At 55.0% G+C, this 56,316-nt stretch carries 54 protein-coding genes, 3 tRNA genes and 1 pseudogene (1 of these 58 only partly in view); 34 read left to right on the top strand and 24 right to left on the bottom strand.

Annotated features, from left to right (window positions below; translation table 11 throughout):
* From CMO10_RS13885 to CMO10_RS13870, 4 genes and pseudogenes are all read left to right on the top strand, one after another.
* Window positions 1–639, top strand: the 3' portion of a protein-coding gene (locus CMO10_RS13885) for an amino acid ABC transporter permease (protein ID WP_297023262.1). 21 nt of this gene lie to the left of the window's left edge; 639 of the gene's 660 nt are visible here — the last part of the coding sequence; its start codon lies beyond the left edge, outside the window; its stop codon occupies window positions 637–639.
* A gap of 10 nt (window positions 640–649) precedes the next feature.
* Window positions 650–1,414: pseudogene (locus CMO10_RS13880) on the top strand (amino acid ABC transporter ATP-binding protein).
* Window positions 1,415–1,432: 18 nt separating this feature from the next.
* Entirely contained in the window at window positions 1,433–1,819 is a 387-nt protein-coding gene (locus tag CMO10_RS13875; RefSeq protein WP_044828368.1) for a RidA family protein, read from the top strand.
* A 41-nt stretch (window positions 1,820–1,860) separates the two neighbouring features.
* The gene (locus CMO10_RS13870) at window positions 1,861–2,619 is read left to right on the top strand and encodes an IclR family transcriptional regulator (protein ID WP_044828369.1); all 759 of its coding nucleotides are present in this window, start codon (window positions 1,861–1,863) and stop codon (window positions 2,617–2,619) included.
* 441 nt (window positions 2,620–3,060) lie between these two features.
* Here CMO10_RS13870 and CMO10_RS13865 read toward each other — a convergent pair whose 3' ends face one another.
* The 4 genes from CMO10_RS13865 to CMO10_RS13850 all read right to left on the bottom strand — a co-directional run bounded on the left by CMO10_RS13865 (window position 3,061) and on the right by CMO10_RS13850 (window position 8,245).
* A complete protein-coding gene (locus CMO10_RS13865; RefSeq protein WP_297023257.1) occupies window positions 3,061–4,200 on the bottom strand; it encodes a DUF1513 domain-containing protein in 1,140 nt (379 codons plus the stop codon).
* Between the two features lie 24 nt (window positions 4,201–4,224).
* Window positions 4,225–5,352 (bottom strand): imelysin family protein, encoded by a 1,128-nt coding sequence (locus CMO10_RS13860; protein ID WP_297023254.1) that lies wholly within the window; start codon window positions 5,350–5,352, stop codon window positions 4,225–4,227.
* Window positions 5,353–5,420: 68 nt separating this feature from the next.
* Complete coding sequence (locus CMO10_RS13855) at window positions 5,421–6,884, bottom strand: di-heme oxidoreductase family protein (protein ID WP_297023251.1); 1,464 nt, start codon at window positions 6,882–6,884, stop codon at window positions 5,421–5,423.
* Window positions 6,885–6,976: 92 nt separating this feature from the next.
* Window positions 6,977–8,245 (bottom strand): imelysin family protein, encoded by a 1,269-nt coding sequence (locus tag CMO10_RS13850; protein ID WP_297023246.1) that lies wholly within the window; start codon window positions 8,243–8,245, stop codon window positions 6,977–6,979.
* Window positions 8,246–8,609: 364 nt separating this feature from the next.
* Here CMO10_RS13850 and CMO10_RS13845 point away from each other — a divergent pair, with 364 nt between their 5' ends.
* Complete coding sequence (locus tag CMO10_RS13845) at window positions 8,610–9,326, top strand: cytochrome b/b6 domain-containing protein (protein ID WP_297023243.1); 717 nt, start codon at window positions 8,610–8,612, stop codon at window positions 9,324–9,326.
* A 210-nt stretch (window positions 9,327–9,536) separates the two neighbouring features.
* Here CMO10_RS13845 and CMO10_RS13840 read toward each other — a convergent pair whose 3' ends face one another.
* The gene (locus tag CMO10_RS13840; RefSeq protein ID WP_044828374.1) at window positions 9,537–10,001 is read right to left on the bottom strand and encodes a c-type cytochrome; all 465 of its coding nucleotides are present in this window, start codon (window positions 9,999–10,001) and stop codon (window positions 9,537–9,539) included.
* 204 nt (window positions 10,002–10,205) lie between these two features.
* Between CMO10_RS13840 and CMO10_RS13835 the strand changes: the two genes are divergently transcribed.
* From CMO10_RS13835 to CMO10_RS13820, 4 genes are all read left to right on the top strand, one after another.
* A complete protein-coding gene (locus tag CMO10_RS13835) occupies window positions 10,206–11,753 on the top strand; it encodes an NAD-dependent succinate-semialdehyde dehydrogenase (RefSeq protein ID WP_297023239.1) in 1,548 nt (515 codons plus the stop codon).
* 533 nt (window positions 11,754–12,286) lie between these two features.
* Window positions 12,287–12,448, top strand: coding sequence for an RSP_7527 family protein (locus tag CMO10_RS13830; RefSeq protein ID WP_161794612.1), 162 nt, complete (start codon window positions 12,287–12,289; stop codon window positions 12,446–12,448).
* A gap of 164 nt (window positions 12,449–12,612) precedes the next feature.
* Window positions 12,613–13,401, top strand: a complete 789-nt coding sequence (locus CMO10_RS13825; RefSeq protein ID WP_297023236.1) for an alpha/beta fold hydrolase — start codon at window positions 12,613–12,615, stop codon at window positions 13,399–13,401.
* 25 nt (window positions 13,402–13,426) lie between these two features.
* Entirely contained in the window at window positions 13,427–14,062 is a 636-nt protein-coding gene (locus CMO10_RS13820; RefSeq protein WP_297023233.1) for an NUDIX domain-containing protein, read from the top strand.
* A gap of 6 nt (window positions 14,063–14,068) precedes the next feature.
* On the opposite strand, the gene CMO10_RS13815 is transcribed toward CMO10_RS13820, so the two are convergent.
* The 4 genes from CMO10_RS13815 to CMO10_RS13800 form a co-directional block, all read right to left on the bottom strand.
* The gene (locus CMO10_RS13815; protein ID WP_297023231.1) at window positions 14,069–14,809 is read right to left on the bottom strand and encodes an SDR family NAD(P)-dependent oxidoreductase; all 741 of its coding nucleotides are present in this window, start codon (window positions 14,807–14,809) and stop codon (window positions 14,069–14,071) included.
* Window positions 14,810–14,863: 54 nt separating this feature from the next.
* Window positions 14,864–16,741 carry a monovalent cation:proton antiporter-2 (CPA2) family protein gene (locus CMO10_RS13810; protein WP_297023228.1) on the bottom strand — a complete coding sequence of 626 codons (1,878 nt, stop codon included), beginning with the start codon at window positions 16,739–16,741 and terminating at the stop codon, window positions 14,864–14,866.
* 169 nt (window positions 16,742–16,910) lie between these two features.
* Window positions 16,911–18,200: a polyhydroxyalkanoate depolymerase gene (locus tag CMO10_RS13805; RefSeq protein ID WP_297023226.1), complete on the bottom strand. Its 1,290-nt coding sequence runs from the start codon at window positions 18,198–18,200 to the stop codon at window positions 16,911–16,913.
* Between the two features lie 701 nt (window positions 18,201–18,901).
* Window positions 18,902–19,033 (bottom strand): hypothetical protein, encoded by a 132-nt coding sequence (locus CMO10_RS13800; RefSeq protein WP_255353093.1) that lies wholly within the window; start codon window positions 19,031–19,033, stop codon window positions 18,902–18,904.
* A 799-nt stretch (window positions 19,034–19,832) separates the two neighbouring features.
* Between CMO10_RS13800 and zwf the strand changes: the two genes are divergently transcribed.
* The 5 genes from zwf (at window position 19,833) to CMO10_RS13775 (ending at window position 25,570) form a co-directional block, all read left to right on the top strand.
* On the top strand, window positions 19,833–21,326 hold the full coding sequence (zwf, locus tag CMO10_RS13795; protein ID WP_297023217.1) for a glucose-6-phosphate dehydrogenase: 1,494 nt from the start codon (window positions 19,833–19,835) through the stop codon (window positions 21,324–21,326).
* An 85-nt stretch (window positions 21,327–21,411) separates the two neighbouring features.
* Window positions 21,412–22,131, top strand: coding sequence for a 6-phosphogluconolactonase (gene pgl, locus CMO10_RS13790; protein ID WP_297023214.1), 720 nt, complete (start codon window positions 21,412–21,414; stop codon window positions 22,129–22,131).
* A 5-nt stretch (window positions 22,132–22,136) separates the two neighbouring features.
* Window positions 22,137–23,969: a phosphogluconate dehydratase gene (gene edd, locus CMO10_RS13785; protein WP_297023212.1), complete on the top strand. Its 1,833-nt coding sequence runs from the start codon at window positions 22,137–22,139 to the stop codon at window positions 23,967–23,969.
* A complete protein-coding gene (glk, locus tag CMO10_RS13780; protein ID WP_297023211.1) occupies window positions 23,969–24,907 on the top strand; it encodes a glucokinase in 939 nt (312 codons plus the stop codon). Before edd ends, glk begins: the two co-directional genes overlap by 1 nt.
* A gap of 21 nt (window positions 24,908–24,928) precedes the next feature.
* Complete coding sequence (locus tag CMO10_RS13775) at window positions 24,929–25,570, top strand: bifunctional 4-hydroxy-2-oxoglutarate aldolase/2-dehydro-3-deoxy-phosphogluconate aldolase (protein ID WP_297023208.1); 642 nt, start codon at window positions 24,929–24,931, stop codon at window positions 25,568–25,570.
* 113 nt (window positions 25,571–25,683) lie between these two features.
* On the opposite strand, the gene CMO10_RS13770 is transcribed toward CMO10_RS13775, so the two are convergent.
* Window positions 25,684–25,917 carry a hypothetical protein gene (locus CMO10_RS13770; RefSeq protein WP_152630653.1) on the bottom strand — a complete coding sequence of 78 codons (234 nt, stop codon included), beginning with the start codon at window positions 25,915–25,917 and terminating at the stop codon, window positions 25,684–25,686.
* Between the two features lie 149 nt (window positions 25,918–26,066).
* Between CMO10_RS13770 and CMO10_RS13765 the strand changes: the two genes are divergently transcribed.
* From CMO10_RS13765 to CMO10_RS13750, 4 genes are all read left to right on the top strand, one after another.
* Window positions 26,067–26,936, top strand: a complete 870-nt coding sequence (locus CMO10_RS13765; protein WP_297023204.1) for a LysR family transcriptional regulator — start codon at window positions 26,067–26,069, stop codon at window positions 26,934–26,936.
* A gap of 142 nt (window positions 26,937–27,078) precedes the next feature.
* Entirely contained in the window at window positions 27,079–27,621 is a 543-nt protein-coding gene (locus CMO10_RS13760; RefSeq protein ID WP_297023202.1) for a sigma-70 family RNA polymerase sigma factor, read from the top strand.
* Window positions 27,618–28,346 (top strand): anti-sigma factor, encoded by a 729-nt coding sequence (locus CMO10_RS13755; protein WP_297023199.1) that lies wholly within the window; start codon window positions 27,618–27,620, stop codon window positions 28,344–28,346. Before CMO10_RS13760 ends, CMO10_RS13755 begins: the two co-directional genes overlap by 4 nt.
* Window positions 28,347–28,472: 126 nt before the next feature.
* Window positions 28,473–28,919 (top strand): DUF7282 domain-containing protein, encoded by a 447-nt coding sequence (locus tag CMO10_RS13750; protein ID WP_297023196.1) that lies wholly within the window; start codon window positions 28,473–28,475, stop codon window positions 28,917–28,919.
* 93 nt (window positions 28,920–29,012) lie between these two features.
* Here the strand turns inward: CMO10_RS13750 and CMO10_RS13745 are convergent, their stop codons facing one another.
* Window positions 29,013–29,906: a LysR family transcriptional regulator gene (locus CMO10_RS13745; RefSeq protein WP_297023193.1), complete on the bottom strand. Its 894-nt coding sequence runs from the start codon at window positions 29,904–29,906 to the stop codon at window positions 29,013–29,015.
* Window positions 29,907–30,197: 291 nt separating this feature from the next.
* Between CMO10_RS13745 and CMO10_RS13740 the strand changes: the two genes are divergently transcribed.
* Entirely contained in the window at window positions 30,198–31,418 is a 1,221-nt protein-coding gene (locus CMO10_RS13740) for an MFS transporter (RefSeq protein WP_297023190.1), read from the top strand.
* A gap of 195 nt (window positions 31,419–31,613) precedes the next feature.
* Here the strand turns inward: CMO10_RS13740 and CMO10_RS13735 are convergent, their stop codons facing one another.
* A complete protein-coding gene (locus CMO10_RS13735) occupies window positions 31,614–31,892 on the bottom strand; it encodes a DUF1127 domain-containing protein (protein WP_297023187.1) in 279 nt (92 codons plus the stop codon).
* Between the two features lie 176 nt (window positions 31,893–32,068).
* Between CMO10_RS13735 and CMO10_RS13730 the strand changes: the two genes are divergently transcribed.
* Window positions 32,069–32,938 (top strand): LysR family transcriptional regulator, encoded by an 870-nt coding sequence (locus CMO10_RS13730; RefSeq protein WP_297023184.1) that lies wholly within the window; start codon window positions 32,069–32,071, stop codon window positions 32,936–32,938.
* Here CMO10_RS13730 and CMO10_RS13725 read toward each other — a convergent pair whose 3' ends face one another.
* The 3 genes from CMO10_RS13725 to CMO10_RS13715 are packed head-to-tail and all read right to left on the bottom strand — an operon-like array spanning window position 32,939 to window position 35,733.
* Window positions 32,939–33,997: a nickel/cobalt transporter gene (locus CMO10_RS13725; protein WP_297023182.1), complete on the bottom strand. Its 1,059-nt coding sequence runs from the start codon at window positions 33,995–33,997 to the stop codon at window positions 32,939–32,941.
* Window positions 33,945–34,640: a DUF1007 family protein gene (locus CMO10_RS13720; RefSeq protein WP_297023179.1), complete on the bottom strand. Its 696-nt coding sequence runs from the start codon at window positions 34,638–34,640 to the stop codon at window positions 33,945–33,947. Before CMO10_RS13720 ends, CMO10_RS13725 begins: the two co-directional genes overlap by 53 nt.
* Complete coding sequence (locus CMO10_RS13715; RefSeq protein WP_297023176.1) at window positions 34,600–35,733, bottom strand: zinc ABC transporter substrate-binding protein; 1,134 nt, start codon at window positions 35,731–35,733, stop codon at window positions 34,600–34,602. The genes CMO10_RS13720 and CMO10_RS13715 overlap by 41 nt, the downstream gene beginning before the upstream one ends.
* 211 nt (window positions 35,734–35,944) lie before the next feature.
* Here CMO10_RS13715 and CMO10_RS13710 point away from each other — a divergent pair, with 211 nt between their 5' ends.
* Entirely contained in the window at window positions 35,945–36,772 is an 828-nt protein-coding gene (locus tag CMO10_RS13710; RefSeq protein ID WP_297023175.1) for a hypothetical protein, read from the top strand.
* A gap of 166 nt (window positions 36,773–36,938) precedes the next feature.
* Here the strand turns inward: CMO10_RS13710 and CMO10_RS13705 are convergent, their stop codons facing one another.
* Genes CMO10_RS13705 through CMO10_RS13695 form a run of 3 tightly spaced genes read right to left on the bottom strand, consistent with a single transcriptional unit; the run spans window position 36,939 to window position 40,291 of the window.
* The gene (locus CMO10_RS13705; RefSeq protein WP_297023173.1) at window positions 36,939–38,474 is read right to left on the bottom strand and encodes an ABC transporter substrate-binding protein; all 1,536 of its coding nucleotides are present in this window, start codon (window positions 38,472–38,474) and stop codon (window positions 36,939–36,941) included.
* Between the two features lie 18 nt (window positions 38,475–38,492).
* Entirely contained in the window at window positions 38,493–39,353 is an 861-nt protein-coding gene (locus CMO10_RS13700; RefSeq protein WP_297023170.1) for an ABC transporter permease, read from the bottom strand.
* Entirely contained in the window at window positions 39,353–40,291 is a 939-nt protein-coding gene (locus CMO10_RS13695) for an ABC transporter permease (RefSeq protein WP_297023167.1), read from the bottom strand. The genes CMO10_RS13700 and CMO10_RS13695 overlap by 1 nt, the downstream gene beginning before the upstream one ends.
* 371 nt (window positions 40,292–40,662) lie before the next feature.
* On the opposite strand from CMO10_RS13695, the gene CMO10_RS13690 reads away from it, so the two are divergent.
* Entirely contained in the window at window positions 40,663–41,535 is an 873-nt protein-coding gene (locus tag CMO10_RS13690; RefSeq protein WP_297023164.1) for a type 2 periplasmic-binding domain-containing protein, read from the top strand.
* Window positions 41,536–41,556: 21 nt separating this feature from the next.
* Here the strand turns inward: CMO10_RS13690 and CMO10_RS13685 are convergent, their stop codons facing one another.
* The 3 genes from CMO10_RS13685 to CMO10_RS13675 form a co-directional block, all read right to left on the bottom strand.
* The gene (locus tag CMO10_RS13685; protein WP_297023161.1) at window positions 41,557–43,128 is read right to left on the bottom strand and encodes a SpoVR family protein; all 1,572 of its coding nucleotides are present in this window, start codon (window positions 43,126–43,128) and stop codon (window positions 41,557–41,559) included.
* Complete coding sequence (locus tag CMO10_RS13680) at window positions 43,125–44,462, bottom strand: YeaH/YhbH family protein (protein ID WP_297023159.1); 1,338 nt, start codon at window positions 44,460–44,462, stop codon at window positions 43,125–43,127. The genes CMO10_RS13685 and CMO10_RS13680 overlap by 4 nt, the downstream gene beginning before the upstream one ends.
* Window positions 44,463–44,636: 174 nt before the next feature.
* Window positions 44,637–46,580, bottom strand: a complete 1,944-nt coding sequence (locus tag CMO10_RS13675; RefSeq protein WP_297023156.1) for a PrkA family serine protein kinase — start codon at window positions 46,578–46,580, stop codon at window positions 44,637–44,639.
* A 611-nt stretch (window positions 46,581–47,191) separates the two neighbouring features.
* Here CMO10_RS13675 and CMO10_RS13670 point away from each other — a divergent pair.
* Entirely contained in the window at window positions 47,192–47,536 is a 345-nt protein-coding gene (locus tag CMO10_RS13670; RefSeq protein ID WP_297023153.1) for a rhodanese-like domain-containing protein, read from the top strand.
* Window positions 47,537–47,607: 71 nt separating this feature from the next.
* Here the strand turns inward: CMO10_RS13670 and CMO10_RS13665 are convergent, their stop codons facing one another.
* Window positions 47,608–48,210: a TetR/AcrR family transcriptional regulator gene (locus CMO10_RS13665; protein ID WP_297023150.1), complete on the bottom strand. Its 603-nt coding sequence runs from the start codon at window positions 48,208–48,210 to the stop codon at window positions 47,608–47,610.
* A gap of 143 nt (window positions 48,211–48,353) precedes the next feature.
* Here CMO10_RS13665 and CMO10_RS13660 point away from each other — a divergent pair, with 143 nt between their 5' ends.
* The 8 genes from CMO10_RS13660 to CMO10_RS13625 all read left to right on the top strand — a co-directional run bounded on the left by CMO10_RS13660 (window position 48,354) and on the right by CMO10_RS13625 (window position 54,558).
* The gene (locus CMO10_RS13660; protein WP_297023147.1) at window positions 48,354–48,758 is read left to right on the top strand and encodes a RidA family protein; all 405 of its coding nucleotides are present in this window, start codon (window positions 48,354–48,356) and stop codon (window positions 48,756–48,758) included.
* A 124-nt stretch (window positions 48,759–48,882) separates the two neighbouring features.
* Window positions 48,883–49,437: a helix-turn-helix domain-containing protein gene (locus CMO10_RS13655; RefSeq protein WP_297023144.1), complete on the top strand. Its 555-nt coding sequence runs from the start codon at window positions 48,883–48,885 to the stop codon at window positions 49,435–49,437.
* A gap of 14 nt (window positions 49,438–49,451) precedes the next feature.
* Window positions 49,452–50,006: a GNAT family N-acetyltransferase gene (locus tag CMO10_RS13650; protein WP_297023141.1), complete on the top strand. Its 555-nt coding sequence runs from the start codon at window positions 49,452–49,454 to the stop codon at window positions 50,004–50,006.
* Window positions 50,007–50,308: 302 nt separating this feature from the next.
* A complete protein-coding gene (locus CMO10_RS13645; RefSeq protein ID WP_052657545.1) occupies window positions 50,309–51,298 on the top strand; it encodes a TRAP transporter substrate-binding protein in 990 nt (329 codons plus the stop codon).
* A 189-nt stretch (window positions 51,299–51,487) separates the two neighbouring features.
* Window positions 51,488–51,976, top strand: a complete 489-nt coding sequence (locus tag CMO10_RS13640) for a TRAP transporter small permease (protein WP_297023138.1) — start codon at window positions 51,488–51,490, stop codon at window positions 51,974–51,976.
* The gene (locus CMO10_RS13635) at window positions 51,973–53,244 is read left to right on the top strand and encodes a TRAP transporter large permease (protein ID WP_297023135.1); all 1,272 of its coding nucleotides are present in this window, start codon (window positions 51,973–51,975) and stop codon (window positions 53,242–53,244) included. The genes CMO10_RS13640 and CMO10_RS13635 overlap by 4 nt, the downstream gene beginning before the upstream one ends.
* Window positions 53,245–53,250: 6 nt before the next feature.
* The gene (locus CMO10_RS13630) at window positions 53,251–54,132 is read left to right on the top strand and encodes an isocitrate lyase/PEP mutase family protein (protein ID WP_297023132.1); all 882 of its coding nucleotides are present in this window, start codon (window positions 53,251–53,253) and stop codon (window positions 54,130–54,132) included.
* An 18-nt stretch (window positions 54,133–54,150) separates the two neighbouring features.
* Window positions 54,151–54,558, top strand: coding sequence for a GFA family protein (locus tag CMO10_RS13625; protein WP_297023130.1), 408 nt, complete (start codon window positions 54,151–54,153; stop codon window positions 54,556–54,558).
* Window positions 54,559–54,618: 60 nt separating this feature from the next.
* Here CMO10_RS13625 and CMO10_RS13620 read toward each other — a convergent pair.
* Together CMO10_RS13620 and rlmB are read right to left on the bottom strand one after the other, a co-directional pair.
* Window positions 54,619–54,695 (bottom strand) — tRNA-Thr (locus CMO10_RS13620).
* 109 nt (window positions 54,696–54,804) lie between these two features.
* Window positions 54,805–55,677, bottom strand: a complete 873-nt coding sequence (rlmB, locus tag CMO10_RS13615) for a 23S rRNA (guanosine(2251)-2'-O)-methyltransferase RlmB (RefSeq protein WP_297023126.1) — start codon at window positions 55,675–55,677, stop codon at window positions 54,805–54,807.
* Between the two features lie 206 nt (window positions 55,678–55,883).
* On the opposite strand from rlmB, the gene CMO10_RS13610 reads away from it, so the two are divergent.
* The 3 genes from CMO10_RS13610 to CMO10_RS13600 form a co-directional block, all read left to right on the top strand.
* Window positions 55,884–55,968 (top strand) — tRNA-Tyr (locus tag CMO10_RS13610).
* A 36-nt stretch (window positions 55,969–56,004) separates the two neighbouring features.
* Window positions 56,005–56,078, top strand: a tRNA-Gly gene (locus tag CMO10_RS13605).
* Between the two features lie 81 nt (window positions 56,079–56,159).
* The coding region (locus CMO10_RS13600) for a GTP-binding protein (protein ID WP_297023321.1) at window positions 56,160–56,316 on the top strand (157 nt) is incomplete at its 3' end.

The raw sequence follows: 56,316 nt of genomic DNA, 5'->3' as shown, positions 1-56,316 counted from the left end.
ACTGAACTTTGGAATGCGCGGCTCAGCCTGCTTTCGGGTTTGGGCGATACCATCCTGATATCCGTGGCATCGGTCGTGCTTGGTTCGATCCTTGGCGTGTTTGTCGGTTTGGCGATGACTTACGGCGCGAAATGGCTGCGCTTTATCGTGCGCTTGTATATCGACTTCCTGCGTGGAACGCCGGTGTTCGTGCTGATCCTGGCTTGTTTCTATATTCTGTCGGTGGTCGGTCTTGACCTGACGGCGTTTCAGGCCGGTGTTCTGGCACTTACGCTGTTTTGTTCTTCGCATGTTGGCGAGATCGTCCGGGGCGCTTTATCCGCGATTCCACAAGGTCAGACCGAGGCAGCCAAATCCATTGGCCTGACATTCGGACAAACCTTTGTTTATGTGCTGCTGCCGCAAGCCTTGCGTCAAATCCTGCCAACCTGGGTCAATACGGCGACCGAGATCGTCAAGGCATCGACACTTCTGTCGATCATTGGCGTGGTCGAGCTTCTTCTCGCCACCCAACAGGTTATCTCGCGCACCTATCTCAGCCTTGAGTTCTATCTCTTTGCGGGCTTTGTCTATTTCCTTTTGAACTTCGTGATCGAGCAGGCCGGTCGTGCCGTCGAACGCCGCATTTCGATCCCATAAAGAGGCAATCATGTCCCCAATTTTGACTATTTCCGGCCTTCACAAAAGTTTCGGCAAGGTCGAAGTCCTCAAGGGCATCGATCTGACCATGCAGCAGGGTGATGTCGTCTCACTGATCGGATCTTCAGGTTCTGGCAAAACAACACTTTTGCGCTGTGTGAACCTTCTTGAAGACTTTGAGCAGGGCTCGATTGAACTGGCAGGCCAGTCTATCGGTTACAAGCAGGACGGTGGTCAGCGCCGCCGCCTGTCAGAACGCGAAATTGCCCGTCAGCGAGCCATGACCGGCATGGCGTTTCAGCAGTTCAACCTGTTCCCGCATATGACGGCCCTTCGCAATGTCATGCTGGGTCTGATCAAGACCAAGAAAATGCCCAAGGACGAAGCCCGCGCAGTTGCTGAAAAGTGGCTTGAGCGTGTTGGCATGGGCCAGCGTCGCGATCATTATCCCGGTCAGCTTTCCGGTGGTCAGCAGTAGCGCGTGGCAATTGCGCGTGCCATCGCCATGAACCCGCAAATCATGCTGTTTGACGAAGTGACATCGGCCCTTGATCCCGAATTGGTGGCAGAGGTGCTGGCAGTTGTTCGTGATCTGGCCAATGAGGGCATGACCATGTTGCTTGTGACGCACGAGATGCGCTTTGCGCGCGATGTTTCAAGCAAGGTCGTCTTCATGCATCAGGGGCGCATTCACGAAGAAGGCACCCCCGAAGAAATTTTCGGCGCGCCGAAAACCGAACGTTTGCAGGGTTTCCTTGCAAATTCAGAATTTTGAGAATCAGGAGATATTTTAATGAGCATTAAAAGACACGGTGTTGGCGAAGGTAAAGGCAACGGTCAGAAGGCACTGCCTTTTGCCAAGGCAACCGAAGCTGACGGCTGGCTTTATGTATCGGGCCAAACCCCGATGCGTGACGGTGAAGTTGTTGGCAATGGCATCGTTGAACAGTCCCGTATCGCGATCGAGAACATGCTCAAGATCGTCGAAGATGCCGGTTACAGTGCCGCTGACATCATGCGTATCGGTGTCTGGCTTGATGACGCGCGTGATTTCTGGTCCTTCAACGGCGTGTTCGAGGAATATTTTGGCGAAAACCCGCCGGCACGTGCTTGTGTCCAGTCCTCGATGGTTGTTGATTGCAAAGTAGAGGTCGACTGCATTGCCTTCCGTAAGGCATAACTGTCTGCAACTATTGCGCTAAGACGTTAAGAGAGGGGTTTATGACAGAACAGCAGGTACGAAAGCGTGCGCGTGGGATTGATCGTGCGTTCGATATTCTTGACCATCTGCGTGATGTCAAAACCTCTCAGCGTCCCGCCGAGATCGCCCAGGCCTTGGGCGCGCCGACCTCTACCGTTTACGATCTGATCGGAACACTGATTGATCACGGCATGCTGGAGACGACCGATGCCCATGGTTCGGTCTTTCTCGGTCGACGGGTCTATTTTCTCGGCTTGGCCTATCGCGACTATTTCGATCTGACCCGTCAGGCCGCTGGCGTGCTCGATGAAATCACCGCCAGCACCAAGGAAACGTCACAGTTCTGTATGCTGGATGGCAACAAATACACCGTTGCCCTGCAGCGAGAGGGCAGTCGCCCGTTTCGCATCTCTGCCGATGTTGGCGAACGCACGGCCATTCCATGGACCGCTTCTGGTCGGTTGTTGCTAGGGCATCTTGATGATCAGGAAATCCGCGATCTGATCCCGGCAGAAGACTTTATCCTGCCCGATGGGCGTCAAATGGATATCGATGCCTATATTGCCGAGATCCGTCGTGCACATGAAGAACGCTTTTTCTCGTTCGACAGCATCGTTGATACCTTCACGCATTGCTTTGCCGCACCGGTCTATGATCAAAGCGGCATTTGTTCGGCAACGCTGTGTATCGTGGCACCCAAGGATGATGCGCGCGAAAACTACGGGCTTTACAAAAACGTTCTTCAGGCGGCCGGGGACAAGCTTTCCAAAACGGTCTGACCCAAGACGTTATATCGTCTGCGCTCACCCGGATTGAACATCCGGGTGTTTTTGTTTCTGCGTGTCTGTGTATTGGAAGCGGGGCCCCGAAAAGAGAAAGCGGCGGTTATCGTTTCCCGCATCGATAACCACCGCTTTTCCACCTTGAGAGGCCTATGGGGAGAGAGGACCCATAGGTCTGAGAGACAAGCCGTTTTGGGGACAAATGCGAATGGGTTGCATTCGCGGGCTGTGTCGAGAACCGTTATAGGTGAGCTCCAAATACAGCGCAAGTGAAAATCGTTCTCATTTGCGTAAAATTTTTGGTTGAGTATTTCGTGATGTAAATAGCCCGACCAAACCACTCGGTTAAGGGCGCAGTTTTCTGCGCATTTCAGGGGTGTAAAACGTTAAAACCCGCACGGCTTGTGCGGGTTTGTCATGCTTTTATGATTGGTGGGATCAGGCCTGAATACGGCGTAAATGGTTATCCCAATGCAGCGATTTGTGCGAATCGTCGGGCAGTTCAACCCGTTTTCGGCGAATCGCATCCATCCGCCAGCCATTGCCAAGTCCGCTTGTGCCGACAAATTCGCCCGACTGGTTCGTTGCGGCAAGGCCGCAGCCATCCGGGGCGGCGATATGGGTCAGGAAGTCGTTGGTTTGCGCATCCCAGAATGTCACAAGCCCGCCACGCGGACAGGAAATGCCAAACACCTGTCCCGATGCGTCAAACCGTACCGATCCGCAATATTGCCGCATGCGGTATTGAACGTTGTCAGGTGCCTCGATCGGGCGGATTTCCGAACCGGGCTGCCAAATGCCAACCAGTGGCACCTGATCGGTCAGGTCGCCCTGATACTGGAAGCCTGCGGCAATCATGCCATTGGCCGCCACGTCAAGATGGCGGATCGAAAGTTTGTGCCAGTCATGCTTGAGGGCTGCCTGATGGACAAGCTTGCCCGTACGACGTTCAATGATCGAAAGGTTGGGTTCCATCGAGCTGATGTTAAGCGGTGTACGCCCATCCTGATCGGGATGGGTATGCAGCCCGCCATTGGCAATCACCAGATGTTCACCATCCGGCATCAGATGCAATTCATGCGGGCCGGTGCCAAAGCTGTCGAACTCTGCCACACGGCGATAGCCATCCTCGGCATCCCAGACGGAAACCACCCCGCGGGCATGATCGAAATCGTTTTCGGTGATGTAAAGATAACGACCATCGTTGGAATAGATGGCATGGCCATAAAACCGGCGATCTTGCGGGCAGTGGAGTTTGGCGCGCACTTCGCCGGTATGGCGATCAAGGATCAGGCCATAAAGTCCGGGGCGGCGTTCAACGGCGGCCACATCCACATGGTTGGGGCGAAGGCCGATGTCATGTCCGCGGCCGGGCAGGGCTTGCTCAAAAAGAATCTTGCCCGATGCATTAAACGCGCTGACATAATAGTCATCATGTTCCCCAGCACTGGCGGAAATATAGACCGCGCGATCTTCCGGGTTTGGCGTGGTGGCCGCACGGGCAAGTCCCAAGGGCAACAGGGTAAAGGCCCCGCCAACGCCCATAAGCTTCAGGAAATTGCGACGTTGATATTCCATCTCTGATCTCCTTTTTCGTGCGCCTTAGTCACCATCAAGGGCGTTAAAGCCACCACCAAGCTGGGTGTTGCCGCCAACATCGTTCTCAACAAGCATGGTCAGGAATTCGATCTGCCCCTTGAGGTCCGAAAGCGTGGCATAGCCGTCAGACTGATCAAGGACCTCTGCGACCGACGGCGGCAGGTCCGCAACCGTGTCAGAAACCGTCTGCCAGTTAAGCTTGAAGGACCGATCCAGAAGACTGTTATCGATCAGGGCGGCCAACCCCTTGCCTTCCTCGCCAACATCGCCCCACGTTCCATCATAGATCGCGAAGAGACCAATCAGGTTGTGTTCGATATTGCGAAGCGACCGTCCGGCAAGCGGGCTTTCCCCGCGGCTCGCCCGCGCGTCTTCGGCATTTTCTCCAAGCGGTCGGGCAAGTTTCTGGGTCGAGATGATCAGAAGACCTTCATGCAGGGCGCGGTAAAGATCGGTCGCGGCGAATTTCGCACTTGGATAGTCCATGCTGTCGGGCCCGGCATTCTCCATTGCGGTTGCGAATTCCGGCCATTCAGCCTGCAATTCACCTGACAGGGTACCAAGGTTTGTGGCAATGGCGGTGCCATATTGGCACAGGAACACGCCGTCTTCATCGGCGGCAATCATCTGATCACCGTGATCATCGGCAAACAAAACCTCTTCAAGTGCCGGAAAGCCCTGAAGTGCTGCACTGGCACCGGCAAGCTGTTCGGGATCGGTATAGGCGGCGGGTTTGTCAAACATCAGCTTGCGGAACTGCCGGGCGGCCGTGCCATGTTTGTCCGGCCAATATTCGATATGCTGATCCCGGCCGTTGGCGACCAGCGGGCCCATGCGCCAGGGCTGGATTTCCTGCCAGATATCCATTGCCGCATGATAGGCTGCTTGCGTGTCTTCAAGCCCGCCGTTATCGGGATCGGAACAAAAATCCCTGAATTCTTCGCTCAGTTCTTCGGTCGCTGTGTGAAATTCATCAAGCTTTGGCGGCATCACAGTACCCAGCAGATGTGCCAGAACCGGCTGATAGCTTTCATCGGGGATATCGGCTTTGGCACCGGGGGCACTCAACCCAACAGCAAGAACGGTCGTGGTTGAAAGCAACAAGCTGCGCCAGCTGGGTTTGAAGATCATGTGACTTTTCCCGATATTCTCGTGTTTGGGCATCTGATTTCGCGTGTGTTCTTGCAACATATAACGCGTCACAAGGACTTTAGAAACGCCAGCAACTGACTGCGCTCCGATGGTGGCAGCTTTGTGACCGCATCGCGGGCGGTTCCGGCTTCACCGCCATGCCACAGGATCGCTTCAAGAATGCTTGTTGCCCGTCCGTCATGCAGGAAGCGCGCGCGGGGATCGATTTCTTGCGCGCGGCCAATGCCCCAAAGCGGTGGCGTGCGCCATTCGCTGCCTGATGCTTGCGCCTCAGGCCTATCGTCGGCAAGACCGTCGCCCATGTCATGGAGCAACAAGTCGGGGTATGGCCAGATCACCTGTCCGGATTGTTCAGGCATGTCGTCTTGTTTTGGCAGTTGATAGCGCGGCGTATGACAGGATGCGCAGCCGATGGCGTCAAAGATTTCGGCCCCCGCCAGAACGTCCGGGTCATTGGCATCGCGGCGTGCGGGCGGCGCGATGTTGCGCGTGTAATAAAGCACCAGATCGGTCATCACGGAATGCACTTCGAGGCCTTCGAACTCATCATCATTGCCGTTAGGCGCATTGATGCAATCGGTTTGTGCCGCTGTGCAATCGCCACCGCCATGCGGATAAAGCGGGGTCGAAAGGCCGATATCGAACTGGAATGCATTCTGGTTTTGCTGATCAAGGGTCGGCATGCCTGCCTTCCAGCCAAAACGGCCAATCGCCATATCGGCCTTGCCAATGTCCCAAACCCGGTTAAGCCGCCCGGAAATACCATCACCATCTTCATCCTGCGGATCACTTGCCGCAATAAGGGTGCTGTCGGGGATAGCTTCCAACAGCCCAAGTCCGATCATTGGCGGTGCCAAGCGCGGGGAGACCATCACATCAGGATGCAGCGGCCCATAAGCCAGATTGGTCATCTCATAAGTCGGTTTGCGCAAGGTAACGGTTTCGTCGCCCGCAAGGGTCACTGCGGTCGCTTCATAGCGCACCTTGACCCGACCTTCTGCGGCAATGCCTGCGACCGAGAAATCCTGAAACTGGCCGCCATAGACCGGATCAGGAATGGTGGCGCGCTTGCCATCCAGATGATCGCGAAGCTGTTCGGGTGTTTGCGGCGGGATCGACAGGCGCAGCAACATCGATGTTGCCCCGGCTTCGCCATCGTTTTCATCAACCGGATGACCACGGCCATTACGGATATGACATCCGCTACACGCACGTGAATTAAACAGCGGACCCAATCCGTCTGCCGCCTTGGTGCGGGTCGGCGCAGTTACCCACAGCCTTTGAAAAAGGGCTTCACCCAGCTTGAAATCAAGCCGCTTTTCAAAGCTCATGTTGGCGGATTGATGCATGAAGGCATCGCGTCCGTGATCAGCACGCCAACTTGTGTCCCCGCCGGGCAGGGTCGGGGTGCCAGTTGTTTCGGCATGAAGGGTAATTGGCGCAACGGCAAGGCCGACGGCAACCAGCCAGAGCGGGCATGAAAACAGGGGCGTGCGTGCGGGACGGTTCATGGAAGTCTTCTAGTTTTTGTTCAAAGCAAAACGGCGGGAGAATTCATCCCCCGCCGTTCACTGTCATTCAGGCAGGTGCCTGATAATGATGATTAGTTTACTGCAGACGGGTTGTCGAGGCTGTCAGAACCTTCGAACTCGATACCGTCAATGCCGACAGCGGCAATGATCTGTTCGATCGATTTGGTCTGATCAACAAGTGCATCAACAAAGGCCTGAACGACGGCATTGCCATCTTCGTTGCCCATGGCGATCAGCTGGTCAAAGGCTTCGCCGCCTTTTGCGCGGGTGACCATGACTTTACCGGCAACAACCGATGCCGCCAGCTTGCCACGCAGTTCGGTATCAAGGCCTGCATCATTTGCTGCAACCAGATCGGAAAGCGACGGACCTTCAACAACCGAACCGTCAACACGGGTGTAACGGCCAAGATAAACGTTCTGGATGCCCAGTGCGTCATAGTAGTGGCTGTTATGGGTGTTGTCGGAGAAGCAATCATGCTCTTCTTCCGGATCATGCAGCAGCAGACCAAGCTTGGTACGTTCGCCACCCAGTTCGCCATAAGAAAGCGAACCCATGCCGGTCACAATCGCGGTCAGGCCCGGAACGCCATCACCTTCAAGAACGGTTTCACGTGCTTCGCCACCTTCGGCCCACTGTTCGGTGATCCATTCCAGATCGGAAACCATCAGGTCCGCTGCGGCCTGAAGATATTCACCACGACGATCGCAATTGCCGTTGGTGCAGTCATCGCCAGCTGCATAGTCGGTCCATTTACGTTCACCGGCACCGGCATCGGTCCCATGCAGGTCCTGACCCCAAAGCAGGAATTCAATGGCGTGATAGCCGGTTGCAACGTTTGCTTCGACGTCATCAATTTCATGCAGGCTTTCAAGCAAAGCTGCATCAATGGTCGACGCATCGATGGTTTCGCCCGAAATGGTCAGGGTCGGGTTGGCAATGACGTTGGCGGTGTAAGCCGGGTTTTCTTCGCTTTCTTCGCCATAAAGGCCGGTTTCGACATAGTCGATCAGACCTTCATCGAGCGGCCATGCGTTTACCTTGCCTTCCCAGTCATCAACAATCGCGTTGCCGAAACGATAAACTTCGGTCTGCTGATAGGGTGCGCGCGATGCCAGCCAGGCCGACTTCGCTGCGTCAAAGGTGGCGGCTGACGGGTTTGCGACCAGTTCGTCAATTGCTGCCTGCAGTGCCTTGGCGGTAATCAGCGAATCTTCATAGCCCGCATGCGCGATATCCGCATAGGTGGTCAGTACGTCTTTGGCGGCCGGTGCGGCATATGCCTGCGCGCCAAGGGTAGAGACCAGTGCGGCCGTACCCAGAATCTTTGCGATCTTCATAGGAGTTCCCATCTATCCCTGAATGGTGAGCCAAGGGCAAATGCCCTGCGGATCAGGCAAAAATCCATCCCATACAAACGAATGCACGCCTGAATGGATTGTGACCCTGATCACTATGCTTCCGCCAATTGATACTGCTTGTGAGAATGATTTTCAAATAAAGAATCACCAATTTGCAAAATTTTACGTTTTCGCAATGTGATAACCGTTGGTTGCCGCTAAAGCTTATTGGTCGGCTTTGGGTGAAATGCGGATGAAATCCGCTAAGGGGAAAATTGATCTGTCTTTAAGCTTCTTGGCGGAAAATCCCCTATGACGTTTTCCGCAACCATGAATTCACTGATCGCGCAAAGAGAGAGGCCCGATGAGCAATCCCGATATGAGCCACCCGGCGTCTGACGAAAAGAAGGTCAAACTCTGGGATTTTCCGGTGCGGCTTTTCCACTGGGCCCTTGTCATTGCCATCGTCACCGCCTGGTGGACCAACCGGCAGGTGATGATCGATATCCATGCCATCGCCGGATACAGCGTGCTGGCACTTGTGATCTTTCGCATCATCTGGGGCTTTGTCGGCAGTTCGAACGCCCGCTTTGCCGATTTCCTGACCGGGCCCAAGCGCGTCATCAACTACATGCTGAAAATCCCGAACGGCACGATGGCCGATCTGACCTATGCCGGGCATAACCCGGCGGGGGGCTGGATGGTTGCGGTTCTGATCCTTCTGGTCGGGCTTCAGGCGTTTTCTGGCCTGTTTGCCAGCGAGGATACCTTCCTGTTCTTTGATGGTCCGCTGGTTGCCTATGTCAGTTCCGATTTCGCCGGCACCATGAACTGGATCCATCATACCAACATCAATCTGATCTATGCCGCGGTTGGGCTGCATGTGTTTGCCGCGATATTCTATCTGGTCGTCAAACGTGAAAACCTGATCCGCGCCATGGTGATCGGCACCCGCCAAGTGCCGGCCGAACTGGCAGAACGGTTTGCAACGATCCGGTTTGCATCACCGGTACTGGGCATCGCAATCCTGATCATTTGCGCGCTGGCTGTCTGGGGCGGGATCACCCTCGCACGCGGATAGGGCCGCTTCCCGGTTTTCTGTGCCGGGCTTGAAATGAATAAGGCCAACGTCGTGACATCATGACGTTGGCCTTTTCTTTGGAATAAAAATCCCCTGATCAGTTTCTCGCGCGCTCTGTGGGGTACAGTGCATGGGGGTGGGGAAAGCTGATCAGGGGCGGTCGCCCGGGGTGAGCAGGGCGACCAGAAGAAGATCTTTAGCCAGACCGCGTTACTTGGTGCGGAACTCGTCGTGGCAACCTTTGCAGGTCTTGCCAAGATTGCCCATGGCAGCACCCATCGCACCCTTGTCACCAACGGCATCTGCAAGGGCGAGGGCGGCCTGCTGCATTTCCGGGAAGCCCGCAGCGAATTTATCCCAATTGGTCCAGACATCACCCGCAGCGGTGGTTTTGACAGATGCATCCGGGGTCTGCGGTTCAAACGCGGCCGGGCCTGAACCGGCAGCAAAGGCAATACCCTTTGCCAGGTTCGCCAGAACCGGATCAGGCAATTCGCACTGGCCCTTCATATAGCAGCCAAGCGTACCCATCGCGCCGCCGATTCCATCCATCAGCATTTTGCGGTTTTCGACCAGCGCATTGTCGGATGCTTCGTCAGCCTGTGCCATCATCGGGAAAGCGGCACCCACGACCATGATCGAGCCGAGGAGTCCTGCAGTAAGGAGCTTCTTCATCGTGTGTTCTCTCTTCTCAAAACGCGTTAACGTATCTCTCGGGATGCAGCGCTCAGTTTAAAATTATTATATTGAGATGTAAGCATGTTGTTGCCATCAGCCTGCTGCAAGGCTTAGTGTCCCAGCAACGCCCCCGAAACTGTAATCACAAGCGCGTGATCACGATGATTTTTTTGTTGCCGCGCTTCTAGGAACCTTTCGCCCATGTCTGCCGCCACCAGCAATAGTTCCCCAAACGTTCAAAACACCCCGAACTCCCTTGATGCCAAAGCCAGGGATGACCTTATCCGTGAAGGCCGTGGCCGCGCACGTGGTGTGATCCGTGACTGGAACCTTAAGCACGCCTTTATCAATGGTGTCTGGCGCGCGGCCGATAGCCGTGAAACCCTTGATGTCATTGATCCGGCAAAGGGTGATGTGATTGGCGCGGTGCCGTTCATGCGCACCTCTGAAGCCCGTCAGGCAATTGATGCGGCCCATGCGGCCTTTCCGGCCTGGTCGGGCTTGCTGGCAGGCGAACGCGCCAAGATCCTGCGCCGCTGGCGCGATTTGCTTGAAGCTCATCAGCAAGATCTGGCAGCACTGATCACGCTTGAGCAGGGCAAACCCCTTGATCAGGCCCTGCGTGAAGTCGTCGGTGCAATTGCCTATGCCGAATGGTATGGCGAAGAAGCCAAGCGCGCCTATGGTCAGACCATGCCAGCCACCCAGCGCGATCGTCGCGTTGTCGTGCAAAAGCACCCGGTCGGTGTGGTCGCTGCCATCACGCCATGGAACTTCCCGTTGACCATGGTGGTGCGCAAATGCGCCCCGGCACTTGCGGCGGGCTGTGCCGTCATTGTCAAACCGGCCGAAGATACCCCGCTTTCTGCCTTGGCCGCCGCCAAGCTGGCCGAGCAGGCCGGTTTCCCGGCAGGTGTGTTTAACGTTGTCACCGGGCTGCCCCATCCGATTGGCGAGGCGCTGACGGGCGATCACCGCGTACGCATGCTTTCCTTCACCGGCTCGACTGCCGTTGGCAAACGGTTGATGGAGCAATGCGCGCCGACGATGAAAAAGCTCTCGCTGGAGCTTGGCGGCAATGCGCCCTTTATCGTTATGGATGATGCCGATCTTGATGCCGCTGTTGCCGGCGCGATGATTTCAAAGTTCCGCAATAGCGGGCAGACCTGTGTCTGTGCCAACCGTATTTTTGTGCAGGACGGGCTTTATGACGCCTTTGTTGAAAAGTTCGTGGCGGCCAGCAATGCCCAGACCATGGGCAATGGATTTGTGCCCGGCACGGAGCTGGGGCCGCTGATCAATCGTCAGGCGGTGGCAAAGGTCGAACGCCTTGTTGCGGATGCCAAGAAACGTGGTGCAACCCTGATCCATGGTGCGGACTTGCCTGAAGAAGGCTTCTTCACCCGTCCGCTGATCATGACCGATGTGCCCCATGACGCCGATTGCTTTGACGAGGAACTGTTTGCCCCGGTTGCACCGATCTATCGCTTTGGCACTGAAGACGAAGTGATCGAACTTGCCAATCGGGTTCGCACCGGGCTGTCGTCTTATATCTATAGTCGTGATGTCGGCCGCATCCAACGTCTGGCCGACCGGCTTGAAACCGGTGTGGTCGGGATCAATGACGGCACCACCAGTCACGAAGGGGCGCCTTTCGGCGGCGTCAAGGAAAGTGGTCAGGGCCGCGAAGGCGGACATTGGGGGCTTGAGGAATATCTCGAACCCAAATACCTCAATTACGCGCTTTAGCTTCGGCGCATTTTCTTTCGGCTCGGGTGGCGATAACGGCCATTTTTCGGACCTGAAATCAAAGATCGCAGAACGGCAATATCCTGATCGGGTATTGCCGTTTTTTACTTTCGCCAGAGCTATGCAAAATTGTTTAGTGTGAATCTGGCGAAAAGAATCGTCATTTTGACCGCATTTGGCGAAAAATCCCTCTGTGCCAAACATTTTCCGATCTTTTTTCTTCTGCTGTCATCTTGAAAACGGCAACGGAAACACGGGTGTCATATTACCTTAATCATAGATAAGGCGGGCGTTGCGGGCGGTGCGTGCTGCAAATGTGAGGGAAATGAACGCTTTATTTGTCATGAAACAAACATGTTAAATATGCATGATGAAAATAAGTCACCGGCATAAATAGGTATGCGTCAAGCGCATATTTGGGGTGAGAAAACTCTTCTCGTAGGAATGCACAAACAGGCGTACATCGGATTTAACGAAACACATAGCGAAACCCCGGCGGGAACAATGCCGGATGCTTTTATGAGGAAACGGACATGAAAATGTATCGTGATTATGATCTGGTTGCCCTGCAGCGTGAAGCTGAACATCTCCGTGCACAGGCTATGCGCAACATGCTTGTCGCACTGGTACGCAAAGTTGGTGGCCTGTTTGGTACGCACAACAAACCCCATGGCGGTGTTGCTGCTGGCGCGTAATTGCGCAGCTCAACCAAGCCCTGCGACCGTTTACACGGTACGCTTAAAAACGCCCTCGCATCATGATGTTGCGAGGGTGTTTTTGTTTGTGCTCTTCACCTTCGTTGTTGGCAACGTTATTAAGGGGGATCGACCCCGTTTGAAACGCCCGGAAGTTGGTCTTTATGAAACTTGCCCATTACGCCTTTGGCGAAGAAAACCGTGACAACGGCACCATCGTGATCATCCATGGCCTGTTTGGTCAGGCCCGCAACTGGACGGCCATCGCCCGACGTCTGGCCGAGAAATATCACGTGGTCACCGCGGATCTGCGCAATCACGGACGATCCGGCTGGGATATGGAAATGACCTATCCCGCCATGGCAGGCGATCTGGCCGAACTGATCCGGGACGTTTCAGATCAACCGGTGCATCTTGTCGGGCATTCCATGGGCGGAAAGGCATCGATGATGCTGGCCCTTTCTGCGGATGCTGAACTGGTCGCCGATCTGGTGGTCGTTGATGTTGCGCCTGTGGTCTATGACCATGATTATAGCGGCTATATCTCTGCCATGCGCGGGGTGGATTTCGATGCGGTATCGCGCCGGGCCGAGGTCGAAGAGGCCCTGTCATCAGGTGTTTCGGAAAAAGGTGTGCGGCAGTTCCTGGCCCAGAACGTCGTGACAGACAAGGACAGCGGCAAGATGTCCTGGCAGGTCAATATCGATGCCATGGCCAATCACCTTGATGATATTACCGGTTGGCCGGAAGACGGGCTTTCTGATCAGTATGGCCGTGATGTGCTGTTTATCGCCGGGGCCAATTCGCACTATATCGATCCCAAGGACCGCGATCATATCAAGGCGCTGTTTCCCAAGGCCGCCTTTACCAGCATCAAGGGGGCGGGCCACTGGGTACATGCCGAAAAGCCCGAGGCTGTCTTGCTGACCCTTTCTGCCTTCCTGAGCCGTTAGGTGACAGAAAAAAAGGAACGTCACCGTGTCTGATCCCGATCTTCCTTCTGATCTTCCAAATGGCTGGTCGATCCCCAAACAGGATCACGTCCGGGTGCGTGACATCGATTGCCTGTCGGACAACTGGTACCGCCTTTATCGCGTCGGGTTTGATCTGAAACGCACAGATGGTTCATGGCAGCACCAAACCCGCGAGGCCTATGACCGTGGCAATGGTGCGGGTGTGTTGCTATATAACCTTGCCGATCGCACCGTCATTCTGACGAAGCAATTCCGGATGCCAAGCTTCGTGAATGGCAACGAAGACGGCATGTTGATCGAAGTGCCCGCGGGTGTCCTTGATGACCGTGACCCGATGTTGGCCGTCATTGCCGAGGTCGAGGAAGAAACGGGCTATAAGATCGGCAAGCTCGTTCAGGTCTTTGATCTTTTCATGAGCCCGGGGTCGGTCACCGAACGCCTGCATCTGTTCGTTGCCGAAGTCACCCGCGAACATCGCGAAGGCGAGGGCGGTGGGCTGCTTGAAGAGGGCGAAGATATCGACGTTCTTGAAGTCCCGTTCGATGACATCCTGCCGATGATTACCGATGGCCGCATCCGTGATGCCAAGACCGTCATCTTGTTGCAGCACGCGCTTCTGACCGGTCTGCTTGGCAAATAGGTCTCGCTACCAGGGCAGCTTTTCGCCGTCATAGGCAAAGAACCCACCGGAACTCTCTGCAGTCAGTTGGTCAAGAACGGCAAGCATGTTCGCTGTCGCCTCAAACGGGCTTTGAACGCGAAGACCTGATTTGGCAAACGGCCCTGAAAGGCCGGTATCAACCGTGCCTGGATGCAGGGCGACACAGATGGCTTCGCGCTTGTTGCGCCCGATTTCAATCGCGCTGCATTTCACCAGCTGATTAAGGGCTGCCTTGGCTGCGCGATAGCCATACCAACCGCCCATACGATTATCACCAATGCTGCCAACCTTGGCCGACAGGGTGGCAAATACCGATTTGCCGGACCTCGGCAATAACGGGCAGAAATGCTTCATCAAGAGCGCGGGGCCGATGGCGTTGATCTGGAATTGCTTGGCCATATAGTCCGGATCGATCTGGCGCATGGATTTTTCCGGCTGAAACGTCTCGTCATGCAGATAGCCGGTGGCATCAATAATTAGGCAAATGTCGTTATCATGCGTGTTGGCATAGGTCTTTGCATCCTGCGCGCACTGCGTGATCGTTGCCTGATCCGTCAGATCCAGGCGAGGGTTGGTCGAACGTGAATATTCCAGAACCTTTGAAAAATGTCCGGACTGCTGCAAGTGCCGCACAAAGGCCGCCCCGATGCCACCGGTCGCACCAATCACGATGGCAATCTGATCGCGCGGCAGGCTTGTGAAATGCACGGTCGGGGTTTCTGACATGAACGGACCTCTTGTGATGTCTGCTCTGTCGTACGGTGGCGGTGGTGAACTGGTTTAATCGGGCTTGCCATTGCCCTTTGTGTTGTTGCCAGCGTTACTGTCTTCCTGTTCGTTGCGCATGATTTCAATCAGCGTGGCATTCTGGCTGCGCAGGGTGTCAATGAACTGCTTATCCACGCCACTGTCGTTCCAACGCACACGCAATTTATCGAGTGTTTCAAAGTCATGCTTGCGGAATGCTGTTTTTTTGCGTTCCGCACGCGCGGGCGTTTCGCCAAGTTCTATCAGGGCGTCACGGCCAAGATTAAGCGCACTTTCAAATGTCTCACGTTCGATGAAATGTGCGCCGGCATTCTCAAGTTCAAACACATGTAGGCGGTCGATCGCACGCGCGAGGATGCGGACATTGGGATAATGCTTGGCAACGTGGGCGACAAGCGATGTCAGCTTTTCGCGATCATCAATGGCGGCAACAAAAAGCTTGGCGTTTTCAATGCCGGTATTGTGCAAAAGATCGGGGCGCATTGCATCGCCGTAATAGGCGCGAAACCCGATGCGTCCAAGGTTTTCAATCACTTCCGGATCGTGATCAAGAACCACCACCCGATGGCCATTGGTCGCAAGCAAGCGGGTGACAATCTGCCCAAATCGGCCAATCCCGGCCAAAACCACGCTGCCGGTATCATCAATAACGTCAGCATCGCGTGCGCTGTGTTTGACAATGCGCGGTGCAAGCACGCGTTCATATAGCAGAAACGCAAGCGGGGTCAGCATCATGGTCAGCGCAACCGCAAGGGTTAGTTTCTGCACCAGATCACCGGGAAGCGCCCCAACACCAACCGCCATTCCAAACAGGACAAAGGCAAATTCCCCGGCTTGGGACAGGCCAAGCGAAAACAGCGTTCTGTCTGCACCGCACATGCGCGCTGTCGATGAAATGACAAACAGAACAGCCGCCTTGATCGCCATGATGCCAAAGGCAATACCAAACAGGGTTGCCGGTTCATCGATCAGCAGATTGAGGTTGATGCCAGCCCCGACGGTCAAGAAGAACAGTCCAAGCAGCAATCCCTTGAAGGGTTCGATATCGTTTTCAAGCTCCGGGCGGTATTCACTGTCGGAAAGAACCACACCGGCCAGGAACGTGCCAAGGGCAGGGCTAAGGCCAATGGCGACCATTAAAAGGGCGGTGGAAATCACCAGCAGCAGGGCGGCGGCGGTAAACACTTCGCGCAGGTGGGTCTTGGCAATATAGCGAAACACGGGTCGCATCAAATAGCGTCCGCCAATGACGATCGTGGCAATCGCCGCGATAATCACAAATATCTGCGCCCAGTCCGGCACCATATCCAGCAGGATCGCATTTTGTGTCGGATCGGCGGTACCTGCGGCGCTGCTGGTGTTGGTTTGACCTGTATCTGATACGGCCAAAAGCGGCATGATCGCCAGCATCGGGATGACGGCAATGTCCTGGGTCAGCAGAACCGAAAACGAACTTTTGCCACCCGCAGTTTTAAACCAGCCCTTTTCGCCCAGTGTTTGCAGGACAATGGCGGTCGATGACAGCGCTAACACCATGCCAACTGCAACCGATTGCTGCCATGGCAGGTCAAAGGCGGTGTGGGCGATGATGGCAATGATCGCGGTTGAGCTGAGGACCTGCAGGCCGCCAAGTCCGATCAATTGCCCGCGCATGTCCCATAACATGGACGGGCGCAATTCAAGCCCGACCAGAAACAGCATCATGACAACACCGAATTCGGCAAAATGCTGAAGATTGGCGGCCTCTGAGCCGATAAAGCCGAAGACCGGCCCAATCAACAGGCCCGCGATCAGATATCCAAGGACAGAGCCAAGCCCAAGCCGCTGTGCGAGCGGTACGGCGATCACAGCGGCAACAAGATAGATTAAGGCAGAAGACAGAATTTCCAACGGGCAGGCTCCGGGGCGGGATCGCGAGATCGATCAATCAATAATTTTACATGATGCAGCGTGATGTGGTGCGGGGCAGCCTGATTGTAATCTGATTGCCCCAGGCAGGATGTATAAAAAAAGCCGCCCCTTGCACAGGGCGGCTTTTAAATTGATTGCGCTGTCGGCGCTATTCGGCAGCGTTGATATGGGTAACGTTGGGGGCGCTGCGGGCACCTTTTCCCTCGTGATCATGGCGGCGGATGAAATCCTTGATCCGCGGGCTGATCTGTTCGCGCCAGCGACGGCCGTTAAAGACGCCGTAATGGCCGACACCCTGCTGAACGTGATGCATGCGCATGCTGTCAGGCAGGTTGGTGGTCAGCTTGTGCGCCGCACGGGTTTGACCCATGCCGGTAATGTCATCACGTTCGCCTTCAACCGTCAGAAGGGCGGTCTTGGTGATGGCAGACGGATCGACCGGAACACCCTGCCAGCGCATGGTGCCCTCCGGCAGGCTGTGTTCATGGAACACGACCTTCAGAGTCTGCAGGTAAAACTCGGCCGTCATATCCATCACGGCTAGATATTCCTGATAGAAGGAGCGTTTCGCTTCTGCACTTTCGCCATCACCTTCGACAAGGTGGTTGAACATGTCGTGATGGGCTGAAACGTGACGATCCCAGTTCATGCTCATGAAGCCGGCAAGCTGCATGAAGCCCGGATACACACGGCGCATTACACCCGCATGGGGCAGGGGTACATGCGAAATCACGTGGCGTTCAAACCAGTCCAGGCTGTGCTGCTTGGCGAACTTGTTGACCTCGGTCGGGTTTTCACGCGTATCAATCGGCCCGCCCATCAGCGTCATCGATGCCGGCTGGCAGGTTTCATTGCCCGCGGCCATCAGCGATGCAGCCGCAACCACCGGCACAGAGGGCTGGCAAACTGCCATCATGTGGGTGTTCGGGCCAAGCTTGCGCAGGAAGCGCATGATGTAATCGATATAGGTATCCAGATCGAAATGGCCGAGATGGACCGGCACCAGACGGGCATCAATCCAATCGGTGATATAAACGTCATGATCGGGCAGAAGGGCTTCGACCGTGCCACGCAGAAGGGTTGAAAAGTGCCCGGAAAGCGGGGCGACGATCAACAGGCGCGGGTCATCGGGCTGCGTTTTCAGATGGTCGGTTTCGCGCTTGAAATGCAACAGATTGCAAAAAGCTTCGCTGTGAACGACTTCTTCGGTGATCGGAACGGTTTCGCCGTCAATCACCGTGGTGTCCAGACCGAATTCCGGTTTGCCGTAACGGTGGGTAATATGGGTGAACACGTCACATGCTGCTGCTGCTGCCCGACCCTGATGGGTATAGGACATCGGGTTGGCCGGATTGCGCAGCCACTTCTTGCTGGCGTCAGCGGCCATGCGAAGCGGGCTTATTGTGGCGTGCTGCAATTCATAAAGGTGATACAGCATTTACTCTCACTCCCGGGTGACCGACAAACGCTTCAGTGGTCACCAACCTGGTTTACGGCTTTCATCCTGTTTGTGTTCGCGCGCAGTTCGTCTGCAGGCGCGACTTGGCATTTTTTAAGGATTCTGGTCAGAACCGCCAAATGGCGTGGGCCGATCTGATGCACAGCAAAAGGGCTGGTTACCAGCATGCAGAAATCCAGTAATTGCCTCGAAGCCTACGTGAGTTCGGCCTACATGCAATAGCCATTAAGTATGATGAAAGTCCAAATTGTCGTTTTTCACCCTGATTCAAACGAAATTTCCCCGATTTGTCGAGTGAAATTTTGCAATGCAGCGCAAGTTGTTGCGATGCAACAAATGTTTTTCTCAGGTTCGGACAATATCCTGCGCAGGAATGTATGAGCCAAATGTGAACAAGACTCGCATTTGTCAGATGGCTGGTTTTGGTGCCTGGGGCGCCCAAAACAAAAAAAAAGCACCGCTATCGGGGAAATAGCGGCGCCAGTATGCGGAGTATGCGGAAATCATTATTGCGGTTGCCAAGGCCATTTGGGGAAGACCGGGCGTAGGGAAGGTCTGACCGACAGGCGGGACAGGGTTTGGGTGCGGGGTTGCCTGCCGGTCAGACGCCCGTGATGGACAAAAGCTTGGTGGCTAATGGTCCGGGCCTCGGAAACACAGATAACGTGTGTTGGGAATTCTCAGATCAGACCGCGAAGGGTTTGGGCCATGCCAAGTCCGATGACGAACAGGAAAAATCCTGTGCTGCCGACAACAGCGACCGTGCTGCAAAGCTCGTTCAAGCGGGTCGGGTTATCAATCAGTTTCAACATGGTCTGTCCTCCTCAATCTGTCTGAAGAAACCATACTGTTCTGATTTTGTTCCATCAAGAACAAAGTTGGAACAAATGAGGGTATTGTTATTTAAGTTATTGATTTAATTTGATTAAATAACGTTCACAAATGTTCTCATTTTTGGGTAAGGACTGCAACGAGAACGGGGTTTAGGTGGGGCGATGGGCTCCAAAACTCCCGGAAAACTGCGATTCCCTGCGAGTCTTGTTGTGATGTTCTCAATGTTCTCATACGAGGACCATAGGCGAACATCATGCGTGGCGCCCAAATCAGTTCAATTTTTGCAACAAACCCGGCGTGCCTTGGCAAAGGTGCAAACTGTTTTGGTTAAGGGCGCCGTCGCGTCGCTGGAATCAAATTGTTGCACGATGTTTCAACTGTCCTAAAATGCAGGAAATCCGGCTGTAATTGCAGTGGTTTTGCAACAAACTGTTACGGTTAAACCGGATTTCGGTAAAACGTCTTCTATCGCGCGTGATCGCAGTGGTCTTGCCCCCATGGATCGTGTAACAGTGCGCGTTAGGAACCTGATAAATTAGCCTTGCTGCTCAGGACACAGCAGGGCCGGACATCAGGGTTCCGGTCGTCAGTCATCTGATGACAGAATTCGGTCACAGTCAGGGTGTCATATTCCTGTGAGGTGACAAAAAGCAGGCAGGATCGGAAAATCCGGTTCTGCATCACGGCATCGGCCGTGCCCCGATTGTCTGCCAGGATCGCAAGATCCGGGGTCCCACCTTGGCGACGGGAAGAAAACGTTGGAAGGCTAAGGGCATAATGAAACAAAGGCAAAGGCTTAAGCATCGTATCGCGGATATCGTGATTTTCGGTGGGACCGGAGATCTGGCGTTACGCAAACTTTTTCCCGCTCTGTATGAAATGGAACGCACCGGGCGTTTCGATGATGAAACCCGTATCTTTGGCGCATCGCGCAGCGAGCATAGCGACGAAGACTTCCGGGCCAAACTGCTCGAAGCCGGGAAGAAATTCATTCCTGAAGGCGAGTTTGACAAAGAAATCTGGGCGAAGTTCGCCAGCCGCATCGCCTATGTGCAGGTATCTGCCGGCGATGAGAGCGGCTTCAAGGTTTTGCATGAAAAGCTGTCTGATCAGCCGGATCGTGACCGCGTCTATTATTTCTCGACCAGTCCGTCACTGTTTGCCGACATGGCCTTTAATCTCAAAAAGGCCGGTCTGGTAACGCCGAACTCCCGCGTCGTGCTTGAAAAGCCGCTGGGCCACGATCTTGAAAGCTGCCGCGAAATCAACGGCCAGATCGGTGAAGTGTTCGAAGAACGCCAGATTTTCCGTATCGACCACTATCTTGGCAAGGAAACGGTGCAGAACCTGATGATCCTGCGCTTTGCCAATGCAATGTTTGAACCGCTCTGGAACAGTGCGCATATCGATCACGTACAGATTTCGGTCGGCGAGGAAGTCGGGGTTGAGGGCCGCTGGTCCTATTATGACGATGCAGGTGCCATGCGCGATATGGTCCAGAACCATATGTTGCAGCTTCTCTGCCTTGTTGCGATGGAACCGCCCTATGTCCTTGATCAGGACGCCGTTCGTGATGAAAAAGTCAAGGTGCTCAAGGCCCTTCAACCGATCAACGATTCCAATATCGATAGCTCCACCGTTCGTGGCCAGTACCGCAAGGGCGCTGTGGGTGGCAAGGAAGTGCCGGGTTACCTTGAGGAAGAAGGTGCCAATACCGACAGCACCACGGAAACCTTTGTCGCGATCCGGGCAGAACTTGATAACTGGCGCTGGTCAGGTGTTCCGTTCTATCTGCGCACGGGCAAACGTCTGCCCAAGCGTCATTCGGAAATCGTCATTCAGTTCCGCGACGTCCCGCACCAGATTTTCCCGCTGGCAAAGTCCATGACCAACTATCAGGCCAACAAGCTGGTCCTGCGCCTGCAGCCTGACGACGGTATCCATCTTGTGCTCAATAACAAGAACCCGGGACCGGGTCTTGTGCGTTTGCGCCCGACGGCACTCAACCTGTCCTTTGCCGAGGCCTTTGGTGGCCGAAGCCCCGATGCCTATGAGCGTCTGTTGCTTGATGCGATTGATGGCAACAACACGCTGTTTGTCCGTCGCGATGAACAGGACATTGCCTGGCAGTGGGTCGATGCCATTCAGGAAGCGTGGCAGAACAATCATGTCACGCCCAAGGGATACACCGCCGGAACGTGGGGCCCGTCTGCTGCCATTGCATTGATCGAACGCGATGGCCGGACCTGGAACGAAGAAGCCGGGTTCTAGAATTGCGCTTTCCCGGTGTCCGCCCTGATGGGGCGGGCATTGGACTTGCACAACGACGCGATGACCCCAATTTCGGGAAGAAGACATGACAAACGAACGCACATTTAAAAGCGGCGATGAAATGCTTGCGGCAATGGTCAAGGAAACCGTTGATCGTCTGGAATTTGCCATCGCAACCCGCGGACATGCCAGCATGGCTGTTGCCGGTGGACGTTTTCCCAAGCCGCTGTTTCAAACCCTTTCCCAGGCCCGTCTTGATTGGTCAAAGGTGATTGTTACCTTGGGTGATGATCGCTGGGTCGGGCTTGATGATGATCAGTCCAATGAAAAGCTTGTGCGCGATAACCTGTTTATCAACGAAGCGCAGAATGCCCGCTTTGTCTCGCTGAAAACATCGGACACCAGTCCGGAAGACGCGGTCGAAACCGTAAGCGCACGTTTGCGCACGGAAATGCACTGGCCGCTTGATATCGTATTTCTGGGGATGGGGGATGACGGCCATACCGCATCGCTTTTCCCGTCCTCAACCCCTGAAGCCCTTGATAAGGGGCTTTATCCCAAGCATAGCGAACTGGTCGCCGCTGCCCGCCCGACCGTATCCCCGGTCCCGCGCATCAGCATGACTTTGCCCGCTATCCTTAATGCCCGGTACATTGCAATTCATATTACCGGACAGTCCAAATGGTCGACCTATGAGACCGCGAAAAACGGCACGGAAATCGAAGAGATGCCGGTTCGCGCCATCTTGCAGCAGAACGATGTCCCCGTCGATCTGTGGTGGAGCGCCGAGAACCCGAAAGGCTGAACCCCATGAAACGTGAAATAGAACAGATTACAAAACGCATTATCGAGCGTTCCAAACCAACCCGCGAAGCATATCTTGCCAAGATCGAGGCAGCGGCTTCTGATCGCCCGCATCGCTCTGCCCTGTCATGTGGCAACCTTGCCCATGCATCGGCGGGCTGTGGTGCGGCGGAAAAGGCCCGCATTAACGGCGAAGATGGTGCGAACCTCGGTATTGTGACGTCTTATAACGATATGCTGTCGGCCCACCAGCCGCTGGGCGTTTATCCCGACCGCATCAAAAAGGCCGTGTTTGAAGCCGGCGGCACCGCACAGGTTGCCGGTGGTGTTCCGGCCATGTGTGATGGTGTGACGCAAGGCCGTCCGGGCATGGAGCTGTCGCTGTTCTCGCGCGATGTGATTGCCATGTCGACAGCCGTGTCGCTGTCACATGATGTGTTTGATGCCGCCCTTTATCTGGGCGTTTGCGATAAAATCGTTCCGGGCCTTGTCATGGGTGCGCTTTCCTATGGCCATATCCCGGCGGTGTTTGTTCCGGCCGGTCCGATGCCATCGGGACTTCCGAACAATGAAAAGGCCCGCATCCGTCAGCTGTATGCACAGGGCAAGGTTGGCCGCAAGGAACTGCTCGAAGCCGAAACCGCCTCTTACCACAGCCCGGGCACCTGTACCTTCTATGGTACTGCGAACTCGAACCAGATGCTGATGGAAGTCATGGGCTTGCATCTTCCGGGGGCGGCGTTCGTTAACCCGAACACCGATCTGCGTGATGCCCTGACCGAAGAAGCCGCACGTCGCGCCATGCAGATCACCAAGCTTGGTAATGACTATCGTCCGATCGGCAAGATCCTTGATGAAAAGGCGTTTGTGAACGGCATCGTTGGTCTTCTGGCAACCGGTGGCTCAACCAACCACACCCTGCATCTGCCAGCGATGGCACGTGCGGCGGGGATCGAGCTTCGCTGGGATGACTTCGATGAACTGTCGCGTCTGGTGCCGCTGCTTTGCCGCGTTTATCCGAATGGGCAGGCCGATGTGAACCACTTCCATGCCGCAGGCGGCATGGGCTTTGTGATTTCCGATCTGCTCAAGAACGGTATTTTGCACCCGGATCTTGAAACGATTCATACCGGTGGCATGGCAGCCTATGGCACCGAGCCGTATCTCAATGAAGGCAAGCTTGCCTGGCGTGACGCGCCGGAAAACAGCCATGACGAAGAAATCCTGCGTCCGACCGAAAAGGCGTTTAGTGCCGATGGCGGCCTGCGCATGCTTTCGGGTAACCTTGGCCGTTCCGTGATCAAGGTTTCGGCTGTTAAGCCGGAAAACCGCGTTATCGAAGCCCCGGCTGCAGTATTTACTTCCCAGGAAGAAATGATGCAGGCCTTCAAGGAAGGCAAGCTGCATCGTGACGTTGTCTGTGTCGTCCGCTTCCAGGGCCCGAAAGCCAACGGCATGCCGGAACTGCACAAACTGACCCCGCCGCTGGGGGTGTTGCAGGATCTTGGCTACAAGGTTGCCCTTGTCACTGATGGCCGCATGTCGGGTGCGTCCGGCAAGGTCCCGGCCGCCATCCACGTGACACCGGAGGGCATGATGAACGGCCCGATCGCCAAGGTACAGGACGGTGATGTCATTCGCCTTGATGCCGAAACCGGCGAGCTGTTGCTCAATGTCACCGAGGCCGAACTTGCCAAGCGTGAGTTTGCGAGCTTTGATAACAAGGCAGAACATCAGGATGGCTTTGGCCGTGAAATGTTCGGTGTATTCCGCGAACATGTTGGTCTGGCTGAACTTGGTGCCTCTGCAGCTTTCCCGGGGGAGGCTGAAGTCGCGTAATGCAGCTGGTTGGTGATATTGGCGGGACCAATGCCCGTTTTGCCTGGCTGGATGAAGCTGGCGATCCCTACACACCCATGACATTGCCGGTGCGTGACTACGCCACCATCGGCGATGCCATGCGCGATTTCATGGCGAAAACCGACTGCACGGATTTGCGTGAATTTGCGGTCGCCGTGGCATGTCCTGCCATGGCCGATACGGTCAAGTTCACCAATAATCCGTGGGTGTTCTCAAAAGATGCGCTCAAGGCCGAATTCAACCTTGATCGGCTGGTGGTGGTTAATGATTTCACCGGTCTTGCCATGTCTGTGCCTTATCTCGGTGAAGAAGACCTGATCACGCTATTTGATGGTCCGGGCCGCCCGGGATTGCCATTGGCGGTGGTTGGTGCGGGCACTGGTCTTGGCGTTTCGGGACTTTTGCCACACGAAGGAAAGTGGCTTCCGATCCAGGGCGAAGGTGGGCATGTGTCCTTGCCTGCTGTCGATGATCTGGATTACGAGATCGTCAAGTTCCTTTCGGGTGAACTGGATCGGGTGTCGGCCGAACGCGTGCTATCGGGCATGGGGATTGAAAACCTTTATCGCGCACTTGCCGCGATTGATGGGCTTGATGTTCCGCTCAAAACCGCGGCCGAGGTGGTTGAGGGTGCGCTTGGTGCAAATGATCCGCTGTGCTGCAAGGTGCTGGATCGGTTCTGCATGTTCCTTGGCGGTGTCGCCGGTGATCTGGTGCTGACGCTCGGCGCCTTTGACGGGGTGTTTATCGGTGGCGGGATTGGTCCGCGCATTACCGACTATATGAAGAAAAGCGCGCTCAAGGAGCGCATGATCGCCAAGGGGCGGTTCCGTGATTTGATGAATGATGTGCCGGTACGCCTGATGACGGCGAAATACCCGGCCCTGATCGGTTGCGCCAAGATTCTAACGGCGTAATCGAAACCTGGAGGAAAGTTAATGAGCCTTTCATCGCGTGAAATTCTGTCCAAGGCACCGGTTGTTCCGGTTCTGGTGATCGAAGATGTCAACGATGCCGTCCCGCTTGCCAAGGCACTGGTTGCCGGTGGCTTGCCGGTGCTTGAAATCACCCTGCGCTCTGCCGCGGCTGAAGAAAGCATCAAGCGCATCATCGCCGAAGTACCCGATGCGATTACCGGTGCCGGAACGGTCGTGAACGCAAAACAAATGGAACGCATGGCTGAAATAGGCTGTGCCTTTGCCGTGTCGCCGGGCCATACCGAAGGTCTGCTCAAAGCGGCCAAAGACACCGGATGTCCGCTGCTTCCGGGGGCTGGTACGCCGTCAGAAATCATGAACCTGATTGATCATGGCTACGACATCCTGAAATTCTTCCCGGCTGAACAGCAGGGCGGGGTTTCAATGCTCAAAGCCATTTCTGGCCCGCTGCCGCAGGTATCCTTCTGCCCGACCGGTGGTGTGTCGCTGTCCAACCTGGCTGATTATCTGGCCCTGCCAAACATCATCACCGTGGGCGGCTCCTGGGTAGCACCCAAGGATGCGGTCAAGGCCGGTGATTGGGGCACGATCACCAAGCTTGCACAGGAAGCCACCGACAAGGTCAAGGCACTGCGTTCCTGACCGCCTCCCGATCATACGCCCAAAGCCCAGACACAAAAAAAGGGACCCGAAAGGGTCCCTTTTTCATCAGGGTAGTCCATGCGACTGTATCGGCGTCGCGGCCGGTTCAGTGCTTAGTCCTTGATACGGTCGACATACCAGGTCGAACCGTTGAACTTGCGCTGCAGACCGAGGTCGGCAAGTTCTGCGTGGCTAAGCGAATCCCAACCGTAGCTCGCGGCCTTATGGGCACGTGACGGGCCGATCTTGCTTGCGATCTGGCCAAGAAGCGAACCGAACGGCATGCGTTTGGTGAACGGGTCGGTCGCGATGTTGAACTGCGGTGCAGCGGAAACCGTGTGTGCCATAGTGGCCTCCTTTGATCTACGGTTGGTGTGTCTTTCGATTTGCGGAAAATGTCATATGCGAAATAAAACGGGAACTACTTTGTTTTGCATATCATCTGTGCAAAAATGCACGAATATTTTGAGTGATTCCAAGGGGTGAGATAACGCATATGAATTGGAACGATTTGCGCTACTTCCTTGTTCTTGCGGAAGAAAATAGCCTGTCTGGAGCCGCGCGACGTCTGCGTAAAGAGCATACCACCGTTGCAAGAAGGATTGAGGCGCTCGAAGGTGATCTTGGAACGAAACTTTTTGACCGGTTACCACGCGGCTGGCAGCTGACATCAGCGGGTCGAAATCTTGTTCCTGTGGCCGAACGAGTCGAAGAAGAAGCCCTGACATTCGAGCGACAGGCAAAGGGCGATGAAGCCGCCCATGGGGTCGTGCGTATTTCTGTGCCACCAGTCGCCGGGCGCGTCTTGTTCGCCCCGCGTCTTGCCCGTCTGCTGAAGGCCCATCAGGGGCTGGAATTTGAAATCGTCGGGGCGGCCAATGTGGTCAACCTGGCCCGACGCGAAGCCGATATTGCCGTGCGCATGATTACCCCGCGTGAACCTGGCCTGATTACCCGCAAACTGGTCGAACTCGGTGTGGGGCTTTATGGCGCGGTCGGCTATCAGGAACGCGTGCCGGAAATGTATTGGGAATTCTGCGGCTATGAAGACACCACCTATGGCGCGTCCAAACGCGAATGGGTTCGAACAGTGCTGGATCGCGAATTACCCTGCCGTTTCCGCGCCGATGATACCGAAACCGTGCGTCAGTTCATTGCTGCCGGACACGGGGTTGGCGTTTTGCCGCGTTATTTCGGCGATCAGGACGAGGAACTTGAATTGATCCACGCCGATATCGATGGCCGCAGCCGCGAAAGTGTCTGGATGGTTGTCCATCCCGATATGCGCCGCTCGCCCGGTGTCCGCCTTGTGATGGATGCACTGGTCAAGGCTGCTGACAATATTGCCGAGGAATATCAGGTCTGATTTAGGACGGGATTGGTTTTCTGTAAAACTGATCAGGTTGCTGTTGGCTTGCGTAAAGGAAAATGGCTCGGGATGAAAATCCCGTATTTGTTTCTTTCATGCGGCGGCACTTTTGCCGGTCTGCATGCATCTGGCGGTGGCTATGACATCGACCCGGGATTTGGAAAACCTGCTTAAGCAGTCCGTCGAAGGCAACATGGATGCCTTCGAACGGCTTTATAATGCAACATCCGCGAAACTTTTTGGCATCGTCCTGCGTATCTTGAAAAACCGCGCGCAGAGCGAGGATGCCCTTCAGGACATTTATGTGCGTATCTGGCAAAAGGCCGGGGATTTCGAACCCGGTCGTGCCTCGATCATCACGTGGATGGCAACGATCGCGCGCAACCGGGCGATTGATATTGTTCGGCGGCAACGCCCGGAAGCAGATATCGAAGATGCCGACATTGAAACTTTGATATTCTCGGACACTGCGTTTGATCAGATGGCTGCTGCAGACGATATGCGACAGCTTGAACATTGCTTGAATGGCCTTGAAGACGACCGCCAGCAGATTGTGAAGCTGGCTTATCTCGAAGGCTGGTCGCGTGCTGAACTGGCAGACCGCTTTGCCCAACCGGTCGGAACGATCAAGACCTGGCTGCATCGCAGCCTGAGACAGTTAAAGGAATGCCTGGGAACATGACGGACCGGGATGACATCGACATTCTGGCAGCAGAATACGTGTTGGGGACGCTTGATCCGGCCCAACGCGAAGCTGTTGCACTGCGTCGCGGGTCGGATGCCGAGCTTGATCGCGCCATCTCTGAGTGGGAAGCGCGCCTGTCGCCCTTGAATGCCCATTACAATGCAATCGCCCCGTCGCGCGACCTGTTTGCGGGAATTCGTACCCGTATTGAAAATGCCGCACAGACCGCCTCGCAGCATGTGCCAAGCATCGCGGAATTTGCCAAACTCAAACGCAGGATGGCGGCTTGGCGTGCAGGGGCGCTTGGCGCTGCGGCGATTGCGGCAAGTCTCATTGTTGTTGTGCTTGCCGGCGATGTTAATTCCCCGATGCAGGATGGGCAGTTCGTTGCTGTTTTCCATCGCGATGATACACAGCCTGCCTTTGTCATGAGTGTCGATATCGAAACCCGCGAAGTCACCATTCGCCCGGTCGAGGCAACCGTTCCCGAAGGCAAGACCTACCAGCTCTGGATTGTCACAGAGGAAACCGGACCGAAGCCGAAATCGCTTGGTTTGCTTGAGAACATTTCCAATCCCACGACCAAGCAGCTGGGGGGATTTGATCCTGCCATGCTGCGCGATGCGACCTTTGGGATCAGTCTTGAGCCGGAAGGCGGGTCGCCAACCGGTCAACCGACGGGGCCTGCGATCCATGGGCGCCTGATTTCGGTCGCCCATTAAAAAAAATCACCTTTGCTGAAACCCGATTGATTTGCCTGCGTAGCTTCTGTGTGTGCGATGAAACGCACGATACGAGCGAAGCGCAGAAAACAGCGCGTTCCAGATGAAAAGCAAAGGAGACTTCACATGACCTTCAAAGCCAAAGCAACTGCAAAGGCAACCGGCGTGGTAACGGCAATGATGCTGAGTGCTGGTTTCGTGTTCGGTGGTGCTGGTGCGGCCAACGCCATGGGCCCGATGGTCGACGCCATGGATCAGGATGTTTCAAGTGGCGTTGTAACTGCATCGAAAATCATGGCGGACGAAAATGGCTGGCTGGTCGTTCACCGTACCGGCAGCGATATGAAGCCCGGCCCGGTTGTCGGTTATGCGCCGCTTAAAAAGGGCGAAAACATGGATGTGTCGGCCATCCTGCAGGAACCGGTCAAGTCCGGTGAAATGTTGATGCTGATGGTGCATTCCGAGGCTGGTGGCATGAAAACCGGCGTATTCGAATACACCCTGGGTGCCAAGGAAGATGGCCCGATCAAACCGGACGGAAAACTTGTGATGAAGGTTGTATCCGCCAAGTAAGGCAGAAACTACCTTATCCAACCAAACGAGATCGCATTCAGCCCGCAAGTGCCCCCTTGCGGGCTGTTTTCATGCGTGAACCAAATGCCGCAATCAAGTCTTGTGACGCAGGGCATTCACCACGGCGTTGAAAGCAGGCGATGATTGTCGGCGGTTGGGATAATAAAGGTAATACCCATCCCAGTAGGGCAGGAAATCCTGCAAGACGCTTTGCAGTCGCCCGCTTTCAAGGTGCGGGGCAACGATTTCCTCGGGGATATAAGCAAGCCCAAAGCCATCCAGGGCAGCTTCAAGAATATAGTAAATATTGTTGAAGACGACCTGGCCGTTGATCCGCACGCTGATTTCGCGACCATCTTCCTCAAACTCCCACGGATAGATCCCGCCATAGGTCGGAAGGCGCATGCCAATACATTTATGTTGGACAAGATCGCGGGGGTGTTCAGGGCGCGTATTGTTTTCGAAATAGTCAGGCGCGCCGACAATGCAGTAGCGGAAATCAGGACTGATCCGGGCCGAAATCATGTCTTGTGCCAGATGCTCGCCCGGGCGAACACCGGCATCAAGGCGCTCGGTCACAATATCGGTCAAACCGTTATCAAGGACCAGTTCCACATTGATATCTGGATAGTCCTTCAAAAACGTTCGAAGCTTGGGCCACAAGACATAATCAATGGCATAATCAGCGGCCGTAATGCGGATTGTACCGGCGGGCTTGTCGCGCAAGTCATTCAATGCGTCGACTTCTTCCTCGATCTGGTCAAACAGCGGTCCGATGCTTTTGATCAGCCGCTCACCAGCCTCTGTCGGGGAGACAGCACGGGTCGTTCGGGTCAGAAGCCTGATGCCCAGGCGGCTTTCAAGACTGCGAATGGTATGGCTGAGTGCAGATTGAGAAAGCCCGAATTTTGCGGCCGCCTTGGTAAAGCTCTGTTCGCGGGCCACGGCGAGGAACGCCACCAGATCATTGAAATTCTCACGCGGCATAATGGTTCCTTCGCTGCAATTGCCTGCCATCATAAATGATGGCAGGCACATGAATTATCCAGAGATATCGCATTGTTGTCATAAAAATAATTCATCAATCTCCACAGTGGAAAACGGTCATGGTTTGCACTGGTGGTTCTGGAAATGCCCAGTGGGTCTGGCTTTCAGGGCGATAGATGAAATCTGTTCATGACCGTATGCCGAATTATGGGCATAGACCCAATCCATGCTGTCTCCTACATCAGGGTGCCAATTTAAACACAGTGCCCAATCCCGATCAGAGACATGAAAATGCCAACACAAAATACTGGCTCAGCCGCGCGCCAGGATGCTTCGCCCATCGATAACTGGGGGGCGGTCTATGCCATGTCACTTTGCGTGTTCGCCCTGATCGCGTCGGAATTCATGCCGGTTAGTTTGCTGACCCCGATGGCGAGCGATCTCGCCATTTCCGAAGGTCAGGCAGGACAGGCTGTCTCGATTTCGGGGTTGTTTGCCGTGTTGACCAGTCTGTCGATCTCGGCACTTACCCGGAATGTGGATCGTAAAGTGGTGATCCTTGCACTGACCATTGCGATGATTGTGTCGGGTGCCATCGTTGCCGTGGCACCAACCTTTGAATTCCTGATGGTGGGGCGCGCACTGCTTGGCGTGGTTATCGGCGGTTTCTGGTCGATGTCTGCGGCAATTGTCATGCGGTTGGTCAGTGCGCGCTCAGTTCCGCGCGCGCTTGCTGTCCTGAATGGTGGCAACGCGCTGGCGGCAACTGTGGCCGCACCCTTGGGCAGTTATCTTGGTGGATTGATCAGCTGGCGCGGGGCGTTTTTCTGCATCGTTCCGATTGCGGCGATTGCGCTCATTTGGCAGTGGCGCAGCCTGCCGGCGATGCGCAATCAAAAGCACAGCGCAAGCTTGGATGTGCTCCGACTGTTGTCGCGAACCAAGGTCTGGGTCGGGATGTTGGCCGTCACGCTTTTGTTCATGGGGCAGTTTTCGCTGTTTACCTATTTGCGCCCGTTCCTTGAAACCGTGACCGGGTTTGAAGCAAACATGGTGTCTGTTGTTTTGCTGGTGATTGGTGTCGGCGGTGTGATCGGGACCCTGATCGTTGGTCATATTCTGCAAAAGACACTCTACGCGGTTCTCTTCCTGTTTCCCGTGATCCTGGCCGTCATTGCACTAGGACTAATTGTCTTTGGTCACTCCACCATGATGACGGTTGTGTTGTTTGCCGGGTGGGGCGTCATTGCAACCGCCGCCCCGGTTGGTTGGTGGACTTGGCTTTCGCGGACCTTGCCCGATGATGCCGAAACCGGCGGTGGCTTGATGGTTGCAGTCATTCAGTTCGCCATTACCCTTGGTGCGGCGATTGGTGGGTATCAGATGGATCACGATGGCTATCAGGTAACCTTCTCGACAAGCGCTGTCTTGCTTGTATTGGCCGGATTGGCTGCGGTTTGGTCCTTTTGGACAGTGCGGAGTAATCAGGTGCCAACGGCGCAGCGTTCCTGACGCGCCAAAAGACAAATGACAGACGAACAAAAGGCCCCTGCAGCGCAGGGGCCTTTGCATGCCTTAAGGGAGGCATTTGCCAACTTGGCAATTGTCGTATTGCCAGGTTGGTGGCATCAAAGCGTGTCGATTGCCAACCGCTCTGTTTCGGACCGGGGCCGCTTTGATGTTCGGGGCGATGGCATTGATGGACAATCAATACCCGTCGCGCATTGAATATCCGTCACGGGTACGTTCCAGACCGATATCACGCAGTTGATCGTCGCTTAGCTTATGCAGAGCATTGCGGCCCTGATACCGCTTATAGGCGGCAATCAATGCATCAAGGGTCGCCGGGATGATGGCGCGAATGCCCTGGGTGGCGTGGTGGCGCGCGGCAGGGGAGCTTGGGCGTTGTGCCAACATCTCCGACGATGAGCTGTTCGAAAGGCAACCAACGACGGGATGACATTCGAGATGGTTCGATACAGCCATTTTGATGCTCCTTGATCTGTTGGGCTCTGTGATGTCGACAAGGTTGGCATGCGCAAAAATACAAATGAATTCCGATAAACTGCGCTACAGTTGTGCAGATTTGCGCAATGGCCGAACATTGTTTTCGGCGTTACGCAGGTGGTCGAATGTGTGCAAACCCTGCCGGGATCGGATTGATGAACTGGAATGATCTGCGTTTCTTTGTTGCCGTGGCAAAGGAGGGAACCTTGTCTGGCGCGGCAAGATGCCTTGGCAAGGATCACACAACAGTTTCACGCCGGATCGAGGCACTTGAAGCCGATCTTGGCGCACATCTGTTTGATCGTCTCGCCACCGGCTGGAAACTGACCGAGGCTGGCGAAAATCTGATGCCGGTCGCCTTGCGGATTGAGGATGATGTTCTTGTCTTTGAACGTCAGGCGCGCGGCGATGAAAGTGCCCATGGCGTTGTCAAAATCGCCGTTCCGCCAAGTGCCGGACGATTGCTGTTCGCCCCGCGCTTGGCAGAGTTGCTGCGTGATCAGAAGAACCTTGAATATGAAATCCTCGGATCAAGTGTGGTCGCCAATCTGGCCCGGCGCGAGGCCGATGTAGCTGTGCGCATGGTGCGTCCGGATCAAAGTGGCCTGATTGTTCGCAAATTGGTGGACTTGCGCTATGCGGTTTACGCCGCAAAGGGCTATACCCAGCGCGTGCCCAAGGAAAATTGGGAGTTTTGTGCTGATGGCCGAAATACCTTTGGCGATTATCAGCAAGGCTGGGTCTGGGATACGCTGGATCAGGAACTGCCCGTGCGTGTAAAGGCCGACGACACCCAGACCGTTCAGGCCTTTGTTGCCACCGGGCACGGGCTGGGCTTGCTGCCGCGCTATATGGCCGATGAGGATGACCGTCTGGAAGTGGTTGCCGATGATAGTCTGGCGGAGCTCAGTAAGCCTGTCTGGCTTGTGGTCCATCCCGATATGCGGCGCTCGCCCGGGGTGCGGATGGTGATGGATGCCCTGATCAAGGCAACAGACAGTATCCCGGCTGCCTATAAATCCTGATTATAACCAGCCCAGTTGTCGGGCAGAGGCCAGCAACAACATCACACCAAACAGGGTAATGATCGCCGCCCCGGTAAAGCCGACCGTGCGGCGAATGATGCCCGATGATGTTTCAGACAGGCTAAACAGATGCTGTGTGCCTGTCCGAATTCCAATTGCGGCAAGCCCGATCAGGCTGATCGTGATCGCCACACCCAGCGCCATGGCAAAGGCCGCCCCGATCCCGATCAGGAACATGCCATTGGCCAACGTAAACAGCAGCACCAGGATCGATCCAGTGCAGGGCCGTAAGCCAGCAACAATACCGGTCGAGATCATCTGCCAGTTCGATTGAACGGCAGGGGCATGATCATGGTGATCGTGATGATGCCCCTCATGATGATCGTGGTCATGGCCATGCGCATGATCGTGTTCGTGGTGATGATGGTCATGCGCACCCGGCCCATGGTGATCACAGCAGTCATCGCGGCCCTGAAGAATGCGAAGCGCCATCACGGCACCCAGCACCGCTATCAGGGCATAGGATACCGCCTCCATGATCAGGCCGTTCTTGGTCACTGCCGCCGGGCCAAGATTAAGGATCAGGGTCAGGCCGCCGACCATGATGATGGCGGATACGGCTTGAACAGTGGCAATCAGGCTTCCCATCGCCACGCCCTGTTTCCATCCGGCATCGCGTGACAGGAAATAGGTGGTGGTGATCATCTTGCCATGACCGGGACCGGCCGCATGAAAAACGCCATAACCAAAAGACAGGGCAATAATCACAAGGCCCGGCCAGAAGCTGTCGCCTTGCTTGGCTTCGCGAAGTGTGGCTGTGATTTCACGATTAAGCTTGGTCTGAATAATGACTGTCTGACCGACAAGATCGGAAAGCCAGTCGGGCAGGGCAATCAGACTTTCTTCATCGCCATTGGCTTCTGTTGCTGACGTCGGCGCGGGTTTGCTTTGCGGGCTTTCTGATGCTCCGCGACCGAGAAGGTTTGAGGATTGCGCTGCTGCCGGATTACTCGACGAGAACGAAATCGCCAGGAGCAAGGCCGCGAGAACTGCTGCCATCTGCCACCTTGGCCGCGCAAATAACATCGGCACGGACCGGAGCGACAAGGTCAAAATAGATGCGGTTCTTTTCATCTTCGCTCATCTCGAAATGGCAGGACAGGTTCTTTGCCCCGGCAAACAGGACGGGATCGACCTGCGTGTAGGCAACATCGATGTAGTATTCAGCATCATAGACCGACAGACTGATGGCATCCTTGACGGGATCGAGCGGTGTTTCGAGCATCAGCTTGAAGTCATAGCTTACCCGGCGGTCATCGGTGATATCGGCAACGAAATCGGTCGCACCGGCAAAGGAAACCAGCTCTTCGTTGCGGCGCAGATGCGTTAGCCAGGAAAACTCCGCAAGGGCAACAAAGGCATTGTCATGCACGGCGGTGTTTTCATCGCCAAAGAACCTTGTGTCGTGGTTCTGATCAAACTCGTCGATCATGGTCATGCTAAACAGGTCGTCAAACAACCAGCGGACATGAACCGCCGTAATCTTGTCGTTCTCAAAAACAAATTCGGCATTCGCGTCGATCCAGACATGTGGATGCGCAAATGCCGAAGGCACGGTTGCCAGCATCGAGATGCCGGCAACCAGAATTGTTGTGACGGGCTTACGAACCGTTGCCAAGGCACGCGACAAGGGCGTCGACATTCTGTGCCAGAATTTCCTGATAGGCATCGGGGCCGGCAGCAATGTCAGAACCCAGCGGGTCAAGCGTGCCGGTGCGAATACCCGTGTCGGAGACGACAGCCTGAACGATTGCCGGGCGGAATTGCGGTTCGGCAAAAATGCAGACAGCGCCGGTATCATGGATTTTGTCTTCGATTTCATGAAGGCGCTTGGCTCCGGGCTTCTGATCAGGCGACACAGTGATTGATCCGACCGCATTCAGGCCAAGGCCGGTTTCGAGATACTGATAGGCATCATGGAACACGACATAGGGTTGGTCCTGGATCGGTGCAACTTTTGCCCGAAGATCATTACCAAGGTTGGTAAGGCTTGCAAGCAGTGTCTGCAGGTTTACGCGATAGTCTTCGGCATGTTCCGGGTCAATCTCGGCCAGTTCATCGGCGATGGCAATCGCAATCGAGGCGCCATTGGCCGGATCCATCCAGATATGCGGGTCTACACCGTCATGATCTTCGTGGTGATGGGCCTCGTCATGGTGGTCGTCATGGGCATCATGTTCTGCCGCGTGGTCATGATCATGATCGTCATGTTCTTCGTGATCATGTTCGGCGTCATGATCGTGATCATGGTCATCGTCATGGGCGTGTTCGTCGTGATCCTCATGATCATCATCATGGTCGTCGTGATCCTCATGCGCTTCGCCCTCATGATCATGCATGTGGGCTTCCCACGTGCCGCCTTCGCGCATGTTACGCAGTGACAGCTGAGACAGCGTAACCAGCTCAAGCTGGTGGCTATGACCCGACAGGCTTTCAAGCGGCTTTTCAAGGAAGCCTTCCAGCGCATGAGAAACATAAATCACCAGATCGGCTTCATTCAGCGCTCGCGCTTCGCTGGGGCGGAGCGAATAGGTATGCGGCGAGGACGCGCCATCAATCAACAGAACCGGCTCGCCGATATCCTTCATGATGGCACTGGTGATCCCGTGGATCGGCTTGATCGACGTCACAACTTTCGGGGCATCGTCACCATGGGCTGCTGCAGTCAGTGGGGCGGCAATAAACAGCGGTGCAGCAAGAAGAAAACGGCGAAGGGATTGGCGCAAGGAAGGCATATGGATGATCCGGTCTGGAGTGGGTTTGTTATCTGATCCTATTTGTTATGATATAACATAACAAATGGTCAAGAATAAAATGGCCCAGGTCGATTTTTGCCGAATGGATAGATAGCAGGGCTGTTTCCGGTCCCGGCAATCCCCACGTTAAACAAAGGGGACGAACAGGAACGGGATGGTTTGGTTGTTCAGACATGTTTGCGGTTTGGTCTTGCTTGCCATTCTGGTTAGCAAACCGCTTTACGCCGAGACGCTCAAGGTGCCGCTGCCTGCCGGACGAGAGGAGCACTATGCCCTGCAGACCGGCTTGCTAGAACTCGCCCTTACCTATGCGCCCGGGAAGCATCGTCTTGAAATCGTCGCTGTTGACGGCCTCTCGCAAAAGCGTGCGTTCAGCTTGTTGTCCGAGGGAGAGGTAAATGTCGTCTTGGCCGGCTACAGCCGTGCTGCCGAACACGACTTGTTGCAAATTGACTTTCCCCTGACCAAGGGCCTGCAGGGATATCGATTGCTGATTACGCGCGCGGATAACCTCAAGATGCTGGACCGTATCGAAAACCAGGCTGACCTCAGAAGCATTTGTATCGGGTCGGGTAATTCATGGGTGGATACCGTTATCCTGAAGCATGCCGGGCTGTGCGTAACTGGCGGTCCGGGTCTCAGCCTTTATGATATGCTCGAAAACAAGCGCTTTGATGCAATGCATCTCGCCATTCATGAGGTGAAAACAGGCAACGTTGCGAAGCTCATCAAGCAGCACGATTTGGCGGTCTATGAAAACCTGCTGCTGCGCTATCCCTACGATTTTTATTTCTATCTCGGAAAAGACAGTCAGTCTTTGCACGACGAGATCGAACAGGGCTTTCAGGCCGCTGTAAAAGACGGCGCGATAGACCGTTATTTTATCGAACATCCGATGATATCAGCCGCCATCGGTTTTCTGCGTGACCATCCGGGCTTGCATATTATCGACCTCGATAATCCCGAAATGACAAGTCAGACGAGCTCCGATCTTTACCGTTACTGGTTCGGCAATTGATCAAATTAAGGTCTGTTGTTTGACCGTAATAGATGCATTCCGTTCGCGTAACGAAAAATCAACGTCTGCAGTTTCTGTCGGAAGTCCCCGGGTTTCTGCCAGAAATAAAGGAGCCGCCCGTTAAAGGCGGCTCTTTCGTATTTTGTGAGCTCAAAACGCGCAGCGCTTATTTCGACACGCTCTTGAAGTCAAAGAAGAAGCCCGACGGATGGATGCGGTAGTTCTTGAGATCCTTGGTCGAGGCAACAACAAACACCTTATGCACCAGCGGAATGATAGGCGCTTCGTCATGCAGGATGTTCATCGCCTTGGTGTAGGTCGCGACCTGCTCGGTACCCGGATCAAGGGTACGTCCCTTGTCGACAGCGGCATCAAATTCCGCGTTTGCCCAGAACTGATAGTTCAGGCCTGCCTTGGAATGGAACTGCGACTTCAGATGCAGGTCCGGGTGGCCGGTCATCTCCGGGGTCCAGAACACGACCGAAACGTCATATTCACCCTGTTTGACCAGATCAAGCATCCCGCCCCAAGTATACATGCCAACTTCGGTGGCGATGCCCTGCTCATTGAGAAGTGCAGCCATGGCCTCGGTGATCATCGGCATTTCGGTACGCGAAGAATAGCTCAGGATACGCAGGGTCAGCTGTTCGCCGTCCTTCATCCATTTGCCATCGGTTTTCTCATACCCGGCATCACTCAGAAGCGATGCGGCCAGTTCCGGATCAAGTGTGTATTTCTCATCCGCCTGCGGGGCCCAGTCAAAGGTCGGGGCGAAGAATTCCCACGCCGGTTCGCCAACATCATCAAGCGCGCCTTTGACAATCAGGTCACGATCGACCAGCGCATTGACCGCGCGGCGGATGCGAACGTCTGACAGAACGCTTTTCTCACCGGCGTTGAAGGCACCGTAATACAGGCCCGAGGTCGGCTCGGCATAGACCTTGAAGTCTTCATCTTCAGACAGACGCTTGACGTCCGAGGGCAGCATGTTGGTCACGAAATCAATCTCGCCTGCCTCAAGTGCCAGCGTGCGCGAATTGTGATCGGGGATATAGCGATAAACGACTTTCTCAAGGGCCGGTTTCTCGCCCCAATACTCGTCAAAGCGGGTCACAATGGTGCGATCCTGCTTTTTATATTCCTCGAACTTCCACGGGCCGGTGCCGACCGGTTTGACGAATTCGCCTGCCTCATCAAAGGATGACTTGGCATAGACAACCGTGATCGCATCGGAAAGCTGGTTGGGCAGGGCGGCAAACGGTTCAGTGTTTTCAATCTCGACCACCAGCGGCGAAACCGCCTTGATCGATTTGATGTTGAGAAGGTCTGCGGCATAAGGCAGCAGATCAATTACCCGTTCGAGCGAGAATTTAACGGCCTCGGCATCAAGCTTGGTGCCGTCATGGAAAACGACATTTTCACGCAGCTTGAACTGCCAGACCGTCGGGGAAACACGGTCCCATTCGGTGGCAAGACCCGGGATTGTTTTCAGGTCATAATCCAGCTTGACCAGGGTATCGAGGATTTCACTTTCATTGAAGAAGCGCGAACGACGCGGCTTCATGGCAAGTGGCATGGATTCCCACATGGTGCCGATGACAAGCGTGTTGTCCTCGGTTGCCTGTGCAGGCTGCGGGGCAAGCGTAAAGCTGCCCATGGCAAGGGCTGCAAAGGCAGCCCCCAAAAGTGTCTTTTTGATCATCTTACTGTCTCTGTCCATCTAGTGAAGGTAGTTGATCTGACGAAGCCGGAAACGGTCTCCCAACATGTCTCCGAGCAGATTGACCGCGACGACAAACGCCGCAATGGTCAGGCCCGGTGCAAGCACCAGGCGAGGGTGATCGCGCAGGTAATTGCGCGATTCAGCAATCATCAGGCCCCATTCCGGCGTGCCGGGTTCGACACCCAGCCCCAAAAAGCTCAATCCCGCAAAGGCAAGGATCGCCCAGGACATGGAATAGGCCGCAAGGGTGAGAAGCGGGCCGATGATGTTTGGAAAAATATGACGATGTGCGATGCGGTGGTGGCGCGCACCCAACGCCTCGGCCGCCATGACATAGGGTTTGGTGCGTTCGACAATCACGGCATTGCGCACAACCCGGGCATAGTCGGTCCAGTGCACGGTAATCAGCGCAATGATCACCGCCTGAAGACCAAGCCCCAGGGTGCCTGCAATGATCATGCAAATGGCAAGGGCCGGGAATACCGACATGCCTTCGCAAAACCGCATGATGGCGCGATCCACAATCCCGCCGACCATCCCGGCAAGGGTGCCGATCAGACTGCCGATCAGCGATGCCGCCATCACGACCGCAAGGGCAGATGCGGTGGTCAAGCGTGCGCCATACATCAGGCGTGATAAAACACATCGCCCCAGCGCATCGGTGCCAAGCGGGTAATCAAGGCTTGGTGGTTTCAGTCGGAAAAGGAACTGGGCCTTATAAGGATCATTGGGTGCAAAGAACGGCAGGATCAAAACCGCAAGGATGACCAGCGCCATTACCAGAACGTAACCGCGAAACACGCGGCGTCCGGCATGAAACAGCTTGCCGCCAGTAAAAGACATCCGTTCCATCTGCATCACACGATCTCCCGGGTGCGGGGATCGTAAAAGGCGATGCACAGATCAACGATCAGATTGACCAGAATGTAACTGCCGGCAATCAAAAGGAAGCAGGCCTGAATGGCCGGGTAATCGCGGTTCAAAAGCGATTCCACCAGAAACCGGCCCAGCCCCGGCCAGGCAAACAGGGTTTCGACAATGATCATGCCATCAAAAATCCGCGCGAACTGCATGCCCGAAAAGGTCAGGATGCCGGGTGCCGTATTGGGCACCGCATGGCGCAGAACGGTGCGCAGGCGGCTCAACCCCTTGGCCTTGGCGGTGCGGATATAGGGTTTGGAAAGTTCTTCAAGAAGACTGCCTCGCACATAGCGCGACAGGACGCCTGCGATCGAGGTGGCAATTACCAATGTCGGCAGAACCGCATGCGCCCATGTGCCATGCCCGCCGGTGGGCAGCCAGCCGAGCACAAGCGAAAATAAAAGGGCGAGAAGCAGCGAATACCAGAAATTCGGGATCGACATGCCAATGACACTGATCATGCCGGCAATGCGATCAATCCGGCTGCCGGGATAACGCGCACAGACAATCCCAATTGGCACGGCAATGATCAGGGCAAGTGACATCGACAGCACGGCCAGCAAAAGCGACTGCCCCATGCGCAGTGTGATGTCGCTAATGATTGGCTCATTGCTGATAAAGGACTTACCCAAATCCCCCTGCAAAAGAGCAAAAAGCCAGCGCAGATATTGTTGTGGCAGGGGATCATTCAGACCGTTCTGATCAGCATAACGCGCCACCTGATTGGCATCGGGCAGGGTGCCATCCATCTGCGCCATCAACAGGATCTCGGCAAAGTCGCCGGGCATGAGCCGCAACAACGCAAAGCCGACCACCGAAACGATGAACAGCAAGATCAGGGCATGGGTTATGCGTGCAGTCACGCGCGAAGCCATAAAACGGTCTTTCATTCCGGCGGCAGTCGGAAATGTGAGTTATTATCTTTCAAGTATGCGAAATTAATAATCATTCCTATTTATTTAACGCAACTGATTTTCGTTCTTAAATGAATGGGTGCGAATTTTTTGATTAAAAGGTATATTTAAGCGTGTTTTTGTTTTGTTTATTGCACTCAATAAGTGCTTTTAGGCAAGGGGATTGGAATAGGTGCTGTCCAAAAGGATGGGAAATCGACCGGGATTCGGGCGTTATGTTTCCGTCAAGACTGGTAGAACGTAATTTCTACGAGAACCGACCTTTAAATCTGTAAGCCACTTGCCACCTAAAAGAGATGTTTTTGAAAAATTTCGTTTCCTAGGGTAGAGCTTTGAATATTCGTCGTTTTTGGGTTCTTTTCCTGACCGGATTTTTAACCCTTCAGTTGCTTGTGTTTGGTCCGGCACAGGCCGAGACATTCCGTGTTCCGTTTTTTGGTGATCCGAAAACGGGTCCATTTTCTTATCAGTATGAAGTTCTGCAGTTGGCGATTGAACATGCCGAAGGTGATCATCAACTGATCTTTGACGATTTCGGTGATGCCTCTGTATCGCGCATCATGGACTTGATGGATCGCAACAGTATCGATGTGATGTTTGCGGGGTATACACCCGAAAGAGAGGCGCGATTTTCCCAAATACCAATCCCTTTGACGCGCGGTATTCTCGGGTATCGGGTTTTTGCAATTCGCCCTGAAACGCAAGCAGCTCTCAAGACAATTAATTCTGTCGAGGAACTTAAACATCATTGTATTGGGTCGGGGTCGGACTGGCTTGATACTCAGGTTTTGGAAGCCAATGGATTTTGTGTGGAAACTGCAAATTACCAGAACCTCTGGCGGATGCTGATACACGAGCGATTTGATCTGCTAAACAGGGGCGTTCATGAGGTCCATGCCGAACTGGGGCTCGCCGAAGATGCCGGCCTTGATGTGGCTCTGGATGATAGTTTGTTATTGGCTTACCCAATGGATTTCTTCATCTACGTCCGCAAAGACGATACGATCCGTCAGGAAATCCTGACCGAAGGATTGCAAAACGCCTATGAAAGCGGTGCTTTCATGCGGCATTTTTACTCCAACCAAGCGATAGCAAGATCATTACGTGCCATTCGCGACCCGAACCGCAAGGTGTTCAGAATTGAGAACCCGTTCTTGTCAGACCAGGTAAAGGCGATCCCGGATCGCTATTGGGAAGACAGATGATGGTCGGACGACAAGGTTGATCTAGTTCCCGGCGAGGTCTTCGGGCTGGTAATTCATTTCATGCAGGATTTCGCCGCTTTCATAATCAACGGCCTGCAAGGTCACGCCATAGCCCCACAATTGCCCGATATAGCCCAGCGTCATTTCCGCTTCGGACTTTTCAAGGCGTATGCCGTCATGTTCGGTATGCTGGATGTAAAGCTGGCGGTTGCCGCGGATATCCACATCGACCACCTGCATGTCGGGTTCGCGGACCGAAATGTCATGCATCCGGGCCAGGGACCGGCGCACCTTGCGATAGCCATTATCGTCATGAATGGCGGCGACCTCAAGATGCGGGGTTGTGCTGTGATCAATTATCATGAACATCCGCATGTCGCGCATCACTTTGGGTGACAGGAATTGCAGGATGAAGCTTTCATCGCGGTAATGCGCCCAGGCTTCTTTGAGCGTCTCGACCGGTTCATTGTTACCCGCAATGTCAGGGAACCATTTATGATCTTCCTCGGTCGGGTCAACGCAGATGCGGTGGATGTCCTGCATCATGGCAAAGCCAAGCGCATAGGGGTTGAAACCCGAATAGCGCTGGTCGTCATATTCGGCCTGAAACACCACGCGCGAATGGTAATCGATGAATTCCATCATCGCCCCTTCGGAAATCAGGCCCTTGTCATAGAGGCTGTTCATGATGGCGTAGTGCACATAGCACGCGCAGCCTTCATTCATCATCTTGGTCTGTTTCTGCGGATAGAAATACTGCCCGATATTGCGCACGATGCGCAAAATCTCGCGCTCCCACGCCTGAAGCGACGGGGCGTTCTTTTCCAGGAAATAAAGCAGGTTTTCTTCCGGCAGGCCAAACTGCGCGCGGCGTTCCTCAACCCGCATTTTGCGTTTAAGCTCGTCCATATCCTGATCGCCGGGATCGGACTGGGGCAGGGTGCGCCACAGGTCGTTATAGGTCTCGTCTTCATATTTGGCGCGTTCGCGTTCGCGCTCCAGCTCGGCCGCAAGGTTGGGTTTTTCCGGCCGGGAATAGCGATTGACCCCCTGATCCATCAGGGCGTGCGCGGCATCAAGAATCCGCTCAACCGCATCAAAGCCATACCTGTCCTCGCACTTGGCGATATAGCCCTTGGCAAATTGCAGGTAATCCAGAATGCCGTCGGCATCGGTCCATTGCTTGAACAGGTAGTTGTTCTTGAAAAAGTGATTATGTCCGAACGCCGCATGCGCAATCACCAAGGCCTGCATGACGATGGTGTTTTCTTCCATCACATAGGAAATGCAGGGGTTGGAGTTGATCACGATCTCATAGGCCAGTCCCTGATAACCTTTGCGATACATGACATCGTCACGCACGAAGCGTTTGCCAAACGACCAGTGATGATACATCAGCGGCATGCCAATCGATGAATAGGCATCCAGCATCTGCTCGGATGTGATCACCTCAACCTGATTGGGGTAGACATCAAGCTTAAGCTCGTTGATCGCGATATCCTCAATGGCGTCATAGGTCGCTTTTAGCGTCTCGAAATCCCAGTCGGCACTGGTGAAAAGAAGTTTGTCGGCGGATTTGGTCTTGCTACTCATTGGCCTGCCTCCGCACGGTTCTTGGCAAACAGTTCCCGGAAGACCGGGAAGATATCCGCAGCCTTGGTCACCCGTTTCAGGGCAAATTGCGGATTGACCCTGGCAATCGGTGCATAGGCCTTCCAAAGGGCGGTTTCACCTTCGGCGGCGGCAAAAATCTCTGCCTCGCGCTCATCAGTGATTTCGATATAGGCGTAATACTGGCACTTGGGCAGAAGGTCCTCTGCCAGAAGGGCTGTGCATTTTGCCCCGTCATTGGAATAGTTATCGCCGTCAGATGCCTGGGCGGCATAGATGTTCCACTGATCGGTGGGATAGCGATCCACCAGCACCTTTTTCATTTCCTCTAACGCGGTGGAAACGATCGTGCCGCCGGTTTCACGCGAATAGAAAAAGGTTTCTTCATCGACCTCGGCCGCGCGTGATGTATGGCGGATAAAGACCACCTCGACATGCTCGTATTTGCGATGAAGGAAAAGATGCAAAAGCATGAAGAACCGCTTTGCCAGTTCCTTCATCTGCTCGGACATCGATCCCGACACATCCATCAAACAGAACATCACCGCCTGTGTATTGGGATCGGGGATTTGTTGAAACTGGTTATAGCGGGTATCAATCGGATCAATGAACGGGATCGCCTTCATCCGCCGTTTGGCTTCTTCAAGGTCCGCCAGCAGGGTATGAAGCGTTTCGTCATCAGCCTTGGTCAGCTTGCCATTCGGGCGCTTTTCCGCCTTGGCCTGAAGGGCGGCGATCTTTTCTTCAAGCTCGCGCACCTCGGCGGTTTTCGGGCGACGCAACCCGATGCGGCGCGCCAGGGAATTGCGCATGGTGCGCACAAGGCTCAGGTTCGATGGCGTGCCCTCAACCGAAAAGCCTGCGCGTGCCGTGCGAAAGGCGGTGGTCTGCTTTAGGCTTTTTTTCAAAAGATCGGGCAATTCCAAGTCTTCAAAGAAGATATCGAGAAACTCGTCACGGGTAAGGGTGAACTGGAATTCATCTTCACCTTCGCCGTCGGGGCTTGCTTGTGATCCGCCCGAACCACCTTCGCCACCTTGCGGACGGGCGATACGGTCGCCCTGAACAAACTTCTTGTTTCCGGGCAGGACATAGTTGCGGTTGCCGCCACGGCCCTGGTGATGGAAACCCGGCTCCTTTAACGTTTTGCCGGGAATGGTGATCTGATCGCCGCTGGAAATATCGGTAATGCCGCGCGACCGGATGGTGTTTTCAACCGCCTTTTTGATCTGGGCCTTCGCGCGGCGCATGAAACGTTGCCGGTTACCAAGACTTTTGCCGGTCGGGTTCTTGCGGCGATCCACAATATAAAGCATGGGCAGTCACATCCTTGCACGGTTCAAAAGCGCGTTGTGCAGGTCGCTTGCGCCTTGAATGCCCGCAGGATGTGACATTGGGTGATGGACCAAAGCCACATCCTGCGGCGAAGAAGTAACCGGGCGGACAAGGGACGAAGCCGCCCGGTCGGGCCGGGAAAGACAGGGGGGAGCTTAACCGGCCTTGTTGACACGCATGTACCATTCGACCAGACGGCGGGTCTGACGTTCGGTATATTTGCGATCGATCATGCGTTTGACGAATTCGTTGTGTTTCTTCTCGGTCTCGCTGTCTTTCTTCGAGCCGAACGAAATCACCGGCAGCAGGTCCTCGACCTGACTGAACATGCGTTTTTCGATCACATCGCGCAGTTTCTCATAGGATGTCCATGCCGGGTTCTTGCCCTTGTTATTGGCACGTGCACGCAGGGCAAACTTGACGACCTCGTTACGGAAATCCTTGGGATTGGCGATGCCCGCCGGCTTCTCGATTTTCGAAAGTTCCTGATCAATGATCTTGCGATCCAGAAGCTGACCGGTATCGGGATCCTTGAAGTCCTGATCCTCGATCCAGGCATCGGCATATGCGACGTATCGATCAAACAGGTTCTGCCCGTAATCGGAATAGCTTTCGAGATACGCCTTCTGGATTTCCGCCCCGATAAACTCGGCATAGCGCGGGGCCAGTTCGGACTTGATAAAGTCCATATAGGCCTTTTCGCGTTCTTCCGGGTACTGTTCGCGCCGGATGGCCTGTTCCATCACATACATCAGATGCACCGGATCGGCGGCAACTTCATGCGTGTCATGGTTAAAGGTTTCCGACAGAACCTTGAAGGCAAAGCGGGTTGAAATGCCATCCATGCCTTCATCAACACCGGCGGTGTCACGGTATTCCTGCATGGATTTCGCCTTGGGATCGACATCCTTCAATGTCTCGCCGTCATAGACCCGCATCTTGGAATAAAGATTGGAATTCTCATGTTCCTGCAGGCGCGACAGCACCGAAAACTGTGCCAGCATCTTGAGCGTGCCGGGTGCACACGACCCGTGTTCAAGCTCTGATCCCTGCAACAGCTTGTCGTAGATCATGGTTTCTTCCGTTACCCGCAGGCAGTAGGGCACCTTGATCACGGAGATGCGGTCAATGAAGGCCTCGTTATTCTTGTTGGCCTTGAAGGTCTGCCATTCGGCCTCGTTGGAGTGGGCCAGGATCAAACCCTGGAACGGAATGGCGCCAAGGTTTTCCGTGCCGATATAGTTGCTTTCCTGTGTCGCGGTCAGAAGCGGATGCAGCATCTTGATCGGCGCCTTGAACATCTCGACAAATTCAAGAAGCCCCTGATTGGCGCGGTTAAGGCCCCCGGAATAGCTATAGGCATCCGGGTCATTCTGGCTGAAATATTCAAGCTTGCGGATATCGACCTTACCAACCAGTGACGAGATATCCTGATTGTTCTCATCACCGGGTTCGGTTTTGGCAATTGCAATCTGACGCAGGCGCGACGGGATCAGTTTCACCACCGAAAACTTGGTCAGATCCCCGCCAAACTCATCAAGGCGCTTGACTGCCCATGGGGACATAAGCCCCGTCAGGCGACGCTTGGGAATGCCGTATTTATCCTCGATCGCATCCCCCATCTTGGCCGGGTTAAACAGGCCAAGCGGGCTCTCAAAGACCGGGCTGATTTCATCACCGGCCTTGAGCACGTAAATCGGTTCACGTTCCATCAGCTCCTTGAGGCGCTCGGCAAGCGAACTTTTACCGCCGCCAACCGGCCCCAGCAGGTAAAGAACCTGTTTGCGTTCCTCAAGGCCTTGGGCCGCATATTTGAAGAAGCCGACAATGCGTTCGATGGTTTCTTCCATGCCAAAGAAATCGGCAAAGGCGGGATAACGTTTGATGGTTCGGTTCAGGAAGATGCGGCCAAGTCGGGAATCTGTCGAGGTGTCGATCAGTTCCGGTTCACCAATCGCAGTAATCATGCGTTCAGCGGCAGAGGCATAGGCAGTCGGGTCTTCGCGACACAGATTAAGATAATCGCGGATGGTCAGTTCAGTTTCCTGCTTTCCGTCATAGCCTTCCGCATACAGCTCGAAGATATCCTTCTCAGCCATGGCGCGGTCTCCTTTCAAACGTTATCGCACTGTCAAACTTGTGTTTCCTGTTTCATTCCTGTTCTTGCGCAATTCTGCGTTTTGTCTTGTCGCGGGCAGGATCACCCGTTCCCGGTTTGGCGGCGTCGGCAGGTTTCCGGATAGGGAACGCTGCCAGCGGTGATGCATTAACAAAAGGCGTTCGCGATTAATCTCTGGCGGATCATGCCAAACGTGTGAAAATTCGATTGTGCAGTTGCGGCGTTTGCGCCGTTTTACAGTCTTGATCAGACTCTTTTGGGCCCCGTTGCGGCGACCAATATGCCGACACTGAATATGTCGGGGCAGGCTTCTGTCTAATGATTGTCGAAGTGACCATTAAGCCTGCCAAGGCAATTTGCCCTGTTATTCAGACGTGGGAATAAGGAACTGATTTCGCAAGACGATACTTCCGTCGAAGAGCGTAAAATTGTGTGGTCCCGTTCACATGTAAGTGACCATTGGTCCAGTATTGGTGCCGCTTTTTGATCAAAGGCGAGAGCCGAAAATATTTTGCATTTGCGTAATGGACGCACCCGGCGCTATCACGAGCATGCAGGATCGGGCCGAAAAAGCCACCAAAGGACATCAGAATGAGCGACGAAACCGTACAGTTTATCGAACCGCATGAACTTGATCGTCTGATCGGCGAAGAAGCCGTCACCGTCATTGATGTCCGCGAGGCCGAAGAATTCGCAACCGGCCATATCGAAACCGCGATCAATATCCCGACCTCGAACTTCGATATCCCGGCCCTTGTCGATCTGACCGATGAAAATGATACCGATCTGGTCTTTGTCTGTTCGGTCGGTCAGCGTTCCTTTGGGGCGGCCAACGCCGTCCTGGAACATGTTGATTGCGCCGTTAGCAACCTCAAGGGCGGCATTCAAAGCTGGACCCGTGCCGGTTTTGATCTTGAAGGTGCCCCCGAAGCCTGACTTCTTTTGACGGGGCAGGGGCCGGAATGTGATCTCGCTGTCCAAGTGTTGGTCACACGCTCAGCCAGACATCATTTCCCATCAGGTGTGACCAACACACCGGCGGCAAGAACTTCGAACGCGGCAATCGCCTTGCGCAGTGTCTCTTGTGGATCGTCACTTGCCGCGACCCAAAGGGCGGCATTCATCGCAACACCATTTAGCAACCGTGCCAGCGCCTCGATATCAACCGGTTTGATCGCCCCCTGATCTGCCAATTCGCTCAGTGTTTGAATCGTTGCCTGCAAACAGCGGTTCTGGCTCGGCCAGTTTGATGGATCGCCCAGAAAGGCCGGACCATCACGCAGCACAATCCGCTGGATTTCGGGATCAAGGGCCAGCTCGATATATGTCCGGCCCTCGGCCATCAAGCCGTTCCAGCCACCCCCGGCAGCATCACCGGCATCCTTGGCCTTTTGCGCCATGGCTGAGTCTACCTCATCGACCACAGCCGCCAGCAGACCGCGCTTGTCACCGAAATTGTGATAAAGCGCCCCGCGCGTCAGCCCTGCCGTTGCGGTCAATTCATCCATCGAGGCATCCGCATATCCCTTTTCGGCAAAGGCCTTGCGACCTGCAGCGATCAGTTTAAGGCGGGTTTCTTCCATTTTTTCAGCGCGCGTTTTGGCAGCCATCAGGCACTCCGATTTTAACATACGATGCGTATGTGAATTGACATACGCGATGTATGTGAATATATCTGTCTTCACATACGCAGCGTATCTGAGTTGAGCTCAAAACACCACACCGCTGAATTCACCCCAACAAGGAGGTCTTTATGGCCCTCGCAAACCAAGCTGTTTTTCCACCCAACCGCCATGCGCTTTATGAGGCCCATGGTTATTCCCCGGCCATTCGATCCGGCGATCTTTTATTTGTCTCTGGCCAGGTCGGCAGCCTGGAAGACGGATCGCCCGAACCTGATTTCAAAAAGCAGGTCGAGCGTGCCTTTGATAATCTCAAGGCCGTGCTGAAGGCCGCCGATTGCAGCTTTGATGACATCATTGATGTCACCAGCTTCCATACCGATCCGGAAAACCAGTTCGATGACATTATGGCGGTGAAGGGTGCTGTCTTTGATCAGGCGCCTTATCCCAACTGGACGGCTGTCGGCGTCAACTGGCTTGCCGGTTTTGATTTCGAGATCAAGGTTGTCGCCCGCATTCCGGCAGGCAATGCCTGATCCGTTGTAATGCTTTGAACGCATGTCGGGCCGGCCCTGCCTATAAAGCGGGGTCGGTTTTTTCATCTTGACGAATTCTCATAAAAGGGAAAATATCCCAAATAAGAGATTAGCGGAGTTTGTTATGGATGAAATTGAAGCCCGGCTGGCTCATCGCTTGGCGGCCTTGCGCGCAGAGCGCGGCTGGTCGCTTGATGAACTGGCACAGAAAAGCGCGGTTAGTCGCGCCAGCCTGTCGCGCATCGAAAAGGGCGAGGTCAGCCCGACCGCAAGTGTGCTTGGCAAGCTTTGTGTTGCTTTTGGCGTCACTTTGTCGCGTCTGATGCAGATGGTCGAAGATGACTTTGCTCCAATGATCGCGCGCGCCGATCAGGAAGTTTGGACCGATCCCGATACCGGCTATCAAAGACGGCTGGTCTCCCCGACGTCAAAGCAACTGTCAGGCGAGGTGATCGAAGTCGAAATCGGCCCGGGCCAGCGCATTGAATATGATGGCTCACCTCGCGACGGTCTTGAGCATCATCTGGTTATGCTCGACGGCGCCCTTGCCATGGAAATTGATGGCCAGACCCATCACCTGCGCGCTGGCGATTGCCTGCGCTATCAATTGCGCGGTGGCAACGTTTTTCAGACGCCACCGGATCAGGGTGCGAAGTACCACCTGTTCATCATCGACTAAGCGAAAGAGCCCCCATGTCTTCGAACCCGTCCACAAAACCTGCCCCCGAAATCACCCCCCTTGATGCCGGTCAGGTCACAGCTCGCCTGGATCAATTCGCCGATATGCTCCATGCCTGCGTCCATGACGGGGCCAGCATCGGCTTTATCGAACCTTTTCCGATCAGTGAGGCGGCCGCCTTCTGGCGCGATAAAACCATCCCGGCGCTGAAGGGCGGAAAGCGCATCCTGTTTGCCGCGCTAGATGACGATCGGGTGGTGGGCACGGTGCAGCTTGATTATGACACCATGCCCAATCAGGCCCATCGCGGCGATATCAGCAAACTGATGGTCCGCCCGGATTGCCGTAGGCGGGGCATTGCCAGGTTGCTGATGGCTGCGGCCGAAACACGCGCGCGTGATCTTGGCCGAACTCTTCTGACCCTTGATACCCGCACCGGCGACAGTGCCGAAGTGCTCTATAGCTCGCTTGGTTTTGAAACCACGGGCATCATCCCCGATTTCGCCCGTGACCCGGACTCGGAAAAGCTCAGTGCCACGACCGTGATGTATAAGCGCATCATCAGATAGTGGTTTGAAACCCTATACGATTCTCGGATTTGTATTCAGAACGGGCGTTCTGGCATGCCAGAACCGGTCGTGGGCTGACTCTCACTCAATTAAATTTAATTGCCGCAGTGCCGTAATCATATCCGCACTGGTATTCGCGATGTCTTTTTACCGTAGTGTTCGACCTCTGTGTGCGCCGCATCAATGCGCGCGGGATCAGGGTTTCGCCGTAGTCAAAACATGTTGAACAGCGCCGAAAAATGGGCGCATCCTTGCCGTCCCTAAGCAAGAAACAGAATAAAAATTCTCGGAGGACGTCCATCATGAAGAAATTTGCCCTTGCTGCCGCATTGATGGCAGCCGTCGGATTTTCCGGCACCGTTCAGGCCGCAGACCTGACTTTGCGTATTTCCCTGCAATTGCCGATGAAAAGCCACCTTGGTCAGAACCTGTTGATGTTCAAGAACGAGGTCGAGGAAAAATCAAACGGCGATATCGAAGTCCAGATTTATGATTCAGCCCAGCTTTACAAGGACAAGGAAGTCCCGGCTGCTGTTGGCTCCGGCGCGATTGAAATGGGTGTGGCGTCGCTGACCCGTTATGTCGGTGATATCCCGGCAGTTGACGTGTTCTATCAGCCGTTCCTGTTCGATACCGAGGAAAAGGTCCGCAAGGCGACCGCCAAGGATTCCCCGGTACGTGGTCCGCTTGATGCCGCTATTGCCGAAACCGGTGCATCGGTTCTGTGGTGGCAGGCTTATGGTGGTGCCATCATGCTGTCCAAGGACGCCCCGCTGCATGGTCCGGAAGACATGGAAGGCAAAAAGGTCCGTGTCTTTGGCAAGACGCTGGGTGACTTTACGGTCGCTGCCGGTGGTGCGCCGACCCTCATTTCCGGTTCCGAACAGTATATTGCCTATCAGCGCGGGACGGTTGATATCGGCATGACCGGCGTTTCGGGCGTTAAATCCCGTCAGCTTTGGGAAGTGATGGACAACATCACCGTGACCAACCATGCCGATGTCGAGTTCATTGTCGTGGTCAATACCGATTTCTGGAACGGCCTGACCGACGAACAGCGCACCATCATCAACACCGCGGCGATGAATGCCGAGGCCGATGTGCGCAACCGCATGAGCGAGATCGAAGCAGCAGCCTATGCAGCATCCGAAGAAGCCGGCATGACGGTCTATAACCCGACTGAGGAAGAACTGGTCAAATGGCGTTCGGTCGCACAGCCGGTCTATGACGCCTTCCTTGAAGATGCCGGTGATCTTGGCAAGCAGGTCTTCGAGGCCGCTCAGAAGTTCTAAGATCATTGACGCTCACCGGTCGGGTGCCATCTGCCATGCCTGTCATGATCGCGGATGGACGCCGACCGGGGCGTTGTTTGAACGTGATCTAAGTTTGATCTGATTTGGTGTCATCACCGCGCGGGTTCCACTGATTTTCATACCGTCGCGGTGATGGCTTTCCGTCTTCCAACATGCACTGTTTAAATCATGTTTGATCGATTAACGCTTATTCTTGCGTGGGTCGCCGCCATCCTGTTTGTGCTGGCTGGCTGCATGCTGACCTACGAAGTGCTGGCACGCTATTTCTTCGTGCGACCGACCATCTGGGCGGCCGAACTTTCCCAGCTGTGTCTGATCTGGGGTTCGCTTTTGGGCATGCCCTGGGCGCTTGCGGCACGCCGCCATATTTCGGTGGATGCGGTGACGCGTCTTCTTGCCCCCAAGGTCCAGCGCCTTGTCGAAATCATCGCCATGGCCTGCATTCTGGCCTTTTCGGTGATGGTGACCTTCAAGGGCTGGGAAATCTTCTATGAAAGTTTCGAACGCGGGCGCACCAGCGGCACCATGCTTGATCTTCCGGCATGGATTGCCGAACTGCCTGTTGCCATCGGTTTTGCCCTGCTTGCCATTCAGGCAGTGATCGAAATTGTCGGGCTTGCGCGTGGCAAGGATATTCCGAAAGGGGCGCACGAATGACCATTGTCCTGACCTTGGCGGCGATGTTTGCGCTGCTTTTGATGCGTGTGCCGGTGGCCTTTGCCCTTGGCGGGCTCGGGCTTGCCATGCTGCTTCTTGGTGGCTTCTCACCGCTGATGGCCCCGCAGGCGGTTCTGTCGACGCTCGATGGCTTTATCCTGCTGGCCGTGCCGCTGTTCCTTTTGATGTCCAACATCCTTTTGCGTGCGGGTGTTGGCAATGACCTGTTTGCCGCGGTCAGTGCCTGGGTCGGCCATTGGCCGGGCGGGCTTGCGGTGGCAACCATCCTGTCCTGTGGTGTGTTTGCCGCCATTTCCGGATCCTCGGTCGCAACAGCCGCAACCATCGGCACGGTGGCCATCCCGGAAATGATCAATCGTGGCTATAACAAGCGGTTCGTTTATGGCTTGCTGGCTGCAGGCGGCACGCTTGGCATTCTGATCCCGCCCTCAATCCCGATGATCATTTATGGCTTTGTCACCGAAGAATCGGTGATTGCGCTGTTCCTCGCCGGGATTGGCCCGGGGATCGCGCTTTTGCTGTTCTTTATCATCTTCTCGATGATCTATGCCCGTATGGGCGGTCAGGAGCTCGAACCGAAAAAGGACTGGGCCGAACGCAAACGCGCGACTATCCGCGCGCTGCCATCGGTTGTTCTGGCGGTTCTGATTATTTCCGGCATCTATTCCGGTGCCTTCACCCCGACCGAGGCGGCTGCCATCGGCTTTGCCGCAGCCCTCATCATCACCGGCCCGATCATGCGGGTCCTGACGTGGGATGCGCTCAAAAAGGCAGTGTTCGATTCCATGGCAACCACGGTTGCGATCATTCTGATCATTGCCGGGGCCAAGGTGTTCGGCAAGGCAATCACGCTGTATCGCATTCCACAGGATATCTCGGTGATGATCACGCAAGGGGTCGATACCGAACTTGGCTTTATCCTGATCGTAACCGCCGTGCTTCTGGTCATGGGATTGGTGTTCGAAGCGCTATCCATGGTGCTGATCATGACGCCGGTGCTGTTGCCAGCCGCCCTTGCCCTTGGATTCGATCCGATCTGGTTTGGTGTCTATATGGTGATCATGGTCGAATGCGCTCTGATCACACCCCCTGTCGGGCTTAACCTTTATGTCATTCAGTCGGTCGCCAAGGCCCGACTGGGCGAGGTGGCCCGGGGTGTCGCACCGTTCCTGATCCTGATGTTTGTCTGTGCCGCGGTTTTGTATCTGTGGCACGACCTCGCCCTTTATATTCCCTTCAAGCTGTAAAGACCGATGACCAACGCAAAATCACCTGCCGATGCCCTGCGTGCGCTGCTTGCCACGGGGGATCTGATTACCATGCCCTGCTGCTTTGATGCGCTTTCCGCCAAACTGATCGAGCAGGAGGGATTCGGCCTGACCTTCATGTCGGGTTTTGCGACCTCTGCTGCCCGCATTGGTGAACCTGATCTCGGCCTGATGTCTTATGGCGAGGTCCTTGATCAGGCGCGCAACATCACCGATGCGGTGTCTATCCCCGTGATTGGCGATGGCGATACCGGCTATGGCAATGCCATGAATGTCAGGCGCACTGTCACGGGCTTCGCGAAGGCGGGCTGTGCGGCCGTCATGATCGAAGATCAGCTGGCCCCCAAACGCTGCGGCCATACCAAGGGCAAGGAAGTCGTTGGCCGCGACGAGGCCTTTGACCGCATCAAGGCCGCCGTCGACGCCCGCGAGGCAGGCGCAGATATCCTGATCCTGGCCCGCACCGATGCGCGGCATCAGCATGGCCTGTCCGAGGCGATTGACCGTGCTGCAAAGTTCAAGGAACTTGGGGCAGACATCCTGTTTGTCGAAGCGCCCAAATCGGTCGATGAAATGCGCAAACTCTGTGCCGAACTTCCCGGCCCCAAGATGGCCAACATCGTCGAAGGCGGCGAAACCCCCGATCTTTCGCCCGAAGAACTCAAGGAAATCGGCTATCAGATCGCGGCCTATCCGCTTTCGCTCATGGCCGCCGCAATGAAAGCCATGGTCGAATGCCTGCAAACCATGAAGGTCGGCCAGCCGCGCGATGACAAACTGATGAGCTGGGCGGACCTGCGCCAACGCATCGGTTTTGATGAGTATTACGAAGTCTCGGAACGCTACGCGTCGTCTCGCCGCGACTGATAGAAGGGGGGCAGGTTAATGGCAGACAAACATCACGGCAGTTGTTTGTGCGGCGCTGTACGCTATGAAGTCACTGGTGACTTCGATGCGTTCTTCCTGTGCCACTGCAGCTATTGCCAAAAGGACACCGGTTCGGCCCACGCGGCCAATCTGTTCTCGACCAAGGCCGCGTTGTCTTGGCTGGAAGGGGACACGAACATCCAGTCCTTCACCGTGCCCGGTACCCGCCATCAAAAGGCATTTTGCCAGGCATGTGGCTCTGCCGTGCCCTACACCCAGATGGACGGCAAGCTTGTGGTCGTCCCGGCGGGAAGCCTTGAAACCCCGGTCTCGATACGTCCGACCGCCCACATCATGATGGGCAGCAAGGCTAACTGGGACGAGGGTCTTGAAGACATCGACAGACTTGATGGCTTGCCCGCGTAATTGTTTGCCATTTGCACAAAAGAAAACCCCGCAGCCGATGGCGTGCGGGGTTTTCTTTAATGGTGCCGGCAGAGAGACTCGAACTCCCAACCTTCTGATTACAAATCAGCTGCTCTACCAATTATAGCTATGCCGGCGTGAGCGGCGCGAAACATAATCCGGGCCGCCCGTGAATGCAAGAGTTTGCAGCAGGGAAATTTACATCCCGTGAAAACCCTCTAAACGCCCGTGTTTGCGGGCTGTTGCCTACTTGCGATACAGCTCGTAAAGAGCAACCGCAGCAGCGTTGGAGACATTAAGGCTTTCGATGCGATCCGACATCGGAAGCTTGACCAGAAAGTCACAGCTCTCGCGTGTCAGACGGCGCAGGCCTTCACCCTCCGATCCCATGACGATTCCCACACGGCCATGCAGCTTGGCCTCGGCCAGGGTCTGTTCGGCATAGCCATCCATACCCGCCAGCCAGAAATGCGCACCCTTAAGCTTATCGAGCGTCTGGTTCAGGTTTCCGGCATGGATATACGGCACGGTTTCAAGTGCGCCACTGGCCGATTTCGCCAGAACCCCGGTTTCGGGCGGCGCATGACGGTCGGGCACGATGACGGCAGATGCACCGAAGGCCGCCGCACTGCGCAGGATCGCGCCAACGTTATGTGGGTCGGTAACCTGATCAAGGATCAGCACCGTGCATTGTTCAGAATCGCGATGATCGGCAATCAGTTCCTCGACCGACAGCTGGGGCAGGGGGGCGCAATGCATTGCCATGCCCTGATGGACGGTGCCCGGTGGCAGCATTTCATCAAGGTCGGTGCGTCCGGCCGAATCTACCGCGATATCGCTGCGTTCGGCATCGGCAAGGGCAGCCATAACTTCGTCACGGGTGTTTTCAGTCGCCCAGATCTTGTGAATCGTGCGCTGCGGGTTGGCAATTGCCATCATGACCGGGTGACGCCCGAAAAGAATCAGGCGCGAATTACCACCGGATCCGCCGCCATCACGGCCGCGTTTTCGTCCGCGGCGCGAATTGCCTTCGCGGTTTTCATCGCCTTGCGGGAGGGTATCGGGTGCCCCGTCACCTTGATGACGATTTCCTGAACGGGATTTATTGCGACGCGACATAATGGCGGAAACCTCCGGGCCTTGGGGAATACGTAGGGGACCGAATGCAGTTTGCTTCGGTTGATCTGCGAAACTTGGGGAACATATAGGAAAGGAAATACGATTTCGTGCTTTTTTTGCTGTTGACAGGGTAGGGGCCTTCGCCGTATTCCCTCCCTCGCCGCAACGAGGCCGGGGTCAAACCCGGATGGCGTTACGACCCTGATGGAGGGGTGGCAGAGCGGTCAAATGCAGCGGACTGTAAATCCGCCGACTTAGTCTACGCAGGTTCGAATCCTGCCCCCTCCACCACTCTCTCGCCCTCGCGAGAGCTCGCAGCAGAAATATGCGGGTGTAGCTCAATGGTAGAGCAGAAGCCTTCCAAGCTTACGACGAGGGTTCGATTCCCTTCACCCGCTCCAATATTATGATGATGCAACCCGTCGGCTCGTGCGGTGGGTTTCTACGTGTTTTTTTGGTTCGGATAATAGGATCTGAGGGCAATGGCCAAGGAAAAGTTTGAGCGTACAAAACCGCACGTTAACGTAGGCACCGTCGGCCACGTTGACCATGGTAAAACCACGCTGACCGCAGCAATCACCAAAGTTCTGGCAGAAGCCGGTGGCGCTTCGTTCCAGGACTACAACATGATCGACAAAG

The organism is Thalassospira sp. (assembly GCF_002709775.1).
In the GTDB taxonomy this organism is placed as follows: domain Bacteria; phylum Pseudomonadota; class Alphaproteobacteria; order Rhodospirillales; family Thalassospiraceae; genus Thalassospira.
The sequence above is the reverse complement of the archived record's forward strand: the minus strand, read 5'-3'. Positions and strand labels throughout refer to the sequence as shown.

Excerpts from the sequence above, each read along its gene's own strand:
- CMO10_RS13875 (WP_044828368.1), top strand. The coding sequence starts at position 1,433 with ATGAGCATTAAAAGACACGGTGTTGGCGAAGGTAAAGGCAACGGTCAG.
- CMO10_RS13870 (WP_044828369.1), top strand. The coding sequence starts at position 1,861 with ATGACAGAACAGCAGGTACGAAAGCGTGCGCGTGGGATTGATCGTGCG.
- CMO10_RS13865 (WP_297023257.1), bottom strand. The coding sequence starts at position 4,200 with ATGGAATATCAACGTCGCAATTTCCTGAAGCTTATGGGCGTTGGCGGG.
- CMO10_RS13860 (WP_297023254.1), bottom strand. The coding sequence starts at position 5,352 with ATGATCTTCAAACCCAGCTGGCGCAGCTTGTTGCTTTCAACCACGACC.
- CMO10_RS13855 (WP_297023251.1), bottom strand. The coding sequence starts at position 6,884 with ATGAACCGTCCCGCACGCACGCCCCTGTTTTCATGCCCGCTCTGGCTG.
- CMO10_RS13850 (WP_297023246.1), bottom strand. The coding sequence starts at position 8,245 with ATGAAGATCGCAAAGATTCTGGGTACGGCCGCACTGGTCTCTACCCTT.
- CMO10_RS13845 (WP_297023243.1), top strand. The coding sequence starts at position 8,610 with ATGAGCAATCCCGATATGAGCCACCCGGCGTCTGACGAAAAGAAGGTC.
- CMO10_RS13840 (WP_044828374.1), bottom strand. The coding sequence starts at position 10,001 with ATGAAGAAGCTCCTTACTGCAGGACTCCTCGGCTCGATCATGGTCGTG.
- CMO10_RS13835 (WP_297023239.1), top strand. The coding sequence starts at position 10,206 with ATGTCTGCCGCCACCAGCAATAGTTCCCCAAACGTTCAAAACACCCCG.
- CMO10_RS13830 (WP_161794612.1), top strand. The coding sequence starts at position 12,287 with ATGAAAATGTATCGTGATTATGATCTGGTTGCCCTGCAGCGTGAAGCT.
- CMO10_RS13825 (WP_297023236.1), top strand. The coding sequence starts at position 12,613 with ATGAAACTTGCCCATTACGCCTTTGGCGAAGAAAACCGTGACAACGGC.
- CMO10_RS13815 (WP_297023231.1), bottom strand. The coding sequence starts at position 14,809 with ATGTCAGAAACCCCGACCGTGCATTTCACAAGCCTGCCGCGCGATCAG.
- CMO10_RS13805 (WP_297023226.1), bottom strand. The coding sequence starts at position 18,200 with ATGCTGTATCACCTTTATGAATTGCAGCACGCCACAATAAGCCCGCTT.
- CMO10_RS13800 (WP_255353093.1), bottom strand. The coding sequence starts at position 19,033 with ATGTTGAAACTGATTGATAACCCGACCCGCTTGAACGAGCTTTGCAGC.
- zwf (WP_297023217.1), top strand. The coding sequence starts at position 19,833 with ATGAAACAAAGGCAAAGGCTTAAGCATCGTATCGCGGATATCGTGATT.
- pgl (WP_297023214.1), top strand. The coding sequence starts at position 21,412 with ATGACAAACGAACGCACATTTAAAAGCGGCGATGAAATGCTTGCGGCA.
- edd (WP_297023212.1), top strand. The coding sequence starts at position 22,137 with ATGAAACGTGAAATAGAACAGATTACAAAACGCATTATCGAGCGTTCC.
- glk (WP_297023211.1), top strand. The coding sequence starts at position 23,969 with ATGCAGCTGGTTGGTGATATTGGCGGGACCAATGCCCGTTTTGCCTGG.
- CMO10_RS13775 (WP_297023208.1), top strand. The coding sequence starts at position 24,929 with ATGAGCCTTTCATCGCGTGAAATTCTGTCCAAGGCACCGGTTGTTCCG.
- CMO10_RS13770 (WP_152630653.1), bottom strand. The coding sequence starts at position 25,917 with ATGGCACACACGGTTTCCGCTGCACCGCAGTTCAACATCGCGACCGAC.
- CMO10_RS13765 (WP_297023204.1), top strand. The coding sequence starts at position 26,067 with ATGAATTGGAACGATTTGCGCTACTTCCTTGTTCTTGCGGAAGAAAAT.
- CMO10_RS13760 (WP_297023202.1), top strand. The coding sequence starts at position 27,079 with ATGACATCGACCCGGGATTTGGAAAACCTGCTTAAGCAGTCCGTCGAA.
- CMO10_RS13755 (WP_297023199.1), top strand. The coding sequence starts at position 27,618 with ATGACGGACCGGGATGACATCGACATTCTGGCAGCAGAATACGTGTTG.
- CMO10_RS13750 (WP_297023196.1), top strand. The coding sequence starts at position 28,473 with ATGACCTTCAAAGCCAAAGCAACTGCAAAGGCAACCGGCGTGGTAACG.
- CMO10_RS13745 (WP_297023193.1), bottom strand. The coding sequence starts at position 29,906 with ATGCCGCGTGAGAATTTCAATGATCTGGTGGCGTTCCTCGCCGTGGCC.
- CMO10_RS13740 (WP_297023190.1), top strand. The coding sequence starts at position 30,198 with ATGCCAACACAAAATACTGGCTCAGCCGCGCGCCAGGATGCTTCGCCC.
- CMO10_RS13735 (WP_297023187.1), bottom strand. The coding sequence starts at position 31,892 with ATGGCTGTATCGAACCATCTCGAATGTCATCCCGTCGTTGGTTGCCTT.
- CMO10_RS13730 (WP_297023184.1), top strand. The coding sequence starts at position 32,069 with ATGAACTGGAATGATCTGCGTTTCTTTGTTGCCGTGGCAAAGGAGGGA.
- CMO10_RS13725 (WP_297023182.1), bottom strand. The coding sequence starts at position 33,997 with ATGGCAGCAGTTCTCGCGGCCTTGCTCCTGGCGATTTCGTTCTCGTCG.
- CMO10_RS13720 (WP_297023179.1), bottom strand. The coding sequence starts at position 34,640 with ATGTCGACGCCCTTGTCGCGTGCCTTGGCAACGGTTCGTAAGCCCGTC.
- CMO10_RS13715 (WP_297023176.1), bottom strand. The coding sequence starts at position 35,733 with ATGCCTTCCTTGCGCCAATCCCTTCGCCGTTTTCTTCTTGCTGCACCG.
- CMO10_RS13705 (WP_297023173.1), bottom strand. The coding sequence starts at position 38,474 with ATGATCAAAAAGACACTTTTGGGGGCTGCCTTTGCAGCCCTTGCCATG.
- CMO10_RS13700 (WP_297023170.1), bottom strand. The coding sequence starts at position 39,353 with ATGCAGATGGAACGGATGTCTTTTACTGGCGGCAAGCTGTTTCATGCC.
- CMO10_RS13695 (WP_297023167.1), bottom strand. The coding sequence starts at position 40,291 with ATGGCTTCGCGCGTGACTGCACGCATAACCCATGCCCTGATCTTGCTG.
- CMO10_RS13685 (WP_297023161.1), bottom strand. The coding sequence starts at position 43,128 with ATGAGTAGCAAGACCAAATCCGCCGACAAACTTCTTTTCACCAGTGCC.
- CMO10_RS13680 (WP_297023159.1), bottom strand. The coding sequence starts at position 44,462 with ATGCTTTATATTGTGGATCGCCGCAAGAACCCGACCGGCAAAAGTCTT.
- CMO10_RS13675 (WP_297023156.1), bottom strand. The coding sequence starts at position 46,580 with ATGGCTGAGAAGGATATCTTCGAGCTGTATGCGGAAGGCTATGACGGA.
- CMO10_RS13670 (WP_297023153.1), top strand. The coding sequence starts at position 47,192 with ATGAGCGACGAAACCGTACAGTTTATCGAACCGCATGAACTTGATCGT.
- CMO10_RS13665 (WP_297023150.1), bottom strand. The coding sequence starts at position 48,210 with ATGGCTGCCAAAACGCGCGCTGAAAAAATGGAAGAAACCCGCCTTAAA.
- CMO10_RS13660 (WP_297023147.1), top strand. The coding sequence starts at position 48,354 with ATGGCCCTCGCAAACCAAGCTGTTTTTCCACCCAACCGCCATGCGCTT.
- CMO10_RS13655 (WP_297023144.1), top strand. The coding sequence starts at position 48,883 with ATGGATGAAATTGAAGCCCGGCTGGCTCATCGCTTGGCGGCCTTGCGC.
- CMO10_RS13650 (WP_297023141.1), top strand. The coding sequence starts at position 49,452 with ATGTCTTCGAACCCGTCCACAAAACCTGCCCCCGAAATCACCCCCCTT.
- CMO10_RS13645 (WP_052657545.1), top strand. The coding sequence starts at position 50,309 with ATGAAGAAATTTGCCCTTGCTGCCGCATTGATGGCAGCCGTCGGATTT.
- CMO10_RS13640 (WP_297023138.1), top strand. The coding sequence starts at position 51,488 with ATGTTTGATCGATTAACGCTTATTCTTGCGTGGGTCGCCGCCATCCTG.
- CMO10_RS13635 (WP_297023135.1), top strand. The coding sequence starts at position 51,973 with ATGACCATTGTCCTGACCTTGGCGGCGATGTTTGCGCTGCTTTTGATG.
- CMO10_RS13630 (WP_297023132.1), top strand. The coding sequence starts at position 53,251 with ATGACCAACGCAAAATCACCTGCCGATGCCCTGCGTGCGCTGCTTGCC.
- CMO10_RS13625 (WP_297023130.1), top strand. The coding sequence starts at position 54,151 with ATGGCAGACAAACATCACGGCAGTTGTTTGTGCGGCGCTGTACGCTAT.
- rlmB (WP_297023126.1), bottom strand. The coding sequence starts at position 55,677 with ATGTCGCGTCGCAATAAATCCCGTTCAGGAAATCGTCATCAAGGTGAC.